This window comes from Cesiribacter andamanensis AMV16 (genome assembly GCF_000348925.1).
GTDB classification, from domain to species: domain Bacteria; phylum Bacteroidota; class Bacteroidia; order Cytophagales; family Cyclobacteriaceae; genus Cesiribacter; species Cesiribacter andamanensis.
The window spans coordinates 1-56,523 of sequence record NZ_AODQ01000005.1; the positions used below are offsets into that span (position 1 = coordinate 1).

Genomic DNA, 56,523 nt, shown 5'->3' on the forward strand with positions numbered 1-56,523 from the left:
CCTCTCGCTTGCCCTAGAAGAATAAACGCACAGAAAAAACCTGCTACTTAAGCAGGTCCTTTAGCTTTTCGCCCAGCGCGTCGCGCTCTCCCCTGCTGGGGTTTCTCCAGCTGCTCTGCCCGGGTCTTTGCGCTGTGGCAGGGCTTGCACAGGCATTGCAGGTTATCCCAGTCCAGGCGCTTATTCCAGGCCTGGTTAAGGGGCTGGATGTGGTCTACCTCTGTGGCTACAGTAAGCAGCCCCTGTGCATCGCACGTAACGCACAGGGGGCATTCCTGCAGCTTAAGCAGCCGTACCCGTTTCCAGGCCGGCGTCTGGTAGAAACGCTGGTTCCGGTCCCGGTTGCTGCTCGATATCTTCGCTAAATATCGCATCTACAGATAGGTATTCTTTTTCGTGCTTACTTGCTAGCTGCTGCAGCTCCAGTATCCTGCGTTTCTGGATCTTGTGCGTACGCAGTATGCTAAAGAACTTGTTCCTAAAAGTCGTAAAGACTACGTTATAGAAGTTACCACTATACTGGCGTAATTGTTCGTCTCGCTGTAGGAAGTGCAAAAGCAATTCTGCCTCTACATCCTCATATCGCAATTGCTCCGAAAACTGGAAATGGTAGCATACGTTATAAGCTATCGTCTGCAGGTGCTGGTATATGTGCTTGCCGAAATAGCGTTCCCGCGCCCGGGGGCATTCTAGCTTACTGTAGGCCTCGAAAGACCTATTAAAGGCCTTCTTGTCTATGTTGTTCATCTGCCGCCACCTGGTTAGTGCTAGGTGACTGCTCTGGGGCAAAGGCCGCTATAGCCTGGGCTATTGTTGCTGCCTCTTGCAGGCTATAGGCTCCGCGCTTTTGCGCCAGCTCTAGGGCCTGGATCAGCAGGTTTAGCGCCTGCTGTTGGGGGGTTTGTTGTTCTTGCATGTTGTTACTTAATAAGAAATTGTTTACGCATCCTGGATAATGTAGGGTAAATAGCACCCCTAGTTAGGCCTGTAATCTCCGCTATAGTTCGCCAGGTTACCTTCTGCCCTTCTTTCTCCAGCTGCTGTACTGCCTGCTCTATTAACATTATGTTGCTGGTTCTAGGTGTAGGGCTAGGTGCTGCTTTAGGGTTGCGTATTTTCGAAAGGGGGGTTCGAATAATGTTAATGTGTAGACCTAGGTGCTGGGCAAGTGCTTTTTCTGTTACCTCCTGCCCTTGTGCCTCCAGTTCCTCCATAGCCTGCAGTATCTGCATGCGCCTGGCGCTGGCTTGCTTAACACTATATAGCTGCTGTACCTCTGCCTCCTTATCCAGCAGACCTAGCTTTACCAGCTGTAGGCAGAATTCCTGCAGCTTGTGTTTATATCTTATGTAGTTGCTGTCTCGTTCGCCTACAGTGTAGAACCTTTCCAGGTCTTGCTTTTCGCGCTCGCTTAATCCCTGCAGCTGCATATACTGCTGTAGCTTCTCTAGCAGTAATGCTGCATGCTTTTCCTGCTGCTCGTCCTGTAGCTCTAGCTCGTATTCCCACTCTTGCATGCTAGCGTACTCCTGTTCTCTGTTTTCGCGGCGCTGTAGGGATTCTACGTAGTTGTAGGCCTTGTGCTTTGCTGCTGTGCCTAGGTAGCTGTAGGCTTTTGCTTGCCCAGGGCGGAACTTATCCAGCACCTTAAGGCTATGTATTAACAGCTCGAACTGTAGTTCCTCGTCGTCTGCGTACTGGTTAACGTATCTGCGTAACACTGATGTTATTAGCTGCTGGAGGGGCTTGTATAGATAAGTAGCGAAAATCCGGTTACGCTCTAACGGTGTGGCTACCTGGTAGGCCTGTACTGCCTGCTCCTGCTCGTCTGTCCAGTACTGCTGCTTTGCTGCTCTTTTTTTCATGCGCCGGCCTGGGTCTCCTTTTCGCTGGGGTTATGGCTAGGGAGTTCCGGCAGGCCTTCTATAATCTGTTGCAGCAGCTGCAGGCGTGCTTTTGCCTTCTGTGTTGCCAGGCTGTTACGCTCCAGCCTTGCCTGGGCTTTTTGGGTTGCGGTTTTGGCCTGGCGCTCGGGGAACTCCAGCAGCACCTGGGCTAGGGCCTGTATTTCCTGCTGGGTGTAGGTGGCGTTTCGCAGCTTGTGCTGTGCCAGGTACATATAGGGGCTATAGGGCAGGGTAAGGAATATTTGCGCTGCCAGGTGCTGGCCCTCTAGGGTTAGGCCTTCCAGGATGCTGGAATATGTTTTTTCTTGTTGCATTGCTTTAGGGGGTAGTTAAGAGCTGCCCGGGATGGGGAAAGGGCAGCCTAGGGGGTTATTTTTTCTTTTGCAGCAGCTCGGGCTTTGCGGAAAAGATGCGGCGTAGGTAATGCAGGCCGCCTGGGGTTATGTAGGTTGTTACGTATACCCGCCCGCAGCGGGCATCTGTTGTAGCCTTCACCTCGAAATGTTTCGCGTAACGCTGGTATGGGGTATTGTCTAGCATTAGTACGCCTACCTCTCGCAGGGCTTTAAAAAGCCGGGTGCGGCCTGTGCCTAGCAATTTCGCGGCTGTCGCAAAGTCGTAGTTACCGCCCGCCTGGATAAAGGTGCAAAAGCTCTCAACCGCTGGCTTAACTGCCTCCAGCTGGCGCTGCTGGGTCTCTATGGTTTCCGCCTGCTGGGCCGCCAGGTAAAGGGCCTCCGAAAGGGTAGCGGGTATCTGGAAGGCTGGCTGGGCCTGGGCCTGCAGGGCTTGCTTTACCTGCTGTAGCTGCTGTTCGCACTGAATGAAATAGCGCCGCGCCTCTCTGCCCCGGTCGTTGTTCTGGACCATGGCTATTTCCTTGGCGGTGCTGAGGGTTAGGCTGTATTCTATGCTGGGGCGACCTCTACCGGTAATTTTACCCAATTCTGGGTAATAATCTTTTCCCTCCTGGAAGTCGTATTTTGCTATTAATTCAGGCATCCAGGTACTGAAATGCTTACCTACTTCCAGGAAGCTGTGGAGCTCGCGTGCATCAACTGTCTGTTTCTGTTGGTCGACGTTTATTAGGGCGTTGGTTGGGGTTAGGGTTGTTGGGGTTAGTGTTTTCAACTTGCATTTTGTTTTTCCTTTTGTGTTATGGATAGGGGCCTAGTGCCCCTTTTTTCGTTCGTTACATTAATAAATACTAGCTAATTTCCGTTTTTTCGGAAAAGGGGCTTATTTCCAGAAAAAAAGTTGAAAAAATTTAGGCGGAGGGCGCAAAAAGTGCTTTTCCAGCGCCTGGGGAGGGTTTTTATACCAAAACTTTTTTCGTCTAGTTAAGCAAGAGCCAGAAATTACCCCGCCAGGTCTCTACATGCTGGGCGCGAAAGTCCAGGTAAATGGGCCCGGGCAGATCGTGCACGAATAATTCTGTTTCTATGCTGTCGCGGGTGTAGTGCTGGCGGATAGTTGCCTGTACCTCTGGATCCTTCCAGTACTTCTTTACAGTTGCCAGACTCCTGGCCGCCTCTTCTGCTACGCTGTGCTGGTTAATGCGCTTGCCGCGCCGGCAAAGGCGAATAATAGCCCTTATTAGGTCAGGCTTGCAGCTGGGGCGGCTCATGCGGCTGCCTCCTGGATTTCTAGCAGGGTTAGGAAGTCCAGCCCAGCTAAATAGCCTGGGTCGTTTCGGTAGGCGCTTACGTCAGCAGCAGTGCTGCCATATACCGCTAGCAGCTCCCCTTCTATTTCCAGGAATTCTACCCCCTGTGCGTTTTTTGCCGGCAGTGCCGGGGCGGCTACATCTTTAGGGGCTGGGGCCATGGGGGCTGGCTGGGTAAGGGCTTGCTGTATTTCCTGCTTAGTCCAGTTGCGCTTAATGGTCGCTATACCGCGTCCGGTTGCCTCTGCTACAGCCTGCTGGGTTACCTTCTTATTCGCTGCCAGTAGGGCCTGTATTGCCGCGATAATCTGGGCTAGGGTGTTGGCTGCTTTCTTGTCTGCTGAAGCGTACGCGGCCGCTTTCTGGGCTTGCTGGATGCTTTCTTTTTTTGTTGCTGGGGCTTGTTCCCCTGTTACCGCCACCCAGTGCTTTTTTGCGGTTTTCTCTGCTCTTCCTGCCAGCTGGGCCACGGTCTGGGGCGTTACCTCCTGCCCTTCTTTCTCCAGCTGCTCTATAGCTTCCAGCATTGCTACCCGGGTGCGGTTCTTTAGTATCGCGCCTGTAGAAGGGCCTTTATAGCTGTAGGTTTTCTTTTCCTTTTTCTCCTTACGCGGACCCCAGGCCCTATTTACAAAGTAGCCTGATACTGGCGGCTGAGTATCTTCTTCAAACGCCCACCACTCGCCCGGCTCTATGCTTTCCAGCAGCTCTTCTTCTGTAATTGCCGGTTGTTCTTCCTTTCGGATCTCCGCCAGGTGGCGCTTTATTGTTGCCATGCCCAGGGGGGTAATGTTAGCTAGCGCCTGCTGGGTTACTTTCTTGCCTTCCGCCTGTAGCTGCTGTATCGCTTCTTGTAACATACGTTTAGTTTTGTTTTTCTTGGTTAATCCTGCTTTTTCCCTAGCCTTGCTAGTGCTTTCTTCCTGTGCCAGGCCGGTTACCTCCAGCCAAACCTTTTCTACTGTACTTTTCCCCACGCCTGCCAGTTCCGCCAGCTGGGCCTGTGTAACGATTTCCCCAGCAGCAATAAGCGTTTCGTATGCGTCCTGGATACGTACTTTAGCCTCTTCCCTTTTTGTACCCCAGATTGCTTTTAGCAGGTCCTTTAGGGCCTGTTTGCGTTCGTCTCCCTGCAGGGCTGGGTTAATCTTACCTACATGCTTGCGGCAAAAAACCCGCCCCTGGCCCGCGTCCCTGTCCGCGTTAACCTGGTAGAATATGCTTTTTAGCTCTCCGTCCGCCAGCGGGGTATAACAGCGCTTGTTATGTATTTTTAGCTCGTTCCAGCCGCGCGCTGTGCCATACAGGGCTATATAGTTATTTGCTAGTAGCTCTAGTATCGTATAGCGTCGTACGTCCCCTGGAATCCGAAACTTGTAGGTAGGTATTAGGTATCTGGGCTGGGGATAAAGGACAAAAGTTTGCCCAGGTGCAAATACATAGTCGTCCCTGTCCGCCTGCAGGCGCATAACAAGGGCGCGGGATTTCCGCTTTTTTCCCTCGTAATCGTCTTGTACTAGATCTTCCCCACGTAGCTGGGCTATCTTATAGTTCCAGTAGGTTTCTTCATCCGCCTGGGGTAGGTAATAGGTGTGTAGGTTATCCATGTTTATAAATACTAGCCTTTTCCAGAAGATCAGACCGGCCCTATATATAAGACTACTTAGGTGCCGATTTCCTTAATCGGAAAAGTCAGTTTTTTAAAAATTTTTTCTGGCTCTTAAATGCGTAGCGAACCCTAGGGCGGGGCACGTTCCCCTGTAGTGGGGTTGCACCCCAGGGGCTGGGGGTTGTTTTCTTTGTTCCCTGTTTCCCTGGGCTAGTTATTCGCTGGGCCCGGGTTGGGGTTGGGTGTAGATAAGTAGAGAAAACAAAGCCGGGATCGGGTGTATCATTTGGCTCTTAGGGTTAGAATTAATATATATATGGCTACTTAAGAACCAACGATACACTCCCCTACCCGGTCCTGGGTTTAGTTTTCCATTTACAACCCAGTGCCGGGACAGGGAAACTGTTCCCCATACCCGGGGTTCTTTTTCCTACCTGGATCCAGTGCCGGGACAGGGAAACTGTTCCCCTACCCGGGCCTCTTTTCTGGATAGCGATGTATTCCCCAGGACCGGGTTAAGGGATAGACCTACCTACCTGGATTAGCAGGAAAAAAGAAAACAACCCGGGACAGGGAAACAGCATCCCTACCCGGGCCTCTTTTCTGGATAGCGATGTATTCCCCAGGACCGGGTTAAAGGGAGACAGCCCCCATGCCCGGCTTTGCTTTTTCTTACTTAATCCAGGGAAACAGGAAAAAAAGAAAACAACCCCCAGCCCCTGGGGTGCAACCCCACTACAGGGGAACGTGCCCCGCCCTAGGGTTCGCTACGCACTTAAGAGCTAACCCCAGGGCAGCTACCTACAGTCGCTTTTCCAGCAGGCATGTAGGGACTTTTAGCCAGATTTGGGAGAAAGTCCAGCTGGTAGGCTGATAGCCAGCAGGGCATAAAAAAAGCCCCAGGGCTGGGGCTCTCTGTTTATAGAGCGTTTGCCGGATCAGGGCGGAAACTATCTAGTACCTGTACTTTCGTCTGGCGGTGCACCTGAATATAATGGTCGATTACCCTATCGTCTTGGTGGCCGGTAAACTCCTTTATAATCTCTTTTCCATACCCCAGGCTAACTAGCACCGATACTAGCGTCTTACGCATGTACTTGCTACTTATGTGGTCCTGTATCCTAACTTCTTTCTCTATGCCTTTCCGGCTGCCGCCCCGGTACTCGTATATTTTTTCCACCCGATCCAGGCCAGCAAGCGCCGCCAGCACCTTTAGGTTATCGTTTAGCTTTTGCCCGCTGGGGATTAGTTCTTTGTACGCTAGGAACTCGTCCAGCAGGGGTTTAACGTAATGTTCGCTTATCGGATTCGTAACCTTGCCCCCAGTTTTTTGCTGAGTAAAGCTAACATCGTCCCCTTTAAAATCAGAGGCCTGGAGGCGCTTAAGATCGCTTATTCTTAGCCCTCCTAGTGCCGTACCAACGATAAACGCCAGCTTGGTTACATGCAGGTGCTTTTTTGCCGATACATCCAGGTAATAGAGGCGGTCGAACTCCTGCTTTGTTAGCGCGATTGTGTCCCCTATTTCCGGGCTCTTAAACTTTAGCTCGAAGTCCCGGAAATCCTGGTTAACGGGGTACCCCTTTTTCGTTAGGTACTGCCGGCCGAACAGCTTTAGGTATTTAACGTGGTTTTTAAGGGTAGTATTCGAAAACTGTACCCGCTCCTTTTTTACCGGTTTCGGCCTGGGGGCCTTGCTGGCCTTGCTATAGGGTATATACCCAGTTTCTTGGAGGTAGGCGGCAAACTCCGCCAGCAGGGCTTCCGATAGCTCCGCTGCTTTTAATCCGCCCCGGTGCTGGGCGAATGCTTTTAGGTGTGGTAGGGTGTGCGTGTACTTAGGAACCTGGACCTGGTCCAGCCACTCCTGGAACAGCGGCACCATATCCGCCCCCAGCTGCTCTTCTTTTTTCGGCGCATCTTCTACTAGACTGGGGGTATAGCGTAGCTGGGCTAGCACATGTTCCCCGCTAGGCTCTATCTTATGTACGCTACACTCCAGCAGCACCTGGTTAATTTGGTCCCGCTTAGCCAGGATAAGGGCGTTAAGCTGCTGCTGTTCTTTCCGGCTGTAGCCGCTGCCGATTTGCTGGGTAGCCTCGTTCCAGTGCTGGGGGGCGCAATAGATCCCCACGGGGTCCCGGTACTGCTTGCCCTTGTATCGGTACTCCAGGATAACAGGGTGTTTGCCGGCGTTCTCGCCCTTGCTCAGGGGGCGGCGGTCCAGCTTAATTACATACGTCATAGTTGTTAGGGTTTTGCTTGAAAAAGTATCGAAAAGTTTACTTTTTCAAAGATAGCCTTTCCCATGTAAAACCCATGTAAATTTACATGTAATTTACATGGGTCATGCCGAAAAATGGGGTAAAGCTTCCCTAGCTCAAATCAATAAAACCCCTTTAAAACGTATTTAGGCGTATTTTTCAGTAAAGCAGTACATGTAAAAGGTTCCCTTTTGGGGTCCCGTCCGTTCCGCTCAAAAGCCTCTAGAGTAAGTTCTGGGGGCTTTTTTGTTTTCATTACTTTCAAAGCTTACCAATTAGAACAATAGGTTGCCGGCTGAGAGTTGGTTAGAATACCTGCCTACAGCTTCTATGTCTCAATTAACTAGCGGAATGGAAGGCAAGTGTTGGGTTGGATAGATCGTACGCATATTTACCCATGGCTGTATTACTAAAGAACACGTGTAATATACCCGTTCTTATATTATTCTACCCCTCTGGTGCAGCCCCCTTTTTGAATTCCTCTTTTTGTATGCCTGTTTGGGCAAATTGGCCTATTTTTACAGTAGTCATTCGCCTATGAAATTGGATAGCACCATCCAGCGCCTGCTGGAACAGCAACAATTCGCCGAAGCCCTGCGACTGCTGGAGCAAAGCCTGAAGGGTAGCCCCGACCGTATTACCCATTATGCAGCCATGGGCTACTGCCACTACAAGCTGGCGGCCTTTGGCAAAAGTATAGAACAGTACAGCCTGGCGCTGGCCCTGGCGCCCGATCAGGCCCAGTTGTATAGCGACAGGGGCTTGTCCTATTTCATGAAGGGCGAACATCAGCCTGCCCTGCAGGACTTCAACCAGGCCCAGGAACTGGAGCCGCAAAACCCCTATCGCTATAGCAGCCGCGCCTATGTGAAGGATGCCATGGGCAACATTAAAGGGGCAATCGAAGACTATCAAAAAGCGATTGCGCTTGATCCGGAAGATGCTGTCGCCTACAATAACCTGGGCTTGCTGATGGAAAAAATGGGCTACCAGCAGGAAGCCCAAAAGCAATTTGCCAAAGCTGATCAGCTGGAGGGCAAACCCGCTTCAGCTGCTCCCGCTCAAACAACTCCTTCCCCTGCTGCCGCTATGCCTCCCTCCGGGCCTCAGCAAAAGCAGAAAATGACCGCCAGCCACCTGGCCAGTGTGATGCGCTCGGTGTTTACTACTAAAGCCGGCTTTCAGGAATTTATTCAGTACTGGCTAGGGAAGCGCCAGGATCGGTAGGCCCTTGTTTGAACAGGTACTTGAGAAGGTTGATGGGGATTGGCGCAATGAAAATCACCAAGCCTCCTCATGGTAGGTTCGGGCATACCCTACCCTTTTTGCTCTGAAAGGGAAGGAAGCTCAATCTTGAAGGTTGTGCCCTTGTAGGGAATGCTGTAAAGGGTAATTCGGCCGCCCAGCTTTTCTACCGCATTTTTGAGAATATACAGACCCAGTCCGGGCCCTTTGGAGCGCTCAGTGCCCCTGAAGAACATGTTGTAGATCTTGCCCTGCAGCTCCCCATCAATACCTATCCCGTTGTCGGAGATCTTGATGACCACATGGTTTGACTCCCTGGATTTCTGGATCTCGATACGGGCAAATGACTCTACCTCACTGCGACGATACCGGATGGCATTTTCTACCAGATTATAGAAGATGATCTGCAGCAGGTGGGCATCGCTGCAGAAGCCCTGCACCGGTTCTATGCTTTCGTGCAGCAGCACCTCGGCACTTTCTGGGAGCTTCCAGATGTCTTTCTTAACCCGCTGCCAGCACTCCTTGAAATCTACTTCGGCTATTTCACAACTGCGGTCCTTGATCTTGGTCAATTCTATGAGCGAAACTGTAATGTTGTGCAGGCGCATGATCTGGCTATGGTACAGATCAAAATAGTTGGTGGCGGTGCTGTCGGTCACCTCGTAGCGCACAATCTGGTTCAGCCCCAGCAGGGTCGCTATGGGGCCACGCAGGTCATGAGACGCACGGTAAATGAAGGTATCCAGCTCATTGTTCTTGAAGATGAGGTCCTGCTCGATCTTCTTTTGCTCCGACATATCCCGCAAAATGGTGGAGTAGCACTGCACCTGCCCATCGGCATCCTTATGCGATACAATTACCTGCGATACATGCACCTCCCGGCCATCATGGCTCAGGTAGCGGTTTTGCCCGCTCCAGGTGCCATATTTATCGGCATGGCGTAATTCTTTGCGGCTGAGCAGCCGGCTGAATTTCTGGCTCTGAAAATTGGAGAAGGTTTTTTGCTGCAGGCTTTCTTCACTGGTAATGCCAAAGAACTCTTTGCCAGCCTTGTTCAGGTACAGGATCTGACCATCTACCGCAGCAATTCCAACCATATCGGAGGTGGTTTCGATAATGGCCGTCAGGCGGTCTTTTTCATGCTCGGTCTTGCGAATGCTGGAGATATCCTGCAGCGTACCGTAGTACTTGATGAAATTTCGGGTTTTACCGATCTTAATGCTTACGTAGAGGTGTCGGATCTCCCCATCGCTGCGCACAATGCGCAACTCCACCCGATCAGTATAAAACTCATCCTCCGATTTGCCGGCACGCTCAACTGCTCTCTGGTACACGGGCAGATCTTCGGCATAAATGCTCTCCTGCATGCGGCTTACCGGCAACATACTGCCCCCTTCTATCTCCCGGGTGGTGCCAAAGATCTCCAGCACTTCATCACTCACCAGAAAGCACTCGGCCACAGGATCAAACTCCCAGGTACCCAGGTTGGCCAGGCGAAGGGCATCGGCCAGTTTTTCTTCACTCTTGCGCAGCTCCTGAGTGCGGGTTTCTACCAGCCGCTCCAGGCTGGTGCGGTACTCTTCGAGCTCCTGCTCGGTTAGGCGTAGCTGGGTAATATCCTGTGCGGTACCAAACGCCCGAATCAGTTCGCCCTGTTCATCAAGCTCTATGCGCACACTGCTGAGCACATGGATAATAGTGCCATTGACCCGGCGCAGGCGGTAATCTACCACCTCTTTAAAGGACTCTACGGGCGCCTCTTTGGCCATGCGGATAATGTAGCGGATCTTACCGAGCTCTTCTGGAAGTATAAACTCATGCAGAAAGCGGCTGCCCTGCACCCATTCCTTTGCCTGCTCTATGCCCAGCAGATCCCGCAATTGCTGGTTTAGCAGCAGGCGGTCTTCGGCCACTTCATATTCCCAGCTGCTGAGCTTGGTCACCTCGCAGGCTTCCCGCAGTTTGTGCTGGCTGGTTTGCAGGGCTTCCTCGGTTTTCTTCTGCTCAGAGATATCGCGGGCGGTAGCAATTACCGATACTACCTCCCCGGCATCATTGCTTTCGGGAATCAGGAACCAATCTACCCACCGGCCATTGGGCAGTTGCAAATCGAGGCGTTTTTGTGTGCCGGTACGAAAGACATAGTCCAGCGCCTGCTCACAACACAGAGTGAAGTAGTCGGGAAAGCCCAGCTGCTGGTAGGATTTGCCGATGAGATCGGCGGCCTTCAGCTGAAACTGTTTTTCTACCTGGGAATTTACAAACAGGTGCCGGTACTTACGGTCAAACTGCATGATCACATCCGGGCTGTACTCGGCCAGAACCCGAAAACGCTCCAGGCTTTTACGAATAACCCGCTGGAGGCGTTTCAGGCTCTGGTTTTCTCCCTTAAGCCGGGCCATCTCCAGTTGTAAGCCATCAGTATCAGACGCCAGGGCCACATCCGGCTCCAAAAGCAGCTGCATAATGGCCGGTTTGCTATGCTGCCGTATACCCCCGGCTGGGGTGTCGGCAAGCAGCTCCGCTTCCGAGTCAGGGAGAAGGGGCTGCTGCTGTGGCAAAGGCAGCCATTTGGTACAGTAATAAGGGGAATCTTCGGCTGCATTCCGCTCGGCAATCAGCAGTAGCTGAATGCCAAAGGGCTCACCGTTGGCCCGTCGGGCCATTACACTGGTTTTGCAGACCCCCTGCTCCTGCGCCTCTGCCGTAAGAAGCAGCAGGCGATCACTGGCCGGCAGGTTGTCCGGCTGCTGGGTCATCAAAAGATCAAGGGGGGATCGGGAGAGAATTTCGGGTTGACTGGTATAGCCAAACAGGCGGAGCGCAGCCTCGTTACATGCTTGCACGGTGCTTCCTGTAAAAATAATTACAGCGTCGCTCGAAGACAGCCAGTTTGCCATATCAGAAAAGTAGTAAACTACACCCAGTGGAGGCGCTACAGACTAAAAATGGAAGATTTCCATTTTGGATGTAATTTATAGAAAAAAGCCCAATTGTTAGTAGCTACATTCTGAAAAAAAATTCAGTTCCAATTGAAATATTCCCAGTACAGGCTTGTGCTAAGCAGCTGTCTTTGTATAAATTGCCTTATCCGCCCCTGTTGGTGCAGTACACTTCTGCTTAAATTACCTATTGTTTTTAAGTCATTATCAAATCTAAATTTTTGATTAACAGCATTTTAAGCTGTTTTTTATTTGTTAATATTGTTCTATTCATACCATTCCTATCCTACGCTGTCGCATGAAAAGACACATTATCGCCGTTTTTCTTCTAACGGTCTTACTACACGAACTTCCGGCTCAGCAACACAGTCCGCTGAGTGTGCAGCAGATCATGCAGGATCCTGCCCGCTGGATCGGCACTTCCCCTCATTCACTTCAATGGGCAGGCAACAGCCAGTTTATCTACTTTAAGTGGAATCCGGAGCAGCATCCGGGGGATTCGCTCTACCAGGTCAACATCAAAACAGGGGTCATCAGCCGGGCAGAAGAGCAAGGCCTGGGCCTGCCGGATCGCTCACCCTACTTCAACATCCAGCGCACCAAGAAGCTGTATCTGCGCGGAGGTGATATGTATGAAGAAGACCAGCGCAGCCGCAAGGTGCAGCAACTGACCCATAACCTGAGTGGACTGGGCAACATTCAGTACGCTGCCAATGGCGAGGATGTGTACTTTACCCTCAACAACAACCTCTACCTGCTGCAGCGCAGCACCGGCCTGCTGCAGCAGCTTACCGACTTTAGAAAAGGAAAAGAAAACCCGGAAAGTACCCCCTCTGAGCAGAACCGCTGGCTGCAGCAGGATCAGCTCCGGCTATCACAGGTGGTGCGGGAACGTAAAGAAAAGCAGGAGAAGACAGAAGCGGCCCGAAACAGATCGCTTCCCTCCCGCCCCCTCCCCATCTACACCGACAATGCAACAGTAAACGGGCAAACGCCTAGTCCCGACGGCCGCTATATTACCTTTCGCCTCACCACCAATCCTCAGAATGGGCAGACAGAGGTGCCCACCTATGTGACCGAAAGCAGCTATGCCGAAATGCTAAAGGCCCGCGCCAAAGTGGGCGGCAAGCAGGCTACCGTACGCATGGGTATTTACGATACAAAATTGGATACCGTCTACTACCTGCAAACCGAAAAACTACCAGGCCTGGACCGGCAACCCGATTTTGTGAAGGACTATCCAGGCAAGTCCTATACCCGCAGCAAAGAAGTAGTGGTGCATGGCCCCTGGTTTGCCCCAGGCGGCAGCAAGGCAGCGCTGATAGAGGTGCGTAGCCAGGACAACAAAGACCGCTGGATAGCCCTGCTGGAGCTCAGCAGCGGCCAGTTGAGCGTGCTGGATCACCAGCGGGATGAAGCCTGGATTGGTGGCCCGGGCATGGGTTGGCTCTGGGGGGCCAGTGATATGGGCTGGCTGCCCAATGGCCGGCAGGTATGGTTCCAGTCTGAGGCGAGTGGCTATTCCCATCTCTATCTGCTGGATGTCACCACTGGCCCAAAAAAACAGCTTACCAGCGGTACCTTTGAGGTGTATGAACCCCGCCTCAGCCAGGATGGCAAGTGGTGGTATTTTCACAGCAACCAGCAGCATCCGGGCGAGCGCCACTTTTACCGCATGCCGGTGCAGGGGGGCAAAGCCGAGCAGCTCACCCGGGGCGAAGGCCGCTGGGACGTAACCCTTTCTCCCGATGAAAAATGGATGGCTCAGCTGTACTCTACCGGCAACCGTCCGCCCGAGTTATACCTGCAGCAAAACAAGTCAGGCGCAAGCCCTAAAAAGCTCACCGAAAGCCTTACCGAGCAGTGGAAAGCCTACCCCTGGCGCATGCCGGAGTATGTAAGCTTTACCGCCAGCGATGGCGCAAAGGTGCCTGCCCGTCTTTACCGGCCGCAGCGGGGCAGCCGGGGTGGTCCTGCCGTTATTTTTGTGCATGGGGCGGGCTACCTGCAAAATGCCCATAAGTGGTGGAGCTCCTACTTTAGGGAATACATGTTTCACAACCTGCTTACAGACCTGGGCTATACTGTGCTGGACATTGATTACCGCGGCAGCGCCGGCTATGGCCGGGACTGGCGCACGGGCATTTACCGCCACATGGGGGGCAAAGACCTGAGCGATCACATTGATGGCGCCCGCTGGCTGGTAGAGGAGCACGGGATAGACAGCAGCCGCATGGGCATCTATGGGGGGTCGTATGGTGGGTTTATTACCCTGATGGCCATGTTCAATGAGCCGGGTACTTTTGCAGCCGGAGCCGCTCTGCGCTCAGTAACTGACTGGGCCCACTACAACCACCCCTACACCAGCAACATTCTGAATGAGCCCACGGCCGACAGCCTTGCGTATGCCCGCTCCTCTCCCATTTACTTTGCCGAAGGCCTGCAGGGACATCTGCTGATTGCCCATGGCATGATCGATACCAATGTACATTTTCAGGATGTAGTGCGCCTGGCGCAGCGCCTGATAGAGCTGGGCAAGGAAAACTGGGAAATGGCCGTTTACCCCCTGGAAGACCATGCCTTTGTAGAGCCCAGCAGCTGGACGGACGAATACCGCCGCATTCTGAAGCTGTTTGAGGATACCATCGGCGACCAGCGACAATCCGCCGATTAACCGCTGGTTGTTTCGTACTGATTGTTCATAATTAGCCAAAAAAGGGATGCCAGCAGATAGCATCCCTTTTTCTATTACCCCCTTAGCGGTGGAAAATGCAAATTGCTGAGGTTGGTTAAATAACGTGAATTATGGATCCCTTTTCATGGAAAGTTACATGTCAAACGAATCCCCCTTGGCGAAGGGGGCAGGGGGATTGAAATAGTCATAGTTTCAAAAGCTGCCTTTACTAAATTTTACTGGTCAGGTTCATTATGATATTAATAAGCCTCGAATACAATGTCACCAATCCCCCTGCCCCCTACGCGGGCCGCCCTTCGCCAAGGGGGATTTCGTACGTTATCCTTCTGTAGGTAAAGAGCTTAATCCATAATTCAAGTTAAATAATGTTTGCCACAGAGTATAGAAGATCCAGGATCGAATAAGGAAAAAAAAGGGGTGCCATAAACAGGCACCCCCTTCTCAGTACAATGCAGTGCTATGCTATTGCTTCAGGATGGTAAATTCTACCCGACGGTTTAGCTGGCGGGTTTCGGGATTGGCATTGCTGGCTACCGGCCGGGTGCCACCGAAGCCTTTTCCCTGTATGCGCTTGGCATCAATACCGCGGCTCAGCAGGTAGCTTCTCACCGCCTCTACCCGATCCTGCGAAAGTTTCAGGTTGGCCTTGCTGCTGCCCTGGTTGTCGGTATGGCCGGTGATCATGATTTCCATGCCGGGGTTTTCCCGCAGCAGCTGTACCACTTGGTCCAGGGCTGTAGAGCTTTGTTCCAGCAGCACCGCGGTACTTTGCTGAAACATCACATTCTCCATCCGTACGGTAGACCCAACGGTAAGGGGCCGAAGATCAAAGTTGATCTGGGTTACGGCATTGGGAAGCTGTACCAGGGTATCAACCGGTAAATACCCCTTTGCCTTAGCTACCAGGCGGTACTGCCCGGCTTCCGGTAAGGCTATGGAATAGCTGCTGCTGGCCGATACTGAGTCCTGAAAGCTATGTTCGATGCTCCGGACCAGCACCTTGCCAAAGGCCTGTTTGCCATCTTTGCCACGCACCTGCCCCCTGAGGGTTACGGCAGGTTCAAGGGGGGCAGCTTCCTGCACAGGTTCAGGGCTGGTGGGTTGTTCGATCGGGGCGGACTGGGGTTCAGTGGGGACCTGGGCAACAATCACTTCAGGCGTTTCTTCCAGCTCGGGGGCTTTGGGGGTCTCGGGCTTGCGCACCCGACGAATGTCGCCAAAGCCTTCACTATTCTGGGTAGTGGTGTAGTACGACCACTGACCGGTTTCGGGAGCGAAGTAGTAATTTTCTGCGCCGGGGGTGTTAATGCCCGCGCCCAGGTTTTGGGGGTTGCTCCAGCGTTTCCAGCTGTTGTCCAGCCGGGTGCTTACCCAGATGTCCATGCTGCCCTGTCCGCCGGGCCGGTTGCTGCTAAAGTACAGGGTGCGCCCGTCGGCGGCCAGAAACGCACTCATCTCCTGCATGGGGGTGTTGATGTCCTGACCCAGGTTCATGGGTTCGCTCCAGCGCCCGTCCTGCTGGCGAAAGCTCACATACAGATCTTCCAGGCCATGGGTAATGTAGGATTCCATGGCAATGAGCATGGTCTGCCCATCGGGGGCAATGGTAATGTCCTGGTGCTTGGCCTTGTTGAAGAAATAGGTAATGGAAACGGGTTTAGGGGAGCCGCTGCCATCGGCAGGCATCAGGTACAGGCCGGCATCGGCTTTGCTGGTGCTTTGCAGGTCGTTGCGCATCAGGTACAGCTGGCGGCCATCCTCCGTAAAGCCTACCACCACATCGGCCTGTGGGGAGTTGATCAGGCTGGTCAGGCGCTGCACATTGCCAAACAGATCACCCGTGGTAGCTACGGCTACCCAGGCATCGGCCCGGTCGCCCCGGCCACCGGCACTGCTGGGATGGTTGCTGCGCCCAAAGAACAGCTTCTGTCCATCGGGCGATACCACAGGCTTGTATTCATTGTAGCGGGTGTTCAGGCTGGTGTCGGCCGACAGGATGGGGGTTTTTCGGGACTGCGCCAGGCCAGGTAGCGACAGCAGGCCCGCTGCAAGAGCAGCCAGACAAAAGCTGGTATGTTTTGAAAATGAGCACTTCATGGTTATGTAAGGTATGAGCACAAAATTAAAAAGATCATCGGGATCCGTAGCATTTCCTTTCTATAAATGAAGAATAGTTCGCTTTATTGTAAGCGGCTGCAAATCCCGTTCCAGAAAAAATAGCGTTGTTTGCCGAGGGCTGATTCACGACCTTTGGTATCCTTTTGTTTGACTGCTTGTATGAAATTTACCGGAACCCCTTCCTATATCGCAACCCGCGACCTGCAAATAGCCGTAGAGGCCGCCATTACCCTGGAGAAGCCCCTGCTGATCAAAGGCGAGCCCGGCACCGGCAAAACCTTGCTGGCCTATGAAATTGCCCGATCGCTGGGCAAGAAGCTCATCAGCTGGAATATTAAATCCACCACCTCTGCCCAACAGGGGCTCTATGAGTACGATGCCATCAGCCGCCTGCGCGATGCACAGCTCAATAGCGACAAGGTAAGCAATATCCGGAACTATATTCGCAAGGGTAAGCTATGGGAAGCCTTTGAAGCCGAGGCCGTGCCGGTGCTGCTAATCGACGAGATCGACAAGGCCGACCTGGAATTTCCCAATGACCTGCTGCAGGAGCTGGACCGTATGGAGTTCTACTGCTACGAGCTGGATGAGACCATCAGTGCCCGGCAGCGCCCCATTGTCATCATCACCTCCAACAACGAAAAGGAGCTGCCCGATGCCTTTCTGCGCCGTTGCTTCTTTCATTACATCCGCTTTCCGGATGCCGATACGCTGCAGCAGATTGTAGCGGTGCACTACCCCGGTCTGCAGCAGGCCCTGCTGCAAAATGCCATACACCTCTTTTTAGAAGTGCGGGAAAAGCGGCAGTTAAAAAAGCGCCCTTCTACCAGTGAGCTGCTGGACTGGATTAAGCTGTTGCTGGCGGGCGGTACCCGTCCCGAGGAGCTGGAGAGCCTTCAGCTGCAGGGAGAGCTGCCCCCCTATGCTGGCGCCCTGCTAAAAAATGAGCAGGACCTCAATGCCCTGCTGTATGGCAGCACCCACCGAAGTTACTACTCCTGAGATGTTCATCGGTTTTATACTTCAGCTGCGGGAAGCAGGCCTGCCAGTAGGTACACGGGAGCTGCTCTATTTGCAGGAAGCCCTTGCCAGGGGGGTGGTCGGTACAAGCACGGATGATTTCTATTACCTCTGCCGTAGCCTGTTTGTAAAGCAGGAACAGGCGCTAGACAAATTTGACCGGGCCTTTGCCGCAGCTTTTGCGGACCTTAGCACCCTCCCCTTCGATCCCCTGGCCGAGATTCCCGAGGACTGGCTGGCCAAAAATAAGCAGCTGGAAGGCCTGCCCGAAGAAGAACAGCAACCCTATCTGCAGGAGCTTTTCCGGCAGCTGCAGGAGCGTTTTCAGCAGCTCCTGAAGGACCAGCAGGAGCGGCACGAGGGTGGAAACAAATGGATTGGGACCGGCGGCCGCTCCCCTTTTGGGGCATGGGGCTACAACCAGCAGGGCTACCGCCTTGGCCAGACCGAGAGCCGGCACAAACGAGCTGTAAAGGTGTGGGACCAACGGGAGTTTGCCGATCTGGACGATAGCCGCCAGCTGGATACGCGCCAGTTTCAGCTGGCGCTGCGCCGCCTGCGCCTGTTAAGCCACAGCGGCGCACCGGAGGTATTTGATGTAGAAGAAACCATCCGCAAAACCTGTCAAAATGCAGGGGTGCTGCGGGAGGTATACCGGCCCCAGCGCAGCAATGGCCTTCGCCTGCTGCTGTTTCTGGATGTAGGGGGGTCTATGGACGAGCACGTTCGCCTGTGTGAGCAGCTTTTTTCGGCGGCCCGGCACGAGTTTCAGCAGCTGGAGCACTTCTATTTTCACAACTGTCTGTACGAAAAAGTGTGGAAAGACAGCCGCAGGCGTCGCAGTGAATACATGTCAACCGAGAGCCTGTTTCAGCGCTACCGTTCTGATTACCGGGTAATAGTGGTGGGAGACGCCAGCATGTCGCCTTACGAACTGCTGTATAAAGGGGGTAGTGTTGAGCACCTGAATGAGGAGCCCGGCGCTCTTTGGCTGCAGCGCCTGCGCCAGCACTTCCCCCATACCATCTGGCTAAACCCTGTGCCTCAGTCCGAGTGGTCCTACACCGAAACCATTGGGCAGATAAAGGCCCTATTTGAGGAGCACATGTACCCCCTTAGCCTGAAGGGGCTGGAGCAGGCGGTAAAGGCGCTGCGCTGAGGAATACAGAATAGCCTGCCGCTGCCTGTTTACTCATTTTCTCCCTTTTCGTATTTTTGCATACTGCAAAAGAACTACACCCATGAAGTCTGGCACCATGCTGACGCACGACAACAAGCTAAAAAAAATCATCATTATTGGCGACCGGGTGCTGATCCGCCCTAAGCAGGACGATGAGCGTACCGGAAGCGGGCTGTTCCTGCCCCCCGGCGTGCAGGAACGGGAGCAGATACGCACCGGCTGGGTCATGAAGACCGGCCCCGGCTATGCTCTACCCTATCCGGCCGAGGGAAGCGATGAGCCCTGGAAAGAAGCCGATGAGAAGATTAACTATATACCCCTGCAGGCCCGCGAAGGCGATCTGGCCGTCTATCTGCAGAAGGGTGCCTATGAAGTAGTGATCGGGGGCGAAAAATATGTGATCATCCAGCAGGCCAACATCCTGATGCTGGAGCGCGAAGAAGACCTCTTTGAGTAATACCTGGGTTGAAGATATTACCCCCCTTATACAGAAAAAGCAGGCTTGAGACTGCTTTTTCTGTTTGGAATGGCCTCACCCCCTTAGCGAAATACCCGGGCATGATCTGCCGCAAACTGTTTTACAGAGGTGGCCCGGCGGCCGGTGATCCGCTCAAAATCCGGGCTGGTATCATCTCCCAGGCTTTGGGCATACGTTTTATTTAGTTCGGCCAGGTCTTTGGCCAGCCAGTCGGGCAGGCCAGCCTGCAGCAGGGGCTGATAGCTCATTTCAGCCGGCACGGCAATGAGCTTAATGTCTTTGTCAAGGGCCAGCTCCAGGGCATTGGCCACATCTTTCATACTTACGGCCTCTGGCCCCGTTAAATAATAGGTCTGGCCTTCATGCCCGGCTTCGGTAAGAATGCGGGCTGCTACCTCGGCGATGTCGCGGGCATCTATCGGCGAGTAGCGCCCCTGCTGGGTAAAGGAATACAGGATACCCTGCTCCCGCACCTGTTGCACATGCCAGAACCAGTTCTGCATAAGGGTATGGGGGTGCAAGAACGTCCAGGCCATGCCACTCTGGCGAATCTCGTCCTCGGTCTGGGCATGCATGCGGGCCAGTTGTATGGGTGAGTCCGGCAGGCTGCCCAGGGCGGAGACTTTGACTATATGGGCCACACCAGCCGCTCGGGCCGCTTCAATGGCATTGTGCTGCAGCTCTACCTGCCTGTCGGAGGGGCTGCTCAGCAGAAACAGCTTGCGCACCCCCTGCATGGCCCTGCGCAATGATTCAGGATCACTCAAATCGCCCATGGCTACGGCTACACCGCTCTGCTGCAAGGCAAGCGCCTTATCCACATTGCGGACCAGGGCCTTAAAGGTGGCTCCTCTGAGGCGGAGCTTCTCCAGTAGGTAGCGGCCGATGGTGCCCGTAGCACCGATGACCAGGATGTCGGCTTTCTGCATAAAAAAGTTGGTAAAGGGTGGCTGAAGCTGCAGGCACAGACCTGCAGAAAAATAATATAAAAAAATTTATCGGGATTGCAATCTCTTCAGGGCCCTTTTGTGTAACTATACAGGCAGTAGGGCTCTCTATCCATCTCCCAAAACAAAGGGGGGCGGCCTGGCTGTTATCTACTAAACGTTAAAACTATAGGTTGAAAAAGTTATCGATACTCGCCCAACCCGACGACTCTACCTGCGGGCCAACCAGTCTGCATGCCGTATATAATTTTTTTAAGTACGAGCTTCCGTTGGAGGAGGTGATCCGGGGGGTCAATTACCTGGAAGATGGGGGTACGCTGGCCGTTTTTTTGGGTCTGGATGCCATCAGCAAGGGGTTTAGTGCCCGCATGTACACCTCCAACCTCACCATGTTTGACCCCAGCTGGCGGGAGCTGCCCAAGGAAGAGCTGCTTAAAAAACTGGACCAGCAGCTCAAGTATAAAAAAGGCCGCAAGTTTAGCCTGGCTGCCGCCGCCTACAAGCAGTTTCTGCTCAAAGGGGGTGAGATACTCCAGGAAATGCTGGACGAGGAGCTGCTGCGCTCCTACCTCTCCAAGAACATACCCATACTGGCCGGGCTAAGTGCTACTTACCTTTACCAGACCAAACGGGAATTTGCCGATGAGCAGGGCCGCTCCATCTTTGATGATCTCAAGGGCGAACCCATGGGCCACTTTGTGGTGCTTACCCGCCTGGAGGGTGAATTTGTATGGGTGGCAGACCCCTATAAGGAAAACCCTATCTCCAGCACCAACTACTACAAAATAGAAACCAATCGGGTGATCAACGCCATCCATTTGGGCATTCTTACGTACGATGCTAATATCCTTATTGTAGCGCCGAAGAACCTTTTATGAAGAAAATAATTGTAACGAATACGCCTAACCTTTTTCAGATGAATCTGGAGGAGATAGAAGTACTCACCCCCAAAGCCTACCTCACCAAAACCGAACTCAACAAGCTCAGCAGCGCCCGGGTCTTCAACCTCTGCAACGATTACCGCTACCAGTCCAAGGGCTATTACGTTTCCCTGCTGGCCGAAGCCCGGGGCCACAAGCCCATTCCCAGCGTTAAGAGCATACAGGACCTAAAGGCGCCGGCCATTGTGAAGATCGTATCTGAAGAGCTGGACGATATCTTGCAGAAAGCGCTTAAGAACCTGAAGTCCGATGAGTTTACCCTCAGCATCTACTTTGGGCACAATGTGGCCAAGCAGTACGAAAAGCTGTGCCGGGAGCTGCACCGCCAGTTTCAGGCGCCCTTTTTGCGGGCCCGCTTTGTGCACAACAAAAAGTGGCTGATGCAGAGCATAAAGCCCATTTCGCTCTCTGAGATTCCCGAAGACCATCTGCCCTTTGTGCAGGAATTTGCCCTGAACTACTTTAGCAAAAAGCGCTACGAGAATGTGCGCAGTACCCGCTACCAGTATGATCTGGCCATTCTCTACAATCCGGAAGAAAAAGCACCCCCTTCTGATAAAAAGGCGCTCCAGAAGTTTATGGAAGCCGCCGATAAAAATGGCTTCTACTCCGAGCTCATCACCAAGGACGATTACGATCGCCTGGCGGAATTTGATGCCCTCTTTATCCGGGAAACCACCACAGTCAATCACCACACCTACCGCTTTGCCAGCCGGGCCCAGAGCGAGGGGCTGGTGGTGATTGACGACCCCAACTCCATCCTCAAATGCACCAACAAGGTGTACCTGGCCGAGCTCATGGAGATCAACAAGATACCGGTGCCCAAAACACTTATAGTGCACAGCGAGAACAAAAAGGAGATTGCCAAAAAGCTTGGGTTTCCCTGTGTGCTCAAGCTGCCGGACTCCTCCTTCTCGCAGGGGGTTACCAAGGCGTCTGATGAAAAAGAGCTGGCCCTGAAGCTCAACAACATGCTCAACCAGTCCGACCTGGTGATTGCCCAGGAGTTTCTGCCCACTGATTTCGACTGGCGGGTAGGCGTGCTGGACGAGCAGGTACTCTATGCCTGCAAATACTACATGGCCAAGGGCCACTGGCAGATCTATAACTGGGAAGACAAGAAGGAAACCACCGGCCGTTATGAAACCCTGCCCCTGGATCAGGTGCCCAAAAATGTGCTGGACATGGCCCTTAAATCCACCAAGCTTATCGGCAATGGGCTGTATGGGGTAGACATCAAAGAGTCGGGCGGTAAGGTGTACCTCATTGAGATCAATGATAATCCCAGCCTGGAGTCGGGTGTGGAAGACAAGATCCTGAAAGACGGTCTCTATGACCGCATCATAAAATCCTTTAAAAAACGCATCGAACGCTCCATCACTTAATTTTCTATGGCCTACTCCTTATTCAACGTATATGGGGTGGAGATGGAATACATGATCGTAGACCGCTCTACCCTTGCCGTTAAACCAATCGCCGACGAACTGCTCCGCTCCATGGCGGGCGACTGGGTCTCCGATGTGGAGAATGGGACCATCGACTGGTCAAATGAGCTGGTAAACCATGTGGTGGAGATCAAGACCCACCGGCCGGAGCCATCGCTGCTGGGGCTTGAGAAGCCTTTTCATGCCAATGTGCAGCAGATCAATCAGCAGCTGCAGGCCTTTGATGCCATGCTGCTGCCTACCGGCGCCCATCCGCTGATGGACCCCTTTACCGAAACCCGCCTCTGGCCGCACGAGCACAAAGAAATCTACAACCTCTACAACCGCATCTTCGATTGCCGGGGCCATGGCTGGTCTAACCTGCAAAGCACGCACATAAACCTGCCCTTTTCGGGCGATGCCGAATTCCGGCAGCTGCATGCCGCCATTCGGCTGCTGCTGCCCATTATACCGGCCCTAAGTGCCAGCACCCCCATTCTGGATGGCAAGGACAGCGGCTTTCGGGACATGCGGCTGGAAACCTACCGCTTTAACCAAAAGCGCATCCCCATTATTGCCGGCAGTGTAATCCCCGAGCCGGTCTTTAGCCAGCAGGCCTACCACGAGCATATCTTCCACCCAATCCGCACTGCCATTGCCCCCTTTGATACCGAGAATATCCTGGACCAGCATTTCCTGAATTCCCGGGGCGCCATTGCCCGCTTTGACAGAGGCGCCATCGAGATCCGCATCATTGATATACAGGAATGCCCCCTGGCAGATATCAGTATCCTGCTGCTGATCAGCAGCTGCCTGCAAAAACTGGTGAGCCAGGACTGGGCCGATACCGAAGCCCAGAGCCGTTGGGGCGAGCAGGAGCTGGCCGAGATTTTTCTGGACGTGATCCGCGATGGCGAAGACACCCCCATCCGGAATAAGGCCTACCTGGCACTTCTTGCTTGCCAGGATCCCAGCCTAACCGCCGGGGAGCTATGGCAGCATCTTTTCGAACGCCTTAGCCCCGCGCTACCCGAGCCCTATGCCGGCACCATCGGCCAGATCCTGAAAGAGGGAACCCTAAGCAGCCGCATTCTGCGCCGGTTAAGGGGAGATGTTAGCCCTCCGGCCATACGGGAGCAATACTTCTTGTTAAGCCAATGCCTTCAGGAAAACAGGCTGTATGTATGAACAACCGCTGGGTGATCAGTTGCGAGCATGGGGGGAATGAGATCCCCCCGGCCTACGCCCCTTTGTTCAGGGATGCTGCCGATGTACTGGCCTCTCATCGGGGCTGGGACCCGGGCACCCTGCCCCTCTTTGAGCAGTTGAAGCCCCTGGCTGATTTTGCCAAAAGCAGCACTACCAGCAGGCTCCTGATAGAGCTAAACCGTTCGCTGCATCATCCTCACTTGTTCTCGGCCTATACCCACCCGCTGCCTTCCCCTGAAAAAGCGCACATCATTCGGACTATTATCTACCCTACCGCCAGGCGGTAGAAGCAGCCATTGCAGCTTATGCAGCAAGGAGAGCGCGTTTATCACCTGAGCATTCACAGCTTTACTCCTGTACTGGGTGGTGAGGTGCGAGATGCGGATATCGGCCTGCTCTTTGATCCTGACCGGCCTCTGGAGGTAGCGCTTTGTGCTCACTGGCAAGCGCTTTTGCAGACGTCCCTGCCCCACTTTCGCATTCGCAATAATTACCCCTACCTGGGCATCGATGATGGCTTTACCAGCCATCTGCGCCTGCTGCACCCACAGCAATATGCAGGCATAGAACTGGAGCTAAACCAGCAGTGGGCTCAAAACGAGGATGTGCGAAAGAAAATTGTGCAGTCGGTACGGCAGCTGCAGCAAAAGCTTAAGACGTAAGCGGTTGCTTGTTTTTCATGTCCTGTATGCCGGCAGCGCCTACCCCCTGAGGGAGCCAGAAGATAAAGCGGCTGCCCCGGCCGGGCTGGCTCTCCGCCCAAATGCGTCCGCCGCAGGCCTCAATAAACTCCCGGCACAGCACCAGGCCAAGACCGGTTCCTTTTTCGTTTGAGGTGCCAGGCTTCGATTTTTTCACCTGCGCATCAAAGAGCGAAGCCAGCCGCTCCCGCTCAATGCCAATACCGTCGTCGGCTACTTCTACCTGGCAGAAGTCATTGTAAAAATGGGCTGAGATGGAGATGATGCCGTTGGACCTGGTAAATTTTATGGCATTGCCCAACAGGTTGCGCAACAGCAGGTGCAAAATATCTACATCGGCCATTACCTGCATGCTGTGCTCCACCTGGTTTATTATACGGATATTCTTTTGCAGGGCCTGCGAGCGGTATAGCTGGCAAATATCTTCCACAAACTCATGCATGGGTACCTGCACAGGATTCACCTCAAGGCCTTTGAGCTGGTTGCGGGTCCAGAGCAGCACATTGTCCAGCATGTGCACCTGCCATTTTACCTGCTGGTTCAGCTCCTTGGAGAAATCCTGAAATTCATGCTGATCGATCTGTTTTTCGCGCAGCAGGGACAGCAGGCCGGAGATGGAGCTAAACGGCTGTCGCAGATCATGAGACAGTACCGATAGCAGCTGATCTTTGAGCTGGTTAAGCTGGGTAAGTTCTTCTTTCTGTTTCTCGATGGCCTGCTTCTGTGTATTGATGTGCTCGGTACGTTCGCTGACCAGAGAGGCCAGTTTCTGGTTTTGCACCTTCAGTTGATGTGCCCGGCCCAGGTAAATGATAAAGCCCAGCAGTACCGATCCGGCCACCATCAGGAGCTTAAACCAAAGCGTGTCCCAGAAGTGGGCCTTCTGTTCAAACGTAAAGGTGGCATCTTCTTCAGACCAGATGCCATCTTCATTGGCGGCCCGCACTTTAAACGTATAGCTGCCGGCGGGCAGGTTGGTATAGTAGGCTGTGCGCCGGGTGCCGGCCAGCTGCCAGTCCCGGTCAAACCCCTCCAGCTTATAGGCAAAGGTAGTGGCCTTAGGTGCCGAATAATTAAAGCCGGTGTAGCTAAAGGCATATTGCCGCATGCCTGCCTCAAATTTTACCGGAGCGTTGGCCGCATACGCTACATTATCCACCACCACCGATTCCAGCACCACATGCGGAGGGGTAGTATTGGTAGAGATCCGCTCCGGGTGAATAATGCTGATGCCATCCAGCGTAGTAAACCACATACGGCCTTCGGCATCAATGCGGCTGGTCGAAACTGATGAGATCACCCCGCTTCGCATGCCGTCCGATACGGTAAAGTGCTTGTAGGCAGGCACCCGGTCGGTCTTGCGCAGCATCATGTCCTGCAGCTCCTGCTGGCTCACCATAAAAATACCCCTGTTGGAAGTGATCCAGAGGTAGCCCTGCTCATCGGCCAGAATCTGGAAAAAGGTATTGCCAAAGAGTCCTTCTTTTTCGCCCAGGTTGTGCCAGATCCCATCCTTCAGCATGCTGATGCCGGCATTGCTGCAGGCCCAGAGGTTGCCCTGCTTGTCTTCCCACAGATCAAAGATTATATCGCTTGACAAGCCATTTTGTGTGGTGTACTGGATCAGCTGGGAATCCTTAAAGCAGTAGAGGCCCTTTCCGTTGGTAGAAACCCACACCAGCCCCTTGCTGTCTACAAAAATAGATAGCACAAATACACCCGAGAGCTCATCTACTATGCTCACCCGCTCAACCCCGGGTGTGTTTTGCACAAAGAGCCCGTTGCGGGTACCAATCCAGAGCCGGCCCTGCCGGTCTTCCATAATGCGGCGTACCTTATCAGACGAGAGGCCGGCCCCTTTGTACATGGCCCGCACAAATCCCTTTCCGTTGAAGCGGAACAGCCCGTTGTAGGTAGCCGCCCAGAGTATTCCTTTTGAATCGCGGTAAATATCCCGTATGCGGTTGGCCGACTGGTTATCGGCCAGCTGGTAGACCCGCTGCACCTCGTTGTGGACAAAGGCAATGCCTCCATTGGTGCCCACCCAGGCGCCTCCCTCCTTCTCGGGCCACACCACATTGGCCACTTCATTGGGCAGGCCTTCCTCCAGGGAGTAATTCTTGAACTTGCCATCACGCAGGCGAATCAGACCTTTGTGATAGGTACCGATCCAGAGACTTCCCTGTTCGTCGGCATGCAGGTTCAGCAGTTCATTGGCCCCACCCTCAGGGTCGGTAAAATAGAGGTCAAAACGATCGTTGTGATGGCGCAGCAGGCCGGCATCCGTAGCAAACCACAAGGTGCCATAGGCATCCTGGATAATGTCATTGATAAAGGCATGATAATTTCCGTCGAAAACGGAGACCGAACGGATACGGTCATTTTCCATCAGGCTGATCCCTTCTTCCGTTCCAATCCATAGTCGTCCTTTGGCATCCTCAAACAGGGAGCGGATGGAGTTGTTGCTCAGGCCATTTTTAGTCGTATACTGGCGCAGCAGGCCATTCTGTAGCTGCCACAAGCCCTCACCCAGGGTACCAATCCAGAGGGCCCCCTTTGAGTCGATGTAGAGCTTGAAAACATGCAGGTCTTTGAGGCGGTCGAATTCCGGATAAAAAGCATAGGTGTTATTCAGGATCATTCCCAGCCCCCCCCTTGTACCTACCCAGATAGCACCATTTTCATCTTCAATCAGCGTAGTTACCGAATTGTTAGGCATGTACTGGTTGGTTTCCACCAGGGTTATATCCTCACCGCTTTTTTTCAAAACTCCGCCCCCGTTAGTTGCAATCCATAAATTGCCGGCCCTATCGCCCAGCAGATTGTAAATACTGTTGGTTGGAAACTGGGGGTGTGTACGCTGGCTGTAAACCTTAAAGCTCCAGCCATCAAAACGGATCAGGCCGTCATAGGTCGCCAGCCAGTGGTAGCCATCGGGGGTTTTTACCTGGTCCAGGATGGAATTGATGAGCAGCCCATCCTCAATACGCCAGCTATCCTGAATAAACTGACTAAGCGCTTTTGCCGTATCAAGGGCTTGCGGTACGCGCGTTTGCTGGGCAGTGGCAGTAGAGAACCCCAGCACCAGAAGCACTATGACGAACGCCTGAGAAAGTTGTGTGGCTTTGGCAGGCAGGCAGCGAAGGGAATCTCGACCCATGTAACTTGAAATAGACCTACAATCTTACTCATTTTATTGAACTTTTTAAAGACTTATTACCAGTATTTTACAGGATGAATCCCCCATGCGCTTCTCTTTTTCCATGAGTGGGGAATAGTTCGGGATAAATGGTAGGATATGTTAGGTGAGACTTCTTTTTCGGTACCAAAACCGGTCCCAGTCCCTACTTTACTTTTTTAAGCCTGCCCTCTGGATGATCATCCCTTGTGCTTCCCCCCGCCTCTACAGAACACAGCTGCCCGGCAGGCAAAGCTGAAAAGCCCGCTATCTGGCCGGTGCCCTATAAGGGGGTACTTGAGCCCTGCCCGGGTTTAATCAAATGCAGGGGATGAACTCTCCCGGGCTGGCTGATGCTTTAGTGATTGTTGCTGAGAATGTTGGTTATACGCCCAGTACCGTTTGCCATACTGCTGCACATCAAGGCCCAGCAGATCTCTGAACCAGATCTGCATATCGTGCAGCAACACCCGAAAAACACCCCCCTTGAGAAAGCGCCGGGCAGACGTGCGGACTGAAGTGTTCAGCAGCTTAAGCTTTCCCTGCTTGCGCAGGGCATCACACAGATAAGCCGCCTCCATCAACTGACGTTCTGGCCAGCCACCACTCTTGAAATAGGCCTGCCGGCGCACAAAGATGCCCTGATCCCCATAAAAGCGGTTGCGAATGCGGTAGCGGATGCGGTTGATGAACACAACCAGGGAGAGTGCCGGCGACTGCTCGGCAAAATCAAACTCAAAGGCGCCCCCTACTACCGCTTTATCTGTAAGGGCAGCGTCAATGGCATCATCATAGTCGGGCGGAAGGAGGGTATCGGCATCCAGAAACAGAAAAACGTCCCCCTGAGCCAGACGGGCGCCCAGCCGCAGGGAGGCCCACTTTTTGCCGGCAAGGCTGGGATTGGTCACCACCACCACCGATTTCTGGCGGATGTTTTCGGTAGTACCATCGGTAGAGCCGCAATCAATCACCAGAATCTCGACAGAATGATTGCCTGAGGCATGGTTAAGCGCTGCATTGATGGTTTTATGCAGAAATGCTCGTTCGTTGCAGGTAGGAATAATGATGCTGAGCTTCATGGTGGACGCTTCCTTGTGCCTATACGGCCTGCAAACCAATTTGTTTTATCCTTTTTAAAAATCGTAGCTTTCTGCTTAACAAAAGCCTATGCTTATAAGCAAACGGTTCGGGTAATAGGTGGCAAAAAGCAGCTCAACCCTTTGATGCTCTGGCCAGATGATCTTCCAGGTATACCAGCACAGGATAGTCACTAAAATAGGTGATCTGTTTAAATACACTTTTCTGAAAGATGCGCTGCAGATAATTGCGCTGGTGTGTGAGCAAGACCAGCAGATCGGCACTGCTCTGGCTCATAAAACCATCCAGCTCCTGATAAGACTCCTCCTGGGCCAGCACAAAATGAAACCGAAGCGCTTCATATGAAACATAGCTGCGAATCAGTTGCTCATGGGCCTGCCAGCCTTCCAGATCTTCTTCTTCCCCAACATATACAACCTCCAGCCGGCTGCCAAAGGGGTGCAGCAGCGTTAACAGGCGCTGGATGCAGTCAGGGTCCTGGGGCTTCATGCGGCTGCCATAGACCACCTTGGCCGGAAATTCCAGCACGGCGCCGGGGGGCACACATAGCACCGGGCAGGGAGAGCGCTCGATCACTTTCACCGGATGGTTGCCCTCCAGGGCCTCCCCTATGGTATGCACCCCATGGGAGCCCATCACAATCAGGCTGCATTTCTGGGCTCTGGCCTCTTCCAGAATGGTGGCGGCGGAAGGCCCCTGCCGCAGAAGGCTGGAGCACTGCAGGCCGGGCAGATCCTGCCGCAGGGTGGCGCACAGCCGGTCCAGGGCCTGTTGCCGCTGGGCCTGCACCTGCTCTACCCGTGCCATGTCGCCATCGGCTTCGGAAAGCGCCCTGTCGTAGGCGTCCTGGGTAAAGACATGCATGAGAATAAGGGGCGCCCTGTGGCTATTGGCCAAATGGGCGGCGGCCTCCAGGGCATTGAGGGTATCGGGCTGTAGGTCTACCGGGCACAGTATCTTTTCCATGGCTTAATAACCGGCTAAGCGGTCTATTTTGTTAAGAAGGGGTTCGTTCCGGATCATGCGCCGGTAATTTTCAGCCACCTGCGGAATGGCCGCCTCGGGCTTGGTTACACTGGCAATGTGGGGGGTAATCACTATGTCTGGCTGCTTCCAGAAGGGGTGATCGGCCGGCAGGGGTTCCTGCCGGAACACATCCAGCGTAGCACCGGCCAGTTGCCCCTGCTGCAGCGCTTCCAGCAGGTCTTCTTCTACCAGGTGCTCGCCCCGGGCTACATTGATCAGGTAGGTACCAGGCTGGCAGCGGGCAAATAGCGCCCGGTTCAGAAATCCCCGGGTCTGCCGGGTTAGAGGCAGCAGGCAGATCAGCAGGTTTACCCGCTGCAGAAAGGCATCCAGCTCCCCTTCTCCGGCATAGGTGTGGATTCCTTCCAGCTCCTTGGGGCTGCGGCTGTAGCCGGCTACGTCAAAACCCAGTGCCTGCAGTTTGCGGGCAATATCCTGCCCCAGCTCGCCCAGGCCCAGTATGCCGGGCTTCAGGGGGATCTCCGGTGTTTCGGTATAGCCCCATTGCTGGTGTTGCTGCAGCTGCAGGTAGCGGTACATCTGCTTGTGGTAATTGAGCACAGCCGCCAGCAGGTAATTGCTCATGCTGGTAGTGAGCTCCTGGTCTACAATGCGCACCACCTGCCAGTGCAGCGGCAGGTGCTCGTCTTTGAGGATGTGATCTACCCCTGCCCCCATGGAGGAAACTACCCGCAGGTGCGGATAGGCATACAGGCTTTCGCCGGGATGCTTCCAGGTTACGGCCATCAGCACCTCTTCAGGCTTTTCTACTTCCGGCCAGATCTCAACGTTTACCCTAAGGCCCAGTTGTGCAAGGGATTCGCTCAGGCTTTGCTGCCAGAAACGGGTATTTTTTTTACTGGGCGCTATTATTACCAGACTCATACGTTGCTTTTGCTCTGCTTACCCAGGGGTTGTTGCGAATGCTGAACCGCCAGGGCAGCAGGGCATCTTCCTGCGCATAGGCAATCCCCACCCGGGGTCTCTGTAGTATATCTTGATCGGCAAGGGTGTAGTTTCGATCTTCCACCCATATTTTATCGCCCTGCAGGTTTTCGCCCCAGTGTTCCCTGGTGATCCCCAGGGCCTGGCTCATAACCCCTGGCCCTGCCGTAAGCCTGTAGTCGGGCCTAGCGAGGCCCGGCCTCATCAGGCTAGGCCTCGCCAGGCCGGGCCTCGCCAGGCCTCTCCTCAGCTGCATTTCTTCCAGTCCTTCGGTGGGCTCCAGGGCGCGGATGAGGACCGCATCGGCAAAGCCCGCTTCATTGGTGACAATATTGAACAGATGATGCAGCCCATAGGTAAGGTATACATAAGCAAGCCCTCCCCTGTGGTACATGATCTCGGTTCGTTTGGTGCGACGCCCCAGGTGCGCATGGCAGGCCTTATCGGTGCGCCCATTATAAGCTTCTGTTTCCACAATGATGCCCGCGGTGCGCACCCCCCCTATATGGGTGATCAGGTACTTGCCCAGCAGTTCCCGGCTTATCTGTACCGGGTCGGGCCTGCGGTAAAAATCTTCAGGCAGCTTCATGGGCGCCCCTTTCGTTTTACCCGGTACACGGCCCTGGCCTGGGCTATGATCTGATCGTCGCCCTCGTGCTGGGCCGTCATCCGTGTAAAGACCAGCATGCCCCCGTTGCGCACAATATGCCCCTCCACAATGATATCTTCCGGCCGGCCGGGATAGAGGTAATCCACGTGCATATCAACGGTAGAAATCAGGTCTTCGGTGCCCGACAGGGTGGTGATGCCGGCGGCACCTCCTGCGGCATCCATGGCCGTGCTGATCACCCCCCCATGGATGCGGTTGCTGCGCGGATCCCCCACCAGCTCCTGCCTGAATGGGATACGGATGGCCGCATACCCTTCCCGCATTTCAATCAGCCGCAAGCCCAGTACCTGATGGAAGGGTATTATTTTTTCAAGAAGGCTGCGGTAATTGGAAACATCGAACATTCTGGCAGGAATTTTGGGGTTGAACCATTAAATTAACAGAAATTGGACGTAATTTGGCAATGAAGAACCATCAATCCCTCAAACTTTTTAAAAAGATGAAAAACCCAATTTTGCGCTCCGGCCTGCTCATGGGCTTTCTGCTGAGCGCTTCAATGAGCTTTGGGCAGATCCAGACCCCTCAGGCAAGCCCGGCCATTAAAGTTACTACCACGGTAGGTCTTACCGATGTGGTGCTGGAGTACTCCCGCCCGGGTGTAAAGGGCCGGGACCGCAAGATCTTCGGTGGCCTGGTGCCCTATGGCGAAGTATGGCGCACCGGTGCCAATGCCGCTACCAAGGTAACCTTTGGTGATAGTGTAAAGATCAAGGACCAATGGCTGCCCGGTGGCACCTATGCCCTGTATACCATACCCGAAAAGGGCGAGTGGACGGTGGTATTCAGCCGCAATACCGACCTTTGGGGATCTATGGGCTACAGCGCCAATGACGATGCCCTGCGGGTAAAGATCAAGCCCGGCAACCTGACCGAGCCGGCCGAAACCTTCACCATTGATTTTGCCAATTATACCACCAATGGGGCCAACATGAACATCATGTGGGACTTTACCAAGGTGAGCGTACCCATTGAGACCGAGGTAGATAAAAAGGTAATGGCCCAGATCCAAAAGGTAATGGCCAGCCCACAGGAAAAGTCAGGCCCCTACTACACCGCCGCCAACTACTACTACCGCAACGGCAAAGACAAAAACCAGGCCCTGCAGTGGATCGACCAGGCCATTGCCAAGGATGACCGCTACTTCTACCAATACCTGAAAGCGCTGATCCTCACCGACCTGAACCGCCCGAAAGAAGCCATCCAGGCCGCCGAAAAATCGAAGGCCGGCGCCCAGAAGGAAAAGAACCCAGAGTATGTGAAGATGAACGACGAGCTGATTGCCCGGCTGAACAAGAATCAGTCGAATCGCAAAAAGTAAGCGCTTCTATTACATTTTAGTAAACCCCCTGCCCCTTTCCGGCGCAGGGGGTTTTCATTTATGGGATGTTCTGTTTCAGAAATGCAAGACCTGTTATACCAGATTAACTTATCGTTTTCCAGGGTATGTGAGCCTGGCCGGCCGCACCACAGCCCCTGGAAACTTACCCGACTTTATACGTTAATTTGGTGTTATTGGGAGATTATCCCTTCTGGGTGGAGGCTGATGAGCTGATAGCTGTGCGGTACTGTTTCCTGTATTGTAATCACTACCAAAACAGATCGGCTTTTTTAGGGCAAGAAGTAAACTCTGTCAGGCTTAGGCTTGTTATCCTGTAAAATGTCCGTAAATTTAGGAAAATTGTCAGCGATGGGACTACCGCTTTTCAAAAACCGACCATTGGATGAACTGATCCATCTGAGCCGCGAGGGTCTGGATGCCGCTACGTTTGAGGAGATTGTGGCCCGCCTCCCCTTTAGCCTGCAGGAGTGGGCCCAGTTTCTGGGCGTATCAGAACGTACGCTCATTCGGGTACGGAAGGAGAACAAATCTCTGGGAACCTCTGCCTCTGACAAGGTGATCCGCATTGCCCAGCTGTACCAGAAGGGGGTGGATGTGTTTCGGGATGAAGATAAATTTTGCCACTGGCTGGGGGCCCGCATCATGGCAGTGGGCGGTGTGGCGCCAAAATCGCTGCTGGATACCAGCTTTGGGCTGGAACTGGTAGATACTACCCTGGGACAGATCGAGTTTGGCATCTTTGCATGATCCTCTACCGCTTTAGCCGTAAGGAATGGGGCGGTGACCTCTCCGGCCGTGGTGCCGAGCGTTTTGGCGGTCGCTGGAACAGCAAGGGGGTGCCGGTGATCTACTGCTCCGAAAGCCGGGCGCTGGCCATGACCGAGATCATTGCCTATACCCCTCCCGGCCTGATCCCCGAAGGCTATGTACTCAACATCATTGAAGCCCCCGATACTCCTGCCCTGATCCACACCATTTCCAAAGAAAGCCTGCCGCCCGACTGGAACCGCTATCCCCATGGCGCAGCTACCAAGGCCCTGGGCGATGCGCTGCTAAAAGCCGGAAAGCACCTGCTGATAAAAGCCCCCTCGGCCCTGGTGCAGGATGAGCACAACTACCTGATCAACCCCCTGCATGAGCAATTTTCAGCGGTAAAGGCACTGGAGGTGCTGCCTTTTAATTTCAACGAGCGGCTGTTTAAGTAGTGTAGGAGAAGGGAATCCTGCTGGGTTTTTAACACCTTGGAAGAATTTGATGATTGGACATAACGCCTTGCCCCAATCCAAGCCCCAGGCAGAGTAGGCAGTCACCCGCCTCTATTATTCCACGATCAATTGTCCGCTAAGGCCTCTGTCGCGCTGGTTGCGCAGGGGGCTGTAGAAGGGATAGGTACCGGCCTTTTCGGGGGCTGTGAAGACAATACCCGCCCGCTGAGCAGGTGGCACCGGCTCCCGCAACTCCTGAGCATTGCCCGGCAGCTCAATCCGCAGGCTGCTTTCTACCTCGCCTTCATTGATAAGCATGATCTGCACGCGCTGTCCCTTTTTCACGCGCAATTCAGCCGGGCTGAACTGCAGGTTTTGTACCCGTATTTCCAGCTGCTCACTGTCTGAGTCCTGTACAGTGGGATCATTTTCCAGCATGTTGGGTGGGGCGGTTTCCTGGCGGACGGAATCAGCCGGAGGGGCATCATCGGCAGAGCGGCGGTTGGTATCACAAGCCGTCAAAATACTTAAAACAAGAAGGGGTAGCCAGCCAAAAGAAGTTCGTAAGTTCATTCCAAACACTGTATCGTACTCTAGGTAGTACCATGAAATGCAGGTTTTTGTTTACAGCTTCGCTTCTTTGCCAGTTCCGCTCAGCAGTTCAAAGAGGGCGCTGATCAGCACCACAAGCCCGCAGCCGATGAAATTGTACCAGAGATATTCAATAGTTCCCCAGAGATGAATGGCAATCACCACCGCCTCGGCAATGAGGGCTGCGTAAAAGACCGCATTTCCCCGGATGCGTTTAAGAAAGAAGGCCACCAGGAATATGCCCAGAATGGTGCCGTAAAAAAGCGAGCCGATGATGTTGATGTACTCAATGAGATTTTCGAACTGCCGGGCCGTAAGGGCAAACAGCAGGGCCAGTAGCCCCCAGGCCAGGGTAAAGCCTTTGGAGGCCAGTACATTGTGGGCATCGCTCCCCTCCTGCCGGATAAGCCGTTTATAAAAATCGACCATGGAGGTGGAGGCCAGGGCATTGAGCTCACCGGCGGTAGAAGACATGGCCGCCGAAAAGATAACCGCCAGCAGCAGACCTATAAGCCCATGCGGCAGGTAATTGAGCACAAAGGTGATAAAGACATAATCCGAATCCTTTACGCTATCGGGCTGTACGGAGCCTACCAGCTCCTTTACCTCCTGGCGCAGGGAAAGCTCCTGTGCCTGTAGGTCTTTTTACTGTTTGCCACTCCCCTTGTTTACTCAGGGCGGCTTCTACGGCCTGTCGCTTTTGTACGAATAGCTGATCAAACTCCAGCTGGTAGCCCTGTAGCTGCTCCTGTAGCTCGGGCTGGGTGATCTGCTGCAGCTGCGGCTGGTTATAGTAAACGGGGGGTTGATAGAACTGGTAAAACACAAACACCATGGCCCCTATGAACAGGATCAGGAACTGCATGGGCACCTTTACCAGGCCATTCATGAGCAGGCCCAGCCGGCTTTCGGTTACCGATCGGCCGCCCAGGTAGCGCTGCACCTGGCTCTGATCGGTGCCAAAGTAGCTCATGGCCAGAAAAAATCCGCCCAAAAGGCCGCTCCAGAGCGTATACCGATTGCTCAGGTCAAACTCGGTATCAATCAGGTTAAGCTTGCCCATATGACCTGCTACGGCCACCGCATCCCCAACCCCTACCCCTTCGGGCAATTTATAGAGCAGTACCAGCAGGGCCACGATCATCCCCCCCATCATTACAGCCATCTGCTGCTTTTGCGTTTGGCTAACGGCCCGGGTACCTCCCGAAACCGTATACAGGATCACCAGTACGCCAATGATCAGGATGGTCAGGTTCAGGCTCCAGCCCAGAATGGTGCTCAGGATAATGGAGGGGGCATAAATGGTAATGCCGGCAGCCAGGCCCCGCTGCACCAGAAACAGAAAGGCAGCCAGCAGTCGGGTTTTCAGATCAAAGCGGTTTTCCAGAAACTCATAGGCCGTATACACCCGCAGGCGGTAGTAAATGGGCAGCACCCATACGCAGAGCACAATCATGGCCAGGGGCAGGCCAAAATAGAACTGGATAAAGCCCATGCCGCTCTCATAGGCCTGCCCGGGCGTAGACAGAAAGGTAATGGCGCTAGCCTGGGTAGCCATTACCGACAGGCCAATGGTCCACCATTTAAGGCTGTTATCCCCCTTCAGGTAAGCCTCCATGGTGCGGCTGCCCCGGGTCTTGTAAATGCCTACGGCCACAATAGTAAGCAGGGTACCAAAGAGCACACCCCAGTCCAGAAGGTCCAAACCGCTTGCTGTCATAGGATTAGTGCCAGCGGATGGTTAGCCAGTAGTAGAAAACAATCTGAAGCAGCAAAAAGCCCAGCAGCAGGCTGTAGAGCTTCCACCAGGGGTACTGATTATTTTGGGGTTGGGAGGAATCCGGCATGGCAGGTTATTTCGTAGCTTAAAGAAAGGAAAAAAGCGTGGCATCGCCAATTGCCGGGAAGTATTCCGGCTGGCGAACCATCTGCCCCTCCTTCTGATTATATATTAAAGCAACGAACTTCGCATGAACTACCCCATGTCCCTGCTTCTGCTGGCCCTGCTCTTTCTCAGTAGCCTGGGCGCCTGCCAGCAAGCTGAAAAGAAACAGGCCCAATCCCATCCCCCTATGAAACTGAAGGTAGAAAAAACAGATGCCCAGTGGCGCCAGGAGCTCAGTCCCGAGCAATATAAGGTGTTGCGGGAAAAAGGTACCGAACGGGCCTTTACCGGCAAATATAACGACCATAAAGAAAAAGGGATTTACCGCTGCGCCGCCTGCAACAATGAGCTCTTCAGCTCCGAGACCAAGTTTGACAGCGGCACCGGCTGGCCCAGCTTTTACCAGCCCATTGATGAGGATGCCCTGCTGAAAGAAACAGACCGTACCTATGGCATGACCCGTACCGAAGTACTCTGCAACCATTGCGGCGGGCATCTGGGCCATGTTTTTCCGGATGGCCCCAAGCCTACCGGGCTGCGGTACTGCATCAATTCCGTTTCGCTGGCGTTTGAGAAGAAGTAAGGCTGCTGCCGGTTGGCCCCTTTGGCTGCCCTATGCGTAAAAATTACCATCGCTGGTAGTGCCCTTTGTCTTAATTTTTCTTACGTCTAGAGAATAGTACAACTTTTTAAGAAATCATTCCCGTAAATACGGCATCCAACTAATGCCCAAAAAGGCTAATTTTGCCCCCTATGAAAGGGCAGGTTACGATTATTGGTGGCGGGATTGTAGGATTGGCAACGGCATTGCAGCTTCTGAGGCGCAACCCCGGTCTATCCCTGCGGCTCCTGGAGAAGGAAGACCGGCTGGCAGCACACCAGACCGGGCACAACAGCGGCGTTATTCACTCAGGCATATATTACAAGCCCGGTAGCCTCAAAGCCCAAAACTGCATTAGAGGCTACCAGCTGCTGGTAGAATTTTGCCGGCAGGAAGCTCTGCCGTTTGAGCTCTGCGGCAAAGTAATTGTAGCCACCGACAAAGCTGAGCTGCCGCAGCTGGACATGATCCACCAGCGGGGCGTACAAAATGGGTTGCAGGGTCTAAAGAAATTAACCCAGTCGGAGTTACGGGAGCACGAGCCCCATGTAGCCGGTATCGCCGCCGTGCTGGTCCCCCAGGCCGGCATTGTTGATTATACACTGGTAGCCCAGGCCTATGCCCGCCGCATTGGCGAGTTGGGAGGAGAAATTCTCCTTAACCAGAAAGTTACGGGCATCATGCGCATTGGCAAAAAGCTGCATGTGCAGACCGGTGACCAGGAACTGAAAACCGACCTCCTCATCAACTGCGCCGGCCTTTACTCCGATAAGGTAGCGCGCATGACGGGCCAGGAGCTTGACCTGCAGATCATCCCCTTCCGGGGCGAATATTATGAGGTACGGCCCGAGAAGCAGCACCTGATCAACAACCTGGTCTATCCCGTACCTGATCCCAATTTCCCCTTTCTGGGCGTACACTTTACGCGCATGATTGGCGGAGGCATAGAGGCTGGCCCCAATGCTGTGCTGGCGTTTCGGCGCGAGGGCTATACCAAATCGGCCATTGATCCGCGGGAGTTTCTGGAAACGCTGCGCTGGCCGGGCTTTCAGAAGGTGGCTGCCAAGTACTGGCGCACGGGCATGGGTGAATATTATCGCTCCTTCTCCAAAGCGGCTTTTACCAAAGCTCTGCAAAAGCTGCTGCCCGAAATCCGCCAGCAGGACCTCCTGCCGGGAGGTGCCGGCGTACGGGCCCAGGCCTGCGACCGCCACGGCGGACTGGTAGATGATTTTCTGATCCTGGAAAGCCCGGGCGTGGTCAATGTATGCAACGCCCCCTCCCCTGCGGCAACCTCATCCCTGTCCATCGGCCTTACCGTAGCCGAGCTGGCCGAGAAGCAGCTTAATTAAGCCAAACCAGTTCTTTGCTATGACAGCTTCTCTGTAATGAAAGCCAGCGCCCGCACCTCGGCCCAGGTAGGTTTATTTTTACCTTGCGAAAAGCCTACATGCCCCCCTCGCCTGGGCATTTCCAGGTACAGATAGGGATGGGTAAGGGCCATCTCTACCGGAAAACAGCTTAGGGGTAACATAGGGTCATTCAGCGCATTGGCCAGGAGCGTTGGTACCTGAATATGGGGAATAAACTGCCCCGAACTGGCCTGGGCGTAAAAATCGGCCGAGTCCTTAAACCCATGCAGCGGTGCCGTATAACAGGTATCGAAATCAGGAAATCCCTTAATCTCCTTAAAACGGTCCAAGTCAATGGGCAGATGGGGCTGCAACTGAAGCTTCTGCTGCAATTTTTTATAGAGCTTGCGCATAAAGCGTTTGCGATAGAGGGTATTATCCCAGGACGAAAGCGCCCGGGCACTGCTGCCCAGATCGCAGGGTACCGAAAACACAGCTGCCCGGTAAATCTCCTTGGGAACTCCCGCTCCCATTTCGCCCAGGTATTTCAGGGTCATGCTGCCGCCCATGCTAAAGCCGGTGAGGGCAATTTTGCTATAGGCGGAACGTACATGCTCTACGACAGCGGCCAGATCGTCGGTGGCGCCATGGTGGTACATGCGCTCGGCCCGGTTCATTTCGCCACTGCAGCTGCGGCAGTTCCAGGCCAGCACATCCCAGCCCCGCTCCCAAAACACCTTGGCCATGCCCTTCACATAAGGGCGGTCTGAGCTTCCCTCCAGGCCATGGGAGATGATCACCAGCTGCCCGGACCCCTGCCGGAGCCAGTCCAGGTCCAGAAAATCATCGTCCGGGGTCACAAAGCGCTCCCGCTCATAGGGGGGCAGGGCCACCTTACGCAGGGTGCTGGGCACTATGGTTTCCAGGTGGCGGTTAAAGAGGTAAAAAGGGGGTGAATAGGGGGTTGCAGGCAATAAGGGCATGGGCAGCGAAAATAGGGCAAAGCATTTTTAGCTAACAGCAAATGGGTGTATTTTTGTTGCAATGCGTGCCATATTCTGCCATTTTTTAGGCCTGATGCTCATTTGTTTTGCCCTGCTGGCCCGGGGCCAGCAGCTGCAGCTGATCGATCAGGATAGCCGACAGCCCATCCCAGGAGTCAGCATCCTGAATACCGCCGGCACCAAAGGGGTGGTTACCGATAGTGAAGGCCGGGCCGATATTACCCCCTTTCGCTCGCTGGCCCAGCTCCACTTCCGGCACCCGGCCTACTACTCAGCCAGCTTTAGCCTGCAGCAGCTTAAAGAGATGGACTACGTGGTGGCCCTGCGGGAGAATATAGTCCAGATTCCCGAGGTGGTGATCTCTGCCAATCGCTGGGAGCAAAAGCAGGAAGAAGTGCCCCAGCAGATCACCGCCATTAGCGGGCGCGAGATTGCCTTTCAAAACCCCGCCACCCCTGCCGATCTGCTGCAACAGACGGGCGAAGTGTTTGTACAGAAAAGCCAGCTGGGTGGAGGCAGCCCCATGCTCAGGGGCTTTGCGGCCAACTCGGTGCTGCTGGTGGTCGATGGCATTCGCATGAACAATGCCATATACCGCAGTGGCAACCTGCAAAATGTTATCAGCCTGGATGCCCATGTGCTGGAAGGCGCCGAAGTGATCTTTGGCCCGGGCACTGTACTCTATGGCAGTGATGCCCTGGGAGGGGTGCTGGACTTCCATACCAAATCCCCGGGGCTCGCCACGGACGCCAGTCTGCGTACGGAAGGCAGCGCCTTGCTGCGCTGGGCGTCTGCCAGCCAGGAAAAAACGGCTCATGTGGATCTGGCGCTGGGCAGCCGCACACTGGCCTCCCTGAGCAGCATCAGCCTGAGCGACTGGGGTGATCTGCGGGCCGGCCGCAGGGGGCTATCCCATTTTCCAGATTACCTGCTACGCACCAGCTACCAGCAGCGCATCTGGCAGCGGGACAGCATCCTTTCCAACCCCAGCCCCCATCACCAGCTGGGCAGTGGGTACAGCCAGCTTAACCTGCTGCAGAAGCTGCGCTGGGTTCCCTCACGGCAGTGGGATCTGACCTATAGCTTCCACTACAGCAACAGCTCAGATATTCCCCGCTATGATCGCCTGGTACAGCGTAGCCAGCAGCAGGGCCGGGCTGGCGAGCTGCGCTTTGCCGAGTGGTATTACGGTCCCCAGCGCTGGATGCTCCATAGCCTGCAAAGCCGTCTGCAGCGGGATAAGGGGGTATTTGAGGAAGCGCGCCTTACGGCCGGCTACCAGCGGGTGCAGGAAAGCAGGCACAGCCGCAGCACCGGCAGCACGCTTCTGGAATCACAGAGCGAATCGGTGGATGTGCTTACCCTCAATGCCGATTTTAACCGGCCCTTTGCCGCCGGCCCAACACTCTTTTACGGAGCCGAAGCCGCCCTGAACTGGGTACGCTCTACCGGCAGCCAGACCGATATAGATAGGGGTATCAGCAGCCCTGCACCCAGCCGCTATGGCGACCTGGGCAATCACAGCCTGGCTCTGGCCTCCTATGCCAGCCTGCACTACCCCCTTGGTGAAAGAAGCCGGCTTACTGCCGGAGCCCGCCTGAACTGGTACCAGCTGGAGAGCCGTTTCAGCACCCGCTTCCGGGACTTTCCTTTTCAGGAAATTGGCCTACAGACCACCGCCCTTATTGGTAACCTGGGCTGGACCTACACCCCCAATCCGTTCAGGCTTAGTCTGCTGGCATCTACGGGTTTTCGGGCACCCAATGTGGATGATATGGCCAAAGTATTTGATACGGCCCCCGGCATTCTTACCGTTCCCAATCCCCGCCTTGGGCCTGAGTATAGTTACAATGCTGAAGCCACCCTTGGGCTGGAGAAACGCAGCTTTCGCCTAAGCCTTACTACCTACCTCAGCCTGCTGGACGGGGCCATCGTTCGCAGGCCATTTCAGCTGGCGGGGCAGGACAGTGTGCTGCACCAGGGTGAGCGCAGGCAGGTGCAGGCGCTTGTCAATGGCGGAGGGGCCCTGCTGGCCGGCAGCAGCCTTAGTGTGCGCTACAGCCCTCTGCCCCAGCTGCTGCTCAGCAGCACCCTTACCTATAGCTGGGGTCAAGAATTGCAGAGCGGAAATGCCCTTCGGCACAATCCGCCCCTCTTTGGTCAGACCCAGCTGCGCTATCAGCGAAAAAAATCATCCGTGGAGCTTCAGTTCAGCTACAATGGCGGGATAAAATTTGCAGATCTGGCACCGGAAGAACAGGACAAAGCGTACCTTTATACGGCAGAAGGCAGCCGCCCCTGGTGGATCGCCAGCCTGAAAGGGGCCTGGCACCCCCTGAAGCAGCTGGAGCTGCAGGCAGGGCTGGAAAACCTGCTCGATACCCATTACAGGCCCTATTCCAGTGGCATCAGCGCCCCGGGCCGCAACCTTTACCTGAGTGTACGCACCCATTTCTAACCGAGTATGAACCAAGATTTCGCCGCTCTTCGCAGGGACTATACCCAGGCATCCCTGGAAATCTCCAATACCCTGCCCGACCCCATCAGCCAATTCAAAAAGTGGTTTTCCGAGGCACAGCAGGCCGGCGCCCTGGAGCCCAATGCCATGACGCTTAGCACCATCAGCGCCGAGGGCCGTCCCGATGCCCGAATTGTGCTGATCAAAGATGTACAGGAGGATGGATTTACCTTTTTTACCAATTACACCAGCCGCAAGGGGAAGGACCTGGATAAGCACCCCTTTGCTGCCCTCACCTTTTACTGGTCTGAGCTGGAGCGGCAGGTGCGCATTGAAGGCGATGTGGAAAAGGTAGATGCCGCCAGCAGCGATGCCTATTTTGGCAGCCGGCCCCGCGGCAGCCAGATTGGGGCCTGGACCTCCCCCCAGAGTCAGGAGATCCCCAATAGGGGTATACTGGAAACACGCCAGCGCGATTTTGAGGAACGCTTTGCCCAGGCTGAGGTGCCCCGCCCCGAGCACTGGGGGGGCTATCTGGTAAAACCGCTGCGTATTGAGTTCTGGCAGGGCCGGGCCAGCCGCCTGCACGATCGGATCGTGTATGAAAAAAGCGCTACAGGCGGCTGGGAGCGTAAGCGGCTTGCGCCCTAAGGTTACAGCAGGTCGCTTAGGCTTTTTACGCCTATCTGTTTGCTTACCGTAAAGCCTTCGCCATAGGTAACGCCTATGGACTGTCCCCATTCCCTGGCCCTGGACTCAATGAATTTCATAAAGCGGTCGGACGAGATAAAGGTCTCAGGCTCCTTGCTGTTGGGATCGTGGAACTGGGACCCAAAGGCCCGGATGGAGGCCATCTTGGTCTCCCAGTGATCGGTAATGTCCACCACCACATCGGGCTGTATGTAATTGCTCTGGATGTAGTGGAACAGCTGGCGTGGGCGCCACTCCTGCTGCAGGGTACCCTCAAGACGGGTCTCAACCCGGCGCAGGCCGGAAAGAAAAAAGGCTTCCTTCACCAGTTGCGCAGCCCGGCCATGGTCGGGGTGGCGGTCATCTACGGCATTGGCCAGCACAATATCGGGCTGGTACTGGCGGATCTTGGCCACAAGCTGCAGGATATGCTCCTCATCTACCTTGAAAAATCCATCGCGCATGCCCAGGTTATCCCGCACGCTCAGCCCCAGCACCCTGGCAGAGGCTTCGGCTTCCTGAAGGCGTAATTCGGCAGTGCCACGGGTGCCAAGCTCGCCCTGGGTAAAGTCTACAAAGCCTACTTTTTTACCCGCCGCTACCATAGCAGCAACTGTACCGCTGCAGCACAGCTCGGCATCATCCGGGTGGGCAGAAAGTACGAGGATGTCTAGTTTTTGTATCATGCCTTAGTGAACGCGCAGTCGCTGACCGACCTTTAGTACTGAATTTTTCCGGAGCCCGTTAAGCCGCATCAGGGTATTGACCGGTACGCCATACCGGCGGCTGATCCCTGAGAGTGTATCGCCTGAGCGTACCCGGTGATAAACGATCTTTTTGGCTTCCTTCAGATAGGAAAAGCTAGCCGATGATACCACAATGGATTCGGCCCGCAGGTTGTTTGCCGAAAAATCGTAGATCTCAGCAGGATTCAGGGCTGAGCCCAGGTAGCGGGTTTCAAAGTGCAGGTGAGGCCCCGAGCTACGGCCGGTATTGCCCCCCAACCCTATTACATTGCCTGCTTTTACTTCATCGCCCACCTCTACCAATTGCTTGCTCAGGTGGCCATAGAGAGTTTCCAGGCCGTTTTTGTGGCGCACTACAATGTAGTTTCCATAGCCGCTGGGGTCGTATTTGCGAATGCGGATGATGCCATCAAACACGGTGCGGACAGAGTCCCCTATATTCAGGCGCACATCGGTACCATAATGCCAGCGAGGAGTGCGGAAGCCAAAATCGGATGTAACATGCATATGATCCAGCGGTGGCGACCATAATTCATGCGGTTTTTCGTACAGCAGCAGCGATACCGTATCGGAAAAGCTTTTTACATCAATATTATAGGGGTTGATGTTGCGGCTGTCCCAGACAGCATAATACTCATGCAGGGTAATCCACTCTTTGTTGATGAGCAGCTGCTCTGATACCTCCACCAGGTTGGCTGGGTCGGGGCCTACAGCTGTGGTATCTTCCGCCACAATGGAAAGCTCCTTTTTGAGGTCTTTCTGCTTGAAATCTGCCGGAGGGGTCTGCGCTTTTTCCGGCCTGGCCGGTGGCAGCACCGCACTACTATCCTGTACTTGAGCCGGAAGCGTATCCGGCTCCACGATCACCATTTCTGGTTCCCGTACCCTGAAAATATCCCTGAATCCCCCCTTCTTGCGCTTTTGCGCTTCTGCCTCTAGCCCCCCTATCAGATGAATGAACAGGACGAGGAGTAGTACCCCTAGTTGTTTCACTATGCTATTTCTATTTCTTTGCTGGCTAAAAAGCGTTCTGCATCCAGAGCCGCCATACATCCGGTGCCGGCTGCCGTCACTGCCTGCCGGTAGGTGAAGTCCTGGGCATCGCCTGCCGCAAATACCCCCTCTACATTGGTCTTGGTTGTTCCGGGAACGGTCAGGATATAGCCTGCTTCATTCAGGCTCAGAAAATCCTTAAAGATATCGGTATTGGGCTTATGGCCAATGGCTACAAAAAAGCCCTTCACCGGAATGTCCTGCGTAAGACGGGTCTGATTGTTGATGACCCGAACGGCCTCTACCTCCTGCTCGCCCAGGATCTCTACGGTTTCGGTATGCCAGAGTACTTCTATGTTTTTGGTATTAAGCACCCGCTGCTGCATGATGCGGGAGGCCCGCATCTCATCCCGGCGCACCAGCATATAGACTTTGTTGCACAGCTTGCTCAGGTAGGTGGCTTCTTCGGCTGCGGTATCGCCGCCGCCTACTACCATCACATCCATGCCCCGGTAGAAGTAGCCATCGCATACGGCACAGGCCGATACACCCATGCCGTTGAGCCGCTGCTCGCCCGGCAGGCCCAGCCATTTGGCCGAGGCGCCTGTGCAGATGATCACCGACTCGGCAATCAGCTCTTTTTCATCATCGATGATCACTTTGTGCGGGTAGCTGCTAAAGTCTACTTTAGTGGCCAGGCCGGTGCGTACATCGGTGCCAAAGCGTTCGGCCTGCTGCTGCAGATCAATCATCATCTGCGGGCCGTTGATGCCCTGCGGGTAACCCGGAAAGTTCTCTACATCGTTGGTAATGGTCAGCTGTCCGCCAGGCTGATCGCCCATGTACATGACGGGTTTCATGCCCGCACGGGCTGCATATATGGCTGCTGTATAGCCTGCAGGGCCGGAGCCCAGGATGAGTACTTTAATATGTTCCTGTGTCATGGCTGATTCTTATGCTTAAACTCCCAACAGGCTGTAAAATTATAGGTAATTACATAAAAAAAGGCCTCCTGCGAGACCTTTTTAAAAATTTTAAGCCTTTCTTAATTACCCCAGATAGGGTTTCAGTGCTTTGCTGCGGCTGGTGTGGCGCAGGCGGCGTATTGCCTTTTCCTTGATCTGGCGCACACGTTCCCGGGTAAGGTTGAACTTTTCGCCGATCTCTTCCAGGGTCATGCTATGCTCACCGTTGAGCCCAAAATAAAGGGCTATTACGTCGGCCTCGCGCTGGGTAAGGGTAGAAAGCGCCCGTTGTACTTCGCGACGCAGCGAGTCGTTCATCAGCTCGGCATCGGGAGTTTCTTCGGAGTCGTTCTCCAGCACATCCAGCAGGCTGTTTTCCTCGCCCTGCACAAAAGGTGCATCCATGGATACATGGCGGCCCGAGATGCGCATGGTGTCTACCACCTCGTTGGTTGAAACCTCCAGACTTTCGGCCAGTTCTTCGGGAGAAGGCTCGCGCTCGTATTTTTGCTCAAGTTCCGAGAAGGTCTTGGAGATCTTGTTGAGGGAGCCTACACGGTTAAGGGGAAGGCGTACAATACGGGACTGCTCGGCCAGGGCCTGCAGAATGGACTGACGGATCCACCATACCGCATACGAAATGAATTTGAAGCCGCGGGTTTCGTCGAAGCGTTGGGCTGCCTTGATCAATCCCAGATTACCCTCATTGATGAGGTCTCCCAGCGATAAGCCCTGGTTTTGGTACTGCTTGGCTACCGATACCACAAAACGAAGGTTGGCTTTGGTCAGCTTCTCCAGTGCCATTTGGTCTCCCTGGCGGATGCGCTTGGCCAATTCCACTTCTTCATCGGGTGTCAGCAAGTCTACCTTACCAATCTCCTGCAGATACTTATCCAGCGACTGGCTCTCGCGGTTGGTAATCTGTTTGCTGATCTTAAGCTGTCTCATTCAGTAAAGTCTAGTTATAAGCGGTTCGTTTATTACTCTCTAGCGGCACGTTTTCGTAACAGCAGGGGCCAAAGCTAAAGTTCCGGCCCCTGTTTGTTATCCTGTAATAAAGTTATTAAGACTCCTGGCGATTGTTACGGGGTGGGCGGCCTTCTGCAGCCCCATTTCCCGACTCTTTGCGCTCAGGCTTAGGCAGTAACACTTTTCTGGAAAGGCGATATTTACCGGTTTTGCGATCAATTTCAATCAGCTTCACCGTAATGTCCTCCCCTTGTTCAAGCACGCCTTCCATGGTTTCCAGACGCTCCCACTTGATCTCGGAGATGTGCAGCAGACCGTCTTTGCCTGGCATGAACTCTACAAAGGCGCCAAAGGGCATGATCGATTTCACTTTACCTTCGTACACCTCACCTACTTCGGGCACAGCGGCAATGTTGGCAATGCGTACACGGGCGGCTTCAGTAGCCTCGCCCTCGGCGCCAAAGATGCTCACTACCCCTACATCGCCTTTTTCTTCGATGATGATGGTGGCACCGGTTTCGCGCTGGATCTCCTGGATCACTTTACCACCTGGTCCGATCACTGCGCCAATCATATCTTTCGGTATGGTCAGTACCACAAAGCGTGGTGCATGCGGCTTGAACTCGGCACGGGCCTCGGCCAGGGTTTCCTGCATCTTGCCCAGAATGTGCAGGCGGCCTTCGCGGGCCTGCAGCAGCGCCTGGCGCAGAATGTCAAACGAAAGTCCATCCACTTTAATGTCCATCTGGCAGGCAGTAATGCCCTCGGCCGTTCCGGTTACTTTAAAGTCCATATCGCCCAGATGATCCTCATCACCCAGAATATCGCTCAAAATGGCATAGCGGCCAGTCTCGGCATCGGAGATCATGCCCATGGCAATGCCCGATACGGGAGACTTGATCTTGACACCGGCATCCATCAGCGCCAGTGCGCCGGCGCATACGGTGGCCATGGAAGAAGAACCGTTGCTTTCCAGAATGTCAGACACAATCCGGATAGTATAGGGGTTCTCGTCATGGGCCGGAATTACGGCCTTAAGGGCACGCAGGGCCAGGTTGCCATGGCCTACTTCCCGGCGGCCGGGGCCACGGTTGGGCTTCACCTCACCGGTAGAGAAACCAGGGAAGTTATAGTGCAGAATGAATTTGTGCGAACCCACCTGCATGGCGCTGTCGATGAGCTGCTCATCCAGTTTGGTACCCAGGGTTACGGTGGTAAGTGACTGGGTTTCGCCACGGGTAAAGAGGGCCGATCCGTGGGCGGCAGGCAGGTAGTCTACCTCGCTCCAGATCTGGCGGATCTCGTCGTAGCGGCGGCCATCCACACGCTTGCCGGCGTCCAGGGTAAAATCACGCGAGGCTTTCCAGTGCATTTCGCTGAAATAGCGGTTGGCCATGGGCTTGTGCACGGTGCTGTCTTCGGGCAGGCTGTTAAAGAACTCGTCTTTAATGGCCTTGTATTTTTCTTTGCGGATATTCTTGTTGTCAGAGATATCGGCAATGGCATCGTAAATGCGCTTGTAGTACGTATCGTAGAGGTGCTGCTTAAGGGCAGGGTCGTTATCCTCGTGGTTGTAGGTGCGCTTCTGGGTTTTACCGGCGGCTTCCATCAGTTCCAGCTGCACCTGGCACTGCTGTTTGATGGCGGCATGTGCGGCGGCAATGGCCTCCAGCATATCATCTTCCGAAACTTCTTTGGACTCGCCCTCTACCATCAGGATGTTATCCAGGGTACCGGCTACAATCAGGTCCAGAACGGCGGCTTCGCGCTGTGTAGAGGTAGGGTTGATCAGGTACTGACCCTCCAGCTTGATCACCCGTACTTCAGAAATGGGTCCGTTAAAGGGAATATCCGATACGGCCAGTGCTGCAGAAGCGGCCAGGGCGGCCAGGGCATCGGGCAGTGCGTTTTTATCGGCTGAAATCAGGTTAATGTTAATCTGAGTATCGGCATGATAGTCATCGGAGAACATGGGGCGGATGGCCCGGTCTACCAGACGGCTGATGAGGATCTCGTGGTCGGACAGGCGACCTTCACGCTTCAGAAAACCGCCGGGAATACGGCCGGCAGAGGCAAATTTCTCCTGATAATCTACAGAAAGGGGCAGAAAATCAACATCAGGCTTGGCCTCGAGTGCGGAAACAACAGTAGCCAGCAGCATGGTATTGCCCATACGTACCACTACAGCGCCATCGGCCTGCCGGGCAAGCTTTCCGGTTTCGATTGTTATCTCGCGCCCATCCTCGAGCCGGAAAGACTTGGTAATTACATTAGGTTGCATAGAAATAGACAAAGTGGACTCTAAATTAAAAAACGCACGGAACGTTTTTGTTTAAGAAAAAAGGAGGGATTAAAAATAAAGAAAAGAGGGAAGCACGGGGCCCCCTCTTTTCGGTATGAACTTATTTACGGAGGTTCAGGTCTGCCAGAACTGCTCTGTAACGCTCATGTCACGGTCGTGCAGATAGTTCAGCAGTCTTCTGCGCTTACCTACCAGTTTCAGCAGGCCCAGGCGTGTGCTGTGGTCTTGCTTGTGTGCCTTGAGGTGCTCGGTCAGGTGGTTGATGCGGAAGGTAAACAAGGAGATCTGCGATTCTGCTGAACCGGTATCCTGCTTTGCCTTCGACCGACCATGATTCTCGAATAGCTCTTGCTTTTCTCTTTCGTTAAATACATGCTTAGTCGAATTAGTAAATTGTTAAAAAACCAGATGCAAAGGTAATAGAATTGCCCGGAATTTGCAACTCCTCCACCCCCCTAGCGCCTGCGCCAGCCAAAGGCTTTGCTGAGCACTTCGGGCCGGCGCACTTTCTCGCCAATGGCCGAGCGGAACTTGGCAATCATCACATTGTAAAAGTCGGACTCAAACAGGCGGGCATCGTTGCGGGCCTGCCGCAGAAAGAACAAGCCAAAGGGCAGCAGGATCAGGTTGGCCGACCAGATGCCCAGCTCCGGGCTTACTATGCCCTCCCGGGCCCACTTCTCGCCAAACATGGTCAGCACATAGTAGATGATAAAGAAGGCAATGGACACAATCACCGGCACCCCCAGCCCGCCCCGCTTGATGATGGCCCCCAGCGGAGCCCCGATCAGGAACATCACCAGGCAGGCAACGGCCTGGGCCCATTTCTTATGGATCTCAATGTGCCACTGAAAGATCTGCCGCTGCAGGTCATTGGCCCTGCCGCCGTATACCTCATAATTGTTCTTTACATAGCGTACCTGCCCAACGGCCGAGCGGTAAACATCCAGCATGGGCTGTTTTTTGGCAAACTGGGCTTCGGATTTTCGCAGCAGGGCGGTATCAGCCAGGGAATAGGCATAAACCGTTTCCTTCACCACACGCCGCTTGCTATAGTCTTCTATCTGCTGGGTGCCGTTACTTTCCAGCGCCGATAGCTGACTGGGGGGCAACAGTTGCTCGGTGGGTGAAATGCCCGCATAACCCGCCGAGGGGGGCAGGCTATCGCGCTGGGCCTCCAGTGCCCGCAGACGCTCCCGGTTCAGGGAATCTACCACCTTGTACTGCTGCTCCAGGCCGGCCGGAAAAGGCACTTTGGTATTGTTTACATAGGGGTTGTAGGTGCGGGCATTCTGGTAAATGGCATAGCGGGCTTCTACGATCTTGTTCTCCATGGAGTCAATATCGAACCGCAGCTGGCCAATGTTCTTCATGATCTTGTTGCTGGCAAAATACTCCTGCGGGGTGGAGTTCATGCCAAAGGATTCCAGGCTAAAGATGAGTTTGGTGCTGTGAAACTCATTGCGCATGAATTCCGCCGGCTTGTTGTTAGCAAAAGAGCCGGGCTGGTCGGCTTTGGGCTCTGAATAGCTATACCCTTTATACATCTCCAGCATCAGGTACTTATCATTGCCAAAAGAATACATACGCCCGCTGTCGGCCAGGATCACATCCGTATTGCCCTTACCCTTGGTGTGGTCATAGATGATCACCCCCTTTAAGGAGACATCATCGGGATATTTCTTGGTAACCTTAATGCTGTAGTTGGGGATACCATTGTAAAATGACCCTTCCTTGAGCGAAAGGGAGGGCTTGGTCTGGCGGATGTCATACAGCAGGCTATAGGCCTTCAGGTTTACCTTTGGCACAATGCGATCATTGTTATAGAAGGCAAAGGCGGTAAGAAAAAGGGTAAACACAAAGATGGGCAGCAAGGTGCGCACCAGGGAGATGCCTGAGCTCTTGATGGCCGTCAGCTCAAAGTGTTCTCCCAGGTTACCAAAGGTCATGAGGCTGGACAGCAGCACCGCCAGCGGCAGCGCCAGGGTGGTCATGGTAACGCTAAAGAAAAAAAGCAGCTCGGCATAGACCAGGGGCCCCAATCCTTTTCCGATGATCTCATCAAAATACTTCAGCAGATACTGCATCAGCAGAATGAAAACCACCACCAGAAAAGTGAGAACAAACGGGCCCAGAAATGCCTTTATGATCAGTTTATCGAGTTTCTTCATAGGGCTTCGGCAAAGAAACGCAAAAATGGTGCAGAAAAATCTATCTGCTGCCGGTTTTTTGCCTAGCCTCCGACCATTTCCCGCAAAAGCCCCACCAGGCCATCCCAGATCTCGCGCAGCTCTTCCGGATCCATTTCATCAGAGGAGCATTCTTTTATGCGCAGAAAGGTAGAATCGGTGAAATCGTTTTTCTCCAGATGAAACTCCAGAAAATCAAGGTCCCCTCCTTCGGTCTTATGGCCGTTCTCCGGCAGGTACTCAAAGCGAATGAACTGGTCCCGGCGGGTGGCGGCTATACGGGCCCGGTGCACCTCGCCGTCTACATGAAAATTGAAGTTCTTGTCATAATCGATGGTCACATTTTCGGCAAACCACTGGGACAAGCCACCGGCGGTATTTAGGTAGGGGTACAAGATCCGCTGGGAGGCATTGATCTCATATTCGTGCTCAAAGCAATTTTTAGCCATAGGAAAAAGGGGAAAGAATTGGCTGCCCATCAATATAGGAAGATTTGTGTAGCCCTGCAACAAATTTTTTTAGCCTGTGAGTATGGAAAAACCGTTTGAGTCTTTATATATTTGCACTCCCATTTGAGGGAAACGGGTTTAATACGCTGTTCAAGTTTCAGCTCTACCCTTCTCCCAGTGGCCAGGGCACTTAGTCCTTGGCACCTTTTGGGCAACCGAAAAAACCTTTGGCGAGGTAGCTCAGTCGGTTAGAGCGCAGGATTCATAACCCTGAGGTCACGAGTTCAACTCTCGTCCTCGCTACACTTTAAGCCTCTGCTTTGCAGGGGCTTTTTTTATTATGTTACTAGGAAGAGTAACAGATCTATGAAAGGTGCCGCTCAGTCGATTAGAGCGCAGGATTCATAACCCTGAGGTCACGAGTTCAACCGCGCGGCGGACCGTTCTCGTCCTCGCTACACTTTAAGCCTCTGCTTTGCAGGGGCTTTTTTTATGCTCATCTCTTCCACTTCAGCCAATCACCCCCCTCTACCAGCGGCATGTTGTTAATGTTACCTTTATACTGGTAGATCCAGTACGCTTCCTTCTGTAAATACACCCGCTCATACTCCTCCCCTTCATAGGCATCAAGGGCTGGCCAAAGCACTTCAGGGACGTTTACCAAATCTCCCAGAATCCTCCCCCCTGCTGCCAGAACGGCGACCGGATACCAGCCGGCGCTGTAGAGCCTGAAGCCCTCCAGCCAAACCCCTTCTGCCATCACCTTTCCTCCCTTAAGCAGGTGATGCGAAATACCCCCTTTGCGCAGGGTGCCGTATACGAAAAGTTGGTGCATTGCTTAAATCTGTCTTATCTTTCCCGCAAGATCAACTCCCATCCATGAAAAAGCGTTTTTTTTCGCTGCCTATTCTGGCAGCTGCCCTGCTGGCGGGCTGCACCTCACTGCCCGAAAGTGAACAACAGACCCAGGCGGTCGACTATATCCTGACCAATGGCCGCATTTACACCGTAGACAGCAGCTTTACGGTTCACCAGGCCATGGCCGTGCGCGAAGGCCGTATTGTGGCAACCGGCAGCTCCGATGACATCCAAAAACGATTTACATCTGATAGTCTGGTAAATCTGCAGGGGAAAGCGGTCTATCCGGGTTTTATCGATGCGCATTGCCATTTTTACCGCTACGGTCTGGGTCTGCAAACAGCCGATCTGGTAGGGGCATCCTCCTGGCAGGAAGTGCTGCAACGCCTGCAGGAGCAGCGGCGCCAGTTCCCCCAGGCCGACTGGCTGCTTGGGCGGGGTTGGGACCAGAACGACTGGCCGGTGAAGGAATTTCCCACTCGGGCCGAGCTGGACAGGCTGTTTCCCGACATCCCGGTATTCATCACCCGGGTAGATGGCCATGCCGCCATTGCCAACGGCCGGGCACTGCAGCTTGCAGGCATTACAGCTGCCAGCCGCATAGAAGGCGGCAAGATTGGCCTGGAGGGCGGTCAACCCTCAGGCCTCCTGATCGATAATGCCGTAGACCTGGTTAGTAGCAAGATTCCGGAGCCGGACCGTCAGGAGCAGATCGCTGCGCTCCGGCAGGCCGAGCGTAACGTGTTTGCCGTGGGCCTTACCAGCGTGGCCGATGCAGGCCTGGACCGCTCCACCATCCACCTGATCGATTCCCTTCAGGAAGAGGGCGCCCTGCAGATCAGGGTATATGCCATGCTCAATCCTACAGAAGAGAATATGCTGCACTATTTTGAGAGCGGTCCGCTGAAAAAAGAACGGCTTACGGTTACGTCCTTTAAGATCTACAGCGATGGCGCCCTGGGCAGCCGCGGAGCCCTGCTGCTGGCCCCCTATTCTGACGATCAGGATAACCACGGCCTGCTGCTAAGCCAGCCCTTCTATTTTGCCGACATGGCCAAAAAACTCCATGCCAATGGCTTTCAGATGAACACCCACTGCATTGGCGACTCGGCCAACCGCCTGGTGCTGGATACCTATGCCCAGGTACTTGGAGAAGACAACGACCGGCGCTGGCGCATCGAACACTCGCAGGTGGTGACTAAAGAAGATCTGCAGAAATACCAGCGCTACCGGGTGATCCCCTCCATTCAGCCCACCCATGCCACCTCGGATATGTACTGGGCTGCCGACCGGCTGGGCCAGCAGCGCGTAAAAACAGCTTACGCCTACCAGGATTTGCTGAAGCAAACCGGTGTTGTAGCCCTGGGTAGCGATTTTCCGGTAGAAGACATCAACCCCCTGTGGGGATTCTATGCCGCCATTGCCCGGCAGGATGAAAAAAGCTGGCCCGAAGGCGGTTTTCAGCCTGAGAACAAGCTGAGCCGGGAGCAGGCCCTGCGGGGCATGACCATCTGGGCGGCTTATGCCAACTTTGAGGAGGAAGAAAAAGGCAGTCTGGAAGCTGGCAAATGGGCCGATTTTGTGGTGCTTGAAAAAGACATTATGGAAGTTGCCGAGCGGGAAACGCGTGATGCCCGGGTGCTGCATACCGTAGTGGCCGGAAAAAAAGTTAACTAAGGTAAGCATTTGTGTTTTAGCCCCTTAGCTCACTTCCACTAAAAAAGCCCTTCCCCTGCTTTGGCACTTTGGTGAAAAAGGCTACTTTTGCAACCGCTTCAAGGCATTCCATGCCGGGCACTCCATGCCGGGTACTCCATGGGGAGATTCCAGAGCGGCCAAATGGGACGGACTGTAAATCCGTTGTCTTACGACTTCGAAGGTTCGAATCCTTCTCTCCCCACAAAAAAGACTGACAGCTGCTGTCAGTCTTTTTTGTTTTAGGTGTGGCAGGCTTTTACTGGCGCTCGATCTTAAAGCCGGCATCCTGTACGGCCTTGACTACTTCTTTTTCATTTACAGCATCTCCCTCTACAGTCAGGATCTTTTCCCGAGTGGCGGTGTCCACTTTCCATTGTTCTACCGATTCGGCTTTCTGCATAAAGGGGGTCACCTTGGCAACACAGCTGCCGCAGTTGATATTGGTCTTGAATTGGATCTTTTTCATTGTATTCGTATTGAGTAGTGAGTAGTAAGTATCGAGACGGCGAGGAAAATGGTTATTACCAATGGTTCCCGGCCGCAACCTTACTTTTCCGTTTAAAATTTATTGTCCATTGTCTAACTTCTAACTTCTAACTTCTAACTTCTAACTTCTAACTTCTAAATCCTTACGCTTTTTAGCCGCAGACTGTTGAGCACCACCGATACGGAACTCAGGGCCATGGCCGCACCCGCCAGCATGGGGTTGAGCAGGAAGCCGGTAAAGGGGTACAATAGGCCCGCTGCAATGGGAATCCCGATCAGGTTGTAGATGAAGGCCCAGAACAGGTTTTGCCGGATGGTTTTTACGGTCTGACGGGATAGGCGCAGGGCCCTGGGGATGTGGTTGAGGTCGGAAGAAATCAGGGTCATTTTGGCCACATCCATGGCAATATCCGATCCCTTGCCCATGGCAATGCTCACATCGGCCTGGGCCAGCGCCTGTGAATCGTTGATGCCATCGCCTACCATGGCCACTACCCTGCCCTGTTGCTGCAGCTCGGCAACATAAGCAGCCTTGTCGGAGGGAAGTACCTCGGCCTTTACATGACTGAGCCCTACCTTGCTGGCTACGGCCGCAGCGGTATGCGCATTGTCGCCGGTGAGCATGTGCACCTCTATGCCTTCATTTTGCAGCTTTTGAATGGCTGAAGCAGAGGTTTCCTTTATGGCATCCGCAATGGCCAATACCCCCAGCACTTCGCGGCTATTGGCAAAATAAATCACCGTTTTGGCTTCTTCCCGCAGCTTTTTGGCATGGGCTTCCAGCTGGACATCCAGCGACACCCCCTCTTCCATCATTAATTTCCGGTTCCCGGCCAGGTAGCGTTCGCTGCCATGACGGGCCGTGGCACCCCGGCCAGTAATGCTCTCGAAGGCGGATACCAGCAGGGCCTCTACCCCTTCCTCCCGCAGGCTTCTGACAATGGCCTCTGCCAGGGGGTGTTCGGAGCGCTGCTCTAATCCCATCAGGATCTCTTTCAGCACGGGAGCCTCCTGCGACCGCAGCCAATACGCATCCGTTACCTGCGGCTTGCCCTGAGTAATGGTGCCGGTCTTGTCCAGCACTACGGCGTTCACTTTATAGGCGGTTTCCAGACTTTCGGCATCCTTGATGAGGATACCCCCCTCGGCGCCGCGGCCCATGCCCACCATCAGCGCGGTAGGGGTAGCAAGTCCCAGTGCGCACGGACAGGCAATCACCAGCACCGTAACCAGCGCCAGCAGCGCCTGCACCAGCGTACCCCCTGCCAGCAGCCAGGTGGCAAATGCCAGCACGGCAATACCAATCACTACTGGCACAAAAATGCCGGCAATGCGGTCGGCAAGCTTTTGCACGGGGGCTTTACTGCCCTGCGCCTGCTGCACCATGCGCACGATTTGCGCCAGCATGGTATCGGCACCCACTTTTTCGGCCCGGAACACAAAGCTTCCTTTCCCATTAAGGGTGCCGGCGAATACGGGTTCCTCTTCCCGTTTTTCTACCGGCAGGGGCTCTCCGGAGATCATGCTTTCATCTACATAAGAGCTTCCCTCCTGTACCCGGCCATCAACGGGGATCTTATCGCCCGGGCGTACCAGAATGGCATCCCCTACGGCTACATCTTCCAGGGGCACCTCCCGTTCCTGGCCATCCACCAGCAGGCGCACGGTTTTGGGCTGAAGGCCCATGAGTTTTTTGATAGCCGTAGAGGTATGCGCCTTGGCCCGCTCTTCCAGCAGCTTGCCCAGCAAAATAAAGGCTACGATCACTGCCGCGGCTTCAAAATACACATGCGGATGCAGCCCCTGCCGGTGCAGCACTTCGGGGAACAGGGTATTAAAGGTGCTGAAAAGAAAAGCGATGCCTGTACTAAGGGCTACCAGCGTATCCATATTGGCACGCCCGTGTCGGGCCTGTTTGTAGGCGCCGGTAAAAAAGTTGCGGCCAAACAGGAAGAGTACCGGCGCTGTCAGCAGCAGCATGATCCAGTTGGCATAGGGCATGTCCATCAGGAACATCCCGATGATGACCACCGGTACCGAGAGGCCAATGGCCCAGAGGGTCTTGCGGCGAAGGTCCCGCAGGTGGTGTGCATGCGCCTCTTCCTGCAGTTCCTCTCCCTTATCTTCGGCGATGATCATATCATAGCCCACATCCTGTACCGCCAGCTGAAGCTCCTGCAGACTGACCTGTTGCGGATCAAACTCCACAGCCACCTGCTGGGTTGCGTAGTTGACGGTGGCAGCAGCCACCCCTGCCTGTGTCTGCAGCGTAGATTCCACACTGGCCGCACAGCCGGCGCAGGTCATGCCTGTGACGGGCAGCAGCTTTTTAACCCGTGTATGTGGTGTGAGCGTTTCCATGTGTTTTAGGGTCTTGTACCAAAAAAATCTATATACAAAAATACGCAGTTGAGCCCCCTGCCGCTGTACACAATTCTGGAAAGGGTGTACAGGATTCTTTACTGCAGTCCATCCAACGG

51 protein-coding genes, 2 tRNA genes and 1 pseudogene (1 of these 54 only partly in view) are annotated in these 56,523 nt (G+C 54.1%); 20 read left to right on the forward strand and 34 right to left on the reverse strand.

Annotated features, from left to right (window positions below; all coding sequences use genetic code 11):
- Positions 1 to 47: 47 nt before the first annotated feature.
- From ADICEAN_RS21665 to ADICEAN_RS01620, 8 genes are all read right to left on the reverse strand, one after another.
- On the reverse strand, positions 48 to 374 hold the full coding sequence (locus ADICEAN_RS21665) for an HNH endonuclease signature motif containing protein (RefSeq protein WP_040395937.1): 327 nt from the start codon (positions 372 to 374) through the stop codon (positions 48 to 50).
- Positions 375 to 718: 344 nt separating this feature from the next.
- Entirely contained in the window at positions 719 to 916 is a 198-nt protein-coding gene (locus ADICEAN_RS01590; RefSeq protein ID WP_009193749.1) for a hypothetical protein, read from the reverse strand.
- 4 nt (positions 917 to 920) lie between these two features.
- Positions 921 to 1,865, reverse strand: a complete 945-nt coding sequence (locus ADICEAN_RS01595) for a sigma-70 family RNA polymerase sigma factor (RefSeq protein ID WP_009193750.1) — start codon at positions 1,863 to 1,865, stop codon at positions 921 to 923.
- Positions 1,862 to 2,221: a hypothetical protein gene (locus ADICEAN_RS01600; protein ID WP_009193751.1), complete on the reverse strand. Its 360-nt coding sequence runs from the start codon at positions 2,219 to 2,221 to the stop codon at positions 1,862 to 1,864. Before ADICEAN_RS01600 ends, ADICEAN_RS01595 begins: the two co-directional genes overlap by 4 nt.
- A gap of 55 nt (positions 2,222 to 2,276) precedes the next feature.
- Positions 2,277 to 3,038 (reverse strand): antA/AntB antirepressor family protein, encoded by a 762-nt coding sequence (locus ADICEAN_RS20815; RefSeq protein WP_009193752.1) that lies wholly within the window; start codon positions 3,036 to 3,038, stop codon positions 2,277 to 2,279.
- 205 nt (positions 3,039 to 3,243) lie between these two features.
- Complete coding sequence (locus ADICEAN_RS01610; protein WP_009193753.1) at positions 3,244 to 3,534, reverse strand: hypothetical protein; 291 nt, start codon at positions 3,532 to 3,534, stop codon at positions 3,244 to 3,246.
- Positions 3,531 to 4,433 carry a hypothetical protein gene (locus tag ADICEAN_RS22225; RefSeq protein ID WP_152426272.1) on the reverse strand — a complete coding sequence of 301 codons (903 nt, stop codon included), beginning with the start codon at positions 4,431 to 4,433 and terminating at the stop codon, positions 3,531 to 3,533. Before ADICEAN_RS22225 ends, ADICEAN_RS01610 begins: the two co-directional genes overlap by 4 nt.
- 1,668 nt (positions 4,434 to 6,101) lie before the next feature.
- Positions 6,102 to 7,427 carry a tyrosine-type recombinase/integrase gene (locus tag ADICEAN_RS01620; RefSeq protein WP_009193755.1) on the reverse strand — a complete coding sequence of 442 codons (1,326 nt, stop codon included), beginning with the start codon at positions 7,425 to 7,427 and terminating at the stop codon, positions 6,102 to 6,104.
- Positions 7,428 to 7,983: 556 nt separating this feature from the next.
- Between ADICEAN_RS01620 and ADICEAN_RS01625 the strand changes: the two genes are divergently transcribed.
- Positions 7,984 to 8,673 carry a tetratricopeptide repeat protein gene (locus ADICEAN_RS01625; protein ID WP_009193756.1) on the forward strand — a complete coding sequence of 230 codons (690 nt, stop codon included), beginning with the start codon at positions 7,984 to 7,986 and terminating at the stop codon, positions 8,671 to 8,673.
- Positions 8,674 to 8,762: 89 nt separating this feature from the next.
- Here the strand turns inward: ADICEAN_RS01625 and ADICEAN_RS01630 are convergent, their stop codons facing one another.
- The gene (locus ADICEAN_RS01630) at positions 8,763 to 11,591 is read right to left on the reverse strand and encodes a PAS domain S-box protein (RefSeq protein ID WP_009193757.1); all 2,829 of its coding nucleotides are present in this window, start codon (positions 11,589 to 11,591) and stop codon (positions 8,763 to 8,765) included.
- A 340-nt stretch (positions 11,592 to 11,931) separates the two neighbouring features.
- Between ADICEAN_RS01630 and ADICEAN_RS01635 the strand changes: the two genes are divergently transcribed.
- Positions 11,932 to 14,307 carry a S9 family peptidase gene (locus ADICEAN_RS01635; RefSeq protein ID WP_009193758.1) on the forward strand — a complete coding sequence of 792 codons (2,376 nt, stop codon included), beginning with the start codon at positions 11,932 to 11,934 and terminating at the stop codon, positions 14,305 to 14,307.
- A gap of 483 nt (positions 14,308 to 14,790) precedes the next feature.
- On the opposite strand, the gene ADICEAN_RS01640 is transcribed toward ADICEAN_RS01635, so the two are convergent.
- On the reverse strand, positions 14,791 to 16,425 hold the full coding sequence (locus tag ADICEAN_RS01640) for an OmpA family protein (RefSeq protein WP_009193759.1): 1,635 nt from the start codon (positions 16,423 to 16,425) through the stop codon (positions 14,791 to 14,793).
- A 180-nt stretch (positions 16,426 to 16,605) separates the two neighbouring features.
- Here ADICEAN_RS01640 and ADICEAN_RS01645 point away from each other — a divergent pair, with 180 nt between their 5' ends.
- From ADICEAN_RS01645 to ADICEAN_RS01655, 3 genes are all read left to right on the forward strand, one after another.
- On the forward strand, positions 16,606 to 17,448 hold the full coding sequence (locus ADICEAN_RS01645; RefSeq protein ID WP_009193760.1) for an AAA family ATPase: 843 nt from the start codon (positions 16,606 to 16,608) through the stop codon (positions 17,446 to 17,448).
- Positions 17,417 to 18,625, forward strand: a complete 1,209-nt coding sequence (locus ADICEAN_RS01650; protein WP_009193761.1) for a vWA domain-containing protein — start codon at positions 17,417 to 17,419, stop codon at positions 18,623 to 18,625. The genes ADICEAN_RS01645 and ADICEAN_RS01650 overlap by 32 nt, the downstream gene beginning before the upstream one ends.
- A gap of 82 nt (positions 18,626 to 18,707) precedes the next feature.
- A complete protein-coding gene (locus tag ADICEAN_RS01655) occupies positions 18,708 to 19,103 on the forward strand; it encodes a co-chaperone GroES (protein ID WP_009193762.1) in 396 nt (131 codons plus the stop codon).
- 83 nt (positions 19,104 to 19,186) lie between these two features.
- Here the strand turns inward: ADICEAN_RS01655 and ADICEAN_RS01660 are convergent, their stop codons facing one another.
- Positions 19,187 to 20,053 (reverse strand): SDR family oxidoreductase, encoded by an 867-nt coding sequence (locus ADICEAN_RS01660; RefSeq protein WP_009193763.1) that lies wholly within the window; start codon positions 20,051 to 20,053, stop codon positions 19,187 to 19,189.
- Positions 20,054 to 20,244: 191 nt separating this feature from the next.
- On the opposite strand from ADICEAN_RS01660, the gene ADICEAN_RS01665 reads away from it, so the two are divergent.
- Genes ADICEAN_RS01665 through ADICEAN_RS22945 form a run of 5 tightly spaced genes read left to right on the forward strand, consistent with a single transcriptional unit; the run spans position 20,245 to position 24,307 of the window.
- The gene (locus ADICEAN_RS01665; RefSeq protein ID WP_040395942.1) at positions 20,245 to 20,949 is read left to right on the forward strand and encodes a hypothetical protein; all 705 of its coding nucleotides are present in this window, start codon (positions 20,245 to 20,247) and stop codon (positions 20,947 to 20,949) included.
- On the forward strand, positions 20,946 to 22,397 hold the full coding sequence (locus ADICEAN_RS01670; protein ID WP_009193765.1) for a RimK family protein: 1,452 nt from the start codon (positions 20,946 to 20,948) through the stop codon (positions 22,395 to 22,397). The genes ADICEAN_RS01665 and ADICEAN_RS01670 overlap by 4 nt, the downstream gene beginning before the upstream one ends.
- 6 nt (positions 22,398 to 22,403) lie before the next feature.
- Complete coding sequence (locus ADICEAN_RS01675) at positions 22,404 to 23,624, forward strand: carboxylate-amine ligase (protein ID WP_009193766.1); 1,221 nt, start codon at positions 22,404 to 22,406, stop codon at positions 23,622 to 23,624.
- A complete protein-coding gene (locus ADICEAN_RS22940) occupies positions 23,621 to 23,932 on the forward strand; it encodes an N-formylglutamate amidohydrolase (RefSeq protein WP_009193767.1) in 312 nt (103 codons plus the stop codon). Before ADICEAN_RS01675 ends, ADICEAN_RS22940 begins: the two co-directional genes overlap by 4 nt.
- 18 nt (positions 23,933 to 23,950) lie before the next feature.
- Positions 23,951 to 24,307 (forward strand): putative N-formylglutamate amidohydrolase, encoded by a 357-nt coding sequence (locus tag ADICEAN_RS22945; RefSeq protein WP_009193768.1) that lies wholly within the window; start codon positions 23,951 to 23,953, stop codon positions 24,305 to 24,307.
- Here the strand turns inward: ADICEAN_RS22945 and ADICEAN_RS01685 are convergent.
- The 6 genes from ADICEAN_RS01685 to ADICEAN_RS01710 all read right to left on the reverse strand — a co-directional run bounded on the left by ADICEAN_RS01685 (position 24,297) and on the right by ADICEAN_RS01710 (position 31,607).
- A complete protein-coding gene (locus ADICEAN_RS01685) occupies positions 24,297 to 27,506 on the reverse strand; it encodes a sensor histidine kinase (RefSeq protein WP_009193769.1) in 3,210 nt (1,069 codons plus the stop codon). The genes ADICEAN_RS22945 and ADICEAN_RS01685 overlap by 11 nt on opposite strands.
- 332 nt (positions 27,507 to 27,838) lie before the next feature.
- Complete coding sequence (locus tag ADICEAN_RS01690) at positions 27,839 to 28,603, reverse strand: glycosyltransferase (RefSeq protein ID WP_009193770.1); 765 nt, start codon at positions 28,601 to 28,603, stop codon at positions 27,839 to 27,841.
- 133 nt (positions 28,604 to 28,736) lie between these two features.
- Positions 28,737 to 29,588, reverse strand: coding sequence for a universal stress protein (locus ADICEAN_RS01695; protein WP_009193771.1), 852 nt, complete (start codon positions 29,586 to 29,588; stop codon positions 28,737 to 28,739).
- A gap of 3 nt (positions 29,589 to 29,591) precedes the next feature.
- Complete coding sequence (locus ADICEAN_RS01700; protein ID WP_009193772.1) at positions 29,592 to 30,533, reverse strand: 2-hydroxyacid dehydrogenase; 942 nt, start codon at positions 30,531 to 30,533, stop codon at positions 29,592 to 29,594.
- Positions 30,505 to 31,182 carry a DNA-3-methyladenine glycosylase gene (locus ADICEAN_RS01705; RefSeq protein WP_009193773.1) on the reverse strand — a complete coding sequence of 226 codons (678 nt, stop codon included), beginning with the start codon at positions 31,180 to 31,182 and terminating at the stop codon, positions 30,505 to 30,507. The genes ADICEAN_RS01700 and ADICEAN_RS01705 overlap by 29 nt, the downstream gene beginning before the upstream one ends.
- Positions 31,179 to 31,607, reverse strand: a complete 429-nt coding sequence (locus ADICEAN_RS01710; RefSeq protein ID WP_009193774.1) for a hotdog fold thioesterase — start codon at positions 31,605 to 31,607, stop codon at positions 31,179 to 31,181. Before ADICEAN_RS01710 ends, ADICEAN_RS01705 begins: the two co-directional genes overlap by 4 nt.
- Before the next feature lie 95 nt (positions 31,608 to 31,702).
- Between ADICEAN_RS01710 and ADICEAN_RS01715 the strand changes: the two genes are divergently transcribed.
- The 3 genes from ADICEAN_RS01715 to ADICEAN_RS01725 all read left to right on the forward strand — a co-directional run bounded on the left by ADICEAN_RS01715 (position 31,703) and on the right by ADICEAN_RS01725 (position 33,807).
- Complete coding sequence (locus ADICEAN_RS01715; protein WP_009193775.1) at positions 31,703 to 32,581, forward strand: DUF2911 domain-containing protein; 879 nt, start codon at positions 31,703 to 31,705, stop codon at positions 32,579 to 32,581.
- Between the two features lie 399 nt (positions 32,582 to 32,980).
- The gene (gene parS, locus ADICEAN_RS01720) at positions 32,981 to 33,349 is read left to right on the forward strand and encodes a type II RES/Xre toxin-antitoxin system antitoxin (RefSeq protein ID WP_236612848.1); all 369 of its coding nucleotides are present in this window, start codon (positions 32,981 to 32,983) and stop codon (positions 33,347 to 33,349) included.
- Complete coding sequence (locus tag ADICEAN_RS01725) at positions 33,346 to 33,807, forward strand: RES family NAD+ phosphorylase (protein ID WP_009193777.1); 462 nt, start codon at positions 33,346 to 33,348, stop codon at positions 33,805 to 33,807. The genes parS and ADICEAN_RS01725 overlap by 4 nt, the downstream gene beginning before the upstream one ends.
- A gap of 114 nt (positions 33,808 to 33,921) precedes the next feature.
- Here the strand turns inward: ADICEAN_RS01725 and ADICEAN_RS01730 are convergent, their stop codons facing one another.
- From ADICEAN_RS01730 to ADICEAN_RS23480, 4 genes are all read right to left on the reverse strand, one after another.
- Positions 33,922 to 34,329, reverse strand: coding sequence for a cupredoxin domain-containing protein (locus tag ADICEAN_RS01730; protein WP_040395949.1), 408 nt, complete (start codon positions 34,327 to 34,329; stop codon positions 33,922 to 33,924).
- A gap of 102 nt (positions 34,330 to 34,431) precedes the next feature.
- Positions 34,432 to 34,935: a sodium:solute symporter family transporter gene (locus tag ADICEAN_RS23665; protein WP_009193779.1), complete on the reverse strand. Its 504-nt coding sequence runs from the start codon at positions 34,933 to 34,935 to the stop codon at positions 34,432 to 34,434.
- Positions 34,936 to 34,969: 34 nt separating this feature from the next.
- On the reverse strand, positions 34,970 to 36,118 hold the full coding sequence (locus ADICEAN_RS01735) for a sodium:solute symporter family transporter (RefSeq protein ID WP_009193780.1): 1,149 nt from the start codon (positions 36,116 to 36,118) through the stop codon (positions 34,970 to 34,972).
- A 4-nt stretch (positions 36,119 to 36,122) separates the two neighbouring features.
- Positions 36,123 to 36,245, reverse strand: a complete 123-nt coding sequence (locus tag ADICEAN_RS23480) for a hypothetical protein (protein WP_009193781.1) — start codon at positions 36,243 to 36,245, stop codon at positions 36,123 to 36,125.
- Between the two features lie 123 nt (positions 36,246 to 36,368).
- Here ADICEAN_RS23480 and msrB point away from each other — a divergent pair, with 123 nt between their 5' ends.
- Together msrB and lhgO are read left to right on the forward strand one after the other, a co-directional pair.
- Positions 36,369 to 36,866, forward strand: a complete 498-nt coding sequence (gene msrB, locus ADICEAN_RS01740; RefSeq protein WP_009193782.1) for a peptide-methionine (R)-S-oxide reductase MsrB — start codon at positions 36,369 to 36,371, stop codon at positions 36,864 to 36,866.
- Positions 36,867 to 37,036: 170 nt separating this feature from the next.
- Positions 37,037 to 38,236: an L-2-hydroxyglutarate oxidase gene (lhgO, locus tag ADICEAN_RS01745; RefSeq protein WP_009193783.1), complete on the forward strand. Its 1,200-nt coding sequence runs from the start codon at positions 37,037 to 37,039 to the stop codon at positions 38,234 to 38,236.
- A gap of 17 nt (positions 38,237 to 38,253) precedes the next feature.
- Here the strand turns inward: lhgO and ADICEAN_RS01750 are convergent, their stop codons facing one another.
- On the reverse strand, positions 38,254 to 39,219 hold the full coding sequence (locus ADICEAN_RS01750; protein WP_009193784.1) for a YheT family hydrolase: 966 nt from the start codon (positions 39,217 to 39,219) through the stop codon (positions 38,254 to 38,256).
- Between the two features lie 94 nt (positions 39,220 to 39,313).
- On the opposite strand from ADICEAN_RS01750, the gene ADICEAN_RS01755 reads away from it, so the two are divergent.
- Both ADICEAN_RS01755 and pdxH read left to right on the forward strand, forming a co-directional pair.
- Positions 39,314 to 41,698, forward strand: a complete 2,385-nt coding sequence (locus tag ADICEAN_RS01755) for a TonB-dependent receptor (RefSeq protein ID WP_040395956.1) — start codon at positions 39,314 to 39,316, stop codon at positions 41,696 to 41,698.
- 6 nt (positions 41,699 to 41,704) lie between these two features.
- Positions 41,705 to 42,349 (forward strand): pyridoxamine 5'-phosphate oxidase, encoded by a 645-nt coding sequence (gene pdxH, locus ADICEAN_RS01760; RefSeq protein WP_009193786.1) that lies wholly within the window; start codon positions 41,705 to 41,707, stop codon positions 42,347 to 42,349.
- A gap of 2 nt (positions 42,350 to 42,351) precedes the next feature.
- On the opposite strand, the gene bshB1 is transcribed toward pdxH, so the two are convergent.
- The 8 genes and pseudogenes from bshB1 to ADICEAN_RS01800 form a co-directional block, all read right to left on the reverse strand.
- Complete coding sequence (bshB1, locus tag ADICEAN_RS01765; protein WP_009193787.1) at positions 42,352 to 43,074, reverse strand: bacillithiol biosynthesis deacetylase BshB1; 723 nt, start codon at positions 43,072 to 43,074, stop codon at positions 42,352 to 42,354.
- A 3-nt stretch (positions 43,075 to 43,077) separates the two neighbouring features.
- Positions 43,078 to 44,127: a peptidoglycan DD-metalloendopeptidase family protein gene (locus tag ADICEAN_RS01770; protein ID WP_236612849.1), complete on the reverse strand. Its 1,050-nt coding sequence runs from the start codon at positions 44,125 to 44,127 to the stop codon at positions 43,078 to 43,080.
- A complete protein-coding gene (gene trxB, locus ADICEAN_RS01775) occupies positions 44,127 to 45,071 on the reverse strand; it encodes a thioredoxin-disulfide reductase (protein WP_009193789.1) in 945 nt (314 codons plus the stop codon). The genes ADICEAN_RS01770 and trxB overlap by 1 nt, the downstream gene beginning before the upstream one ends.
- 105 nt (positions 45,072 to 45,176) lie before the next feature.
- Entirely contained in the window at positions 45,177 to 46,040 is an 864-nt protein-coding gene (locus ADICEAN_RS01780) for a sigma-70 family RNA polymerase sigma factor (protein WP_009193790.1), read from the reverse strand.
- A gap of 115 nt (positions 46,041 to 46,155) precedes the next feature.
- Entirely contained in the window at positions 46,156 to 48,342 is a 2,187-nt protein-coding gene (gene pnp, locus ADICEAN_RS01785; protein ID WP_009193791.1) for a polyribonucleotide nucleotidyltransferase, read from the reverse strand.
- A gap of 121 nt (positions 48,343 to 48,463) precedes the next feature.
- A pseudogene (gene rpsO, locus ADICEAN_RS01790) lies at positions 48,464 to 48,737 on the reverse strand (30S ribosomal protein S15).
- A gap of 81 nt (positions 48,738 to 48,818) precedes the next feature.
- Positions 48,819 to 50,534 carry an LptF/LptG family permease gene (locus ADICEAN_RS01795; RefSeq protein ID WP_009193793.1) on the reverse strand — a complete coding sequence of 572 codons (1,716 nt, stop codon included), beginning with the start codon at positions 50,532 to 50,534 and terminating at the stop codon, positions 48,819 to 48,821.
- Between the two features lie 62 nt (positions 50,535 to 50,596).
- Positions 50,597 to 51,001, reverse strand: coding sequence for an START-like domain-containing protein (locus ADICEAN_RS01800; protein ID WP_009193794.1), 405 nt, complete (start codon positions 50,999 to 51,001; stop codon positions 50,597 to 50,599).
- 229 nt (positions 51,002 to 51,230) lie between these two features.
- Here ADICEAN_RS01800 and ADICEAN_RS01805 point away from each other — a divergent pair.
- A tRNA-Met gene (locus ADICEAN_RS01805) sits at positions 51,231 to 51,304 on the forward strand.
- A gap of 193 nt (positions 51,305 to 51,497) precedes the next feature.
- On the opposite strand, the gene ADICEAN_RS20820 is transcribed toward ADICEAN_RS01805, so the two are convergent.
- Entirely contained in the window at positions 51,498 to 51,836 is a 339-nt protein-coding gene (locus tag ADICEAN_RS20820) for a gamma-glutamylcyclotransferase family protein (RefSeq protein ID WP_009193795.1), read from the reverse strand.
- A gap of 44 nt (positions 51,837 to 51,880) precedes the next feature.
- Between ADICEAN_RS20820 and ADICEAN_RS01815 the strand changes: the two genes are divergently transcribed.
- Together ADICEAN_RS01815 and ADICEAN_RS01820 are read left to right on the forward strand one after the other, a co-directional pair.
- Complete coding sequence (locus ADICEAN_RS01815; protein WP_009193796.1) at positions 51,881 to 53,536, forward strand: amidohydrolase; 1,656 nt, start codon at positions 51,881 to 51,883, stop codon at positions 53,534 to 53,536.
- A gap of 140 nt (positions 53,537 to 53,676) precedes the next feature.
- Positions 53,677 to 53,759, forward strand: a tRNA-Tyr gene (locus tag ADICEAN_RS01820).
- A 54-nt stretch (positions 53,760 to 53,813) separates the two neighbouring features.
- Here the strand turns inward: ADICEAN_RS01820 and ADICEAN_RS01825 are convergent.
- The 3 genes from ADICEAN_RS01825 to ADICEAN_RS01835 all read right to left on the reverse strand — a co-directional run.
- Positions 53,814 to 54,023 carry a heavy-metal-associated domain-containing protein gene (locus ADICEAN_RS01825; RefSeq protein ID WP_009193797.1) on the reverse strand — a complete coding sequence of 70 codons (210 nt, stop codon included), beginning with the start codon at positions 54,021 to 54,023 and terminating at the stop codon, positions 53,814 to 53,816.
- A gap of 155 nt (positions 54,024 to 54,178) precedes the next feature.
- Entirely contained in the window at positions 54,179 to 56,404 is a 2,226-nt protein-coding gene (locus ADICEAN_RS01830) for a heavy metal translocating P-type ATPase (protein WP_009193798.1), read from the reverse strand.
- Between the two features lie 98 nt (positions 56,405 to 56,502).
- On the reverse strand, positions 56,503 to 56,523 hold the final stretch of the coding sequence (locus tag ADICEAN_RS01835; RefSeq protein WP_009193799.1) for a helix-turn-helix domain-containing protein. Its footprint extends 546 nt past the window's final position; only the last 21 of its 567 coding nucleotides appear in the window; its start codon lies beyond the right edge, outside the window; the stop codon is at positions 56,503 to 56,505.

Bases quoted from the DNA above. Each gene is read 5' to 3' on its own strand.
- ADICEAN_RS21665 (WP_040395937.1), bottom strand. From the start codon at position 374: ATGCGATATTTAGCGAAGATATCGAGCAGCAACCGGGACCGGAACCAG.
- ADICEAN_RS01590 (WP_009193749.1), bottom strand. From the start codon at position 916: ATGCAAGAACAACAAACCCCCCAACAGCAGGCGCTAAACCTGCTGATC.
- ADICEAN_RS01595 (WP_009193750.1), bottom strand. From the start codon at position 1,865: ATGAAAAAAAGAGCAGCAAAGCAGCAGTACTGGACAGACGAGCAGGAG.
- ADICEAN_RS01600 (WP_009193751.1), bottom strand. From the start codon at position 2,221: ATGCAACAAGAAAAAACATATTCCAGCATCCTGGAAGGCCTAACCCTA.
- ADICEAN_RS01610 (WP_009193753.1), bottom strand. From the start codon at position 3,534: ATGAGCCGCCCCAGCTGCAAGCCTGACCTAATAAGGGCTATTATTCGC.
- ADICEAN_RS22225 (WP_152426272.1), bottom strand. From the start codon at position 4,433: ATGTTACAAGAAGCGATACAGCAGCTACAGGCGGAAGGCAAGAAAGTA.
- ADICEAN_RS01620 (WP_009193755.1), bottom strand. From the start codon at position 7,427: ATGACGTATGTAATTAAGCTGGACCGCCGCCCCCTGAGCAAGGGCGAG.
- ADICEAN_RS01625 (WP_009193756.1), top strand. From the start codon at position 7,984: ATGAAATTGGATAGCACCATCCAGCGCCTGCTGGAACAGCAACAATTC.
- ADICEAN_RS01630 (WP_009193757.1), bottom strand. From the start codon at position 11,591: ATGGCAAACTGGCTGTCTTCGAGCGACGCTGTAATTATTTTTACAGGA.
- ADICEAN_RS01635 (WP_009193758.1), top strand. From the start codon at position 11,932: ATGAAAAGACACATTATCGCCGTTTTTCTTCTAACGGTCTTACTACAC.
- ADICEAN_RS01640 (WP_009193759.1), bottom strand. From the start codon at position 16,425: ATGAAGTGCTCATTTTCAAAACATACCAGCTTTTGTCTGGCTGCTCTT.
- ADICEAN_RS01645 (WP_009193760.1), top strand. From the start codon at position 16,606: ATGAAATTTACCGGAACCCCTTCCTATATCGCAACCCGCGACCTGCAA.
- ADICEAN_RS01650 (WP_009193761.1), top strand. From the start codon at position 17,417: ATGGCAGCACCCACCGAAGTTACTACTCCTGAGATGTTCATCGGTTTT.
- ADICEAN_RS01655 (WP_009193762.1), top strand. From the start codon at position 18,708: ATGAAGTCTGGCACCATGCTGACGCACGACAACAAGCTAAAAAAAATC.
- ADICEAN_RS01660 (WP_009193763.1), bottom strand. From the start codon at position 20,053: ATGCAGAAAGCCGACATCCTGGTCATCGGTGCTACGGGCACCATCGGC.
- ADICEAN_RS01670 (WP_009193765.1), top strand. From the start codon at position 20,946: ATGAAGAAAATAATTGTAACGAATACGCCTAACCTTTTTCAGATGAAT.
- ADICEAN_RS01675 (WP_009193766.1), top strand. From the start codon at position 22,404: ATGGCCTACTCCTTATTCAACGTATATGGGGTGGAGATGGAATACATG.
- ADICEAN_RS22940 (WP_009193767.1), top strand. From the start codon at position 23,621: ATGAACAACCGCTGGGTGATCAGTTGCGAGCATGGGGGGAATGAGATC.
- ADICEAN_RS22945 (WP_009193768.1), top strand. From the start codon at position 23,951: ATGCAGCAAGGAGAGCGCGTTTATCACCTGAGCATTCACAGCTTTACT.
- ADICEAN_RS01685 (WP_009193769.1), bottom strand. From the start codon at position 27,506: ATGGGTCGAGATTCCCTTCGCTGCCTGCCTGCCAAAGCCACACAACTT.
- ADICEAN_RS01690 (WP_009193770.1), bottom strand. From the start codon at position 28,603: ATGAAGCTCAGCATCATTATTCCTACCTGCAACGAACGAGCATTTCTG.
- ADICEAN_RS01695 (WP_009193771.1), bottom strand. From the start codon at position 29,588: ATGGAAAAGATACTGTGCCCGGTAGACCTACAGCCCGATACCCTCAAT.
- ADICEAN_RS01700 (WP_009193772.1), bottom strand. From the start codon at position 30,533: ATGAGTCTGGTAATAATAGCGCCCAGTAAAAAAAATACCCGTTTCTGG.
- ADICEAN_RS01705 (WP_009193773.1), bottom strand. From the start codon at position 31,182: ATGAAGCTGCCTGAAGATTTTTACCGCAGGCCCGACCCGGTACAGATA.
- ADICEAN_RS01710 (WP_009193774.1), bottom strand. From the start codon at position 31,607: ATGTTCGATGTTTCCAATTACCGCAGCCTTCTTGAAAAAATAATACCC.
- ADICEAN_RS01715 (WP_009193775.1), top strand. From the start codon at position 31,703: ATGAAAAACCCAATTTTGCGCTCCGGCCTGCTCATGGGCTTTCTGCTG.
- ADICEAN_RS01725 (WP_009193777.1), top strand. From the start codon at position 33,346: ATGATCCTCTACCGCTTTAGCCGTAAGGAATGGGGCGGTGACCTCTCC.
- ADICEAN_RS01735 (WP_009193780.1), bottom strand. From the start codon at position 36,118: ATGACAGCAAGCGGTTTGGACCTTCTGGACTGGGGTGTGCTCTTTGGT.
- ADICEAN_RS23480 (WP_009193781.1), bottom strand. From the start codon at position 36,245: ATGCCGGATTCCTCCCAACCCCAAAATAATCAGTACCCCTGGTGGAAG.
- msrB (WP_009193782.1), top strand. From the start codon at position 36,369: ATGAACTACCCCATGTCCCTGCTTCTGCTGGCCCTGCTCTTTCTCAGT.
- lhgO (WP_009193783.1), top strand. From the start codon at position 37,037: ATGAAAGGGCAGGTTACGATTATTGGTGGCGGGATTGTAGGATTGGCA.
- ADICEAN_RS01750 (WP_009193784.1), bottom strand. From the start codon at position 39,219: ATGCCCTTATTGCCTGCAACCCCCTATTCACCCCCTTTTTACCTCTTT.
- ADICEAN_RS01755 (WP_040395956.1), top strand. From the start codon at position 39,314: ATGCTCATTTGTTTTGCCCTGCTGGCCCGGGGCCAGCAGCTGCAGCTG.
- pdxH (WP_009193786.1), top strand. From the start codon at position 41,705: ATGAACCAAGATTTCGCCGCTCTTCGCAGGGACTATACCCAGGCATCC.
- bshB1 (WP_009193787.1), bottom strand. From the start codon at position 43,074: ATGATACAAAAACTAGACATCCTCGTACTTTCTGCCCACCCGGATGAT.
- trxB (WP_009193789.1), bottom strand. From the start codon at position 45,071: ATGACACAGGAACATATTAAAGTACTCATCCTGGGCTCCGGCCCTGCA.
- ADICEAN_RS01780 (WP_009193790.1), bottom strand. From the start codon at position 46,040: ATGAGACAGCTTAAGATCAGCAAACAGATTACCAACCGCGAGAGCCAG.
- pnp (WP_009193791.1), bottom strand. From the start codon at position 48,342: ATGCAACCTAATGTAATTACCAAGTCTTTCCGGCTCGAGGATGGGCGC.
- ADICEAN_RS01795 (WP_009193793.1), bottom strand. From the start codon at position 50,534: ATGAAGAAACTCGATAAACTGATCATAAAGGCATTTCTGGGCCCGTTT.
- ADICEAN_RS01800 (WP_009193794.1), bottom strand. From the start codon at position 51,001: ATGGCTAAAAATTGCTTTGAGCACGAATATGAGATCAATGCCTCCCAG.
- ADICEAN_RS20820 (WP_009193795.1), bottom strand. From the start codon at position 51,836: ATGCACCAACTTTTCGTATACGGCACCCTGCGCAAAGGGGGTATTTCG.
- ADICEAN_RS01815 (WP_009193796.1), top strand. From the start codon at position 51,881: ATGAAAAAGCGTTTTTTTTCGCTGCCTATTCTGGCAGCTGCCCTGCTG.
- ADICEAN_RS01825 (WP_009193797.1), bottom strand. From the start codon at position 54,023: ATGAAAAAGATCCAATTCAAGACCAATATCAACTGCGGCAGCTGTGTT.
- ADICEAN_RS01830 (WP_009193798.1), bottom strand. From the start codon at position 56,404: ATGGAAACGCTCACACCACATACACGGGTTAAAAAGCTGCTGCCCGTC.